General features: G+C 41.9%; 51 protein-coding genes, 1 other RNA gene and 1 pseudogene (2 of these 53 cut by a window edge). 24 read left to right on the plus strand and 29 right to left on the minus strand.

The genetic code is table 11. The features are described from left to right. From H6G14_RS13345 to H6G14_RS13355, 3 genes are all read right to left on the minus strand, one after another. Positions 1–218, minus strand: partial view of a peptidylprolyl isomerase gene (locus H6G14_RS13345; protein ID WP_190567868.1) — the start only. 541 nt of this gene lie to the left of the window's left edge; the window shows 218 of its 759 coding nt (coding positions 1–218); it begins with the start codon at positions 216–218; its stop codon lies off the left edge, out of view. A gap of 682 nt (positions 219–900) precedes the next feature. After that, positions 901–1,992 carry a 3-dehydroquinate synthase gene (gene aroB / locus H6G14_RS13350; RefSeq protein WP_190567869.1) on the minus strand — a complete coding sequence of 364 codons (1,092 nt, stop codon included), beginning with the start codon at positions 1,990–1,992 and terminating at the stop codon, positions 901–903. A gap of 71 nt (positions 1,993–2,063) precedes the next feature. Then, the gene (locus H6G14_RS13355; RefSeq protein ID WP_190567870.1) at positions 2,064–2,666 is read right to left on the minus strand and encodes a Uma2 family endonuclease; all 603 of its coding nucleotides are present in this window, start codon (positions 2,664–2,666) and stop codon (positions 2,064–2,066) included. 232 nt (positions 2,667–2,898) lie between these two features. Here H6G14_RS13355 and petL point away from each other — a divergent pair, with 232 nt between their 5' ends. Continuing rightward, positions 2,899–2,994 (plus strand): cytochrome b6-f complex subunit PetL, encoded by a 96-nt coding sequence (gene petL, locus H6G14_RS13360; protein WP_010996086.1) that lies wholly within the window; start codon positions 2,899–2,901, stop codon positions 2,992–2,994. Positions 2,995–3,060: 66 nt separating this feature from the next. Here the strand turns inward: petL and bioB are convergent, their stop codons facing one another. Next, positions 3,061–4,068, minus strand: coding sequence for a biotin synthase BioB (gene bioB / locus H6G14_RS13365; protein ID WP_190567871.1), 1,008 nt, complete (start codon positions 4,066–4,068; stop codon positions 3,061–3,063). A gap of 84 nt (positions 4,069–4,152) precedes the next feature. After that, the gene (locus H6G14_RS13370; RefSeq protein WP_190567872.1) at positions 4,153–4,893 is read right to left on the minus strand and encodes a class I SAM-dependent methyltransferase; all 741 of its coding nucleotides are present in this window, start codon (positions 4,891–4,893) and stop codon (positions 4,153–4,155) included. 291 nt (positions 4,894–5,184) lie between these two features. Here H6G14_RS13370 and H6G14_RS13375 point away from each other — a divergent pair, with 291 nt between their 5' ends. From H6G14_RS13375 to H6G14_RS13395, 5 genes are all read left to right on the plus strand, one after another. Then, positions 5,185–6,825, plus strand: coding sequence for a serine/threonine-protein kinase (locus tag H6G14_RS13375; protein WP_190567873.1), 1,641 nt, complete (start codon positions 5,185–5,187; stop codon positions 6,823–6,825). A gap of 411 nt (positions 6,826–7,236) precedes the next feature. Next, positions 7,237–7,560 (plus strand): hypothetical protein, encoded by a 324-nt coding sequence (locus H6G14_RS13380; RefSeq protein WP_010995310.1) that lies wholly within the window; start codon positions 7,237–7,239, stop codon positions 7,558–7,560. Between the two features lie 309 nt (positions 7,561–7,869). Further along, a complete protein-coding gene (hemN, locus tag H6G14_RS13385) occupies positions 7,870–9,288 on the plus strand; it encodes an oxygen-independent coproporphyrinogen III oxidase (protein ID WP_190567874.1) in 1,419 nt (472 codons plus the stop codon). Between the two features lie 117 nt (positions 9,289–9,405). Continuing rightward, positions 9,406–10,512, plus strand: a complete 1,107-nt coding sequence (locus H6G14_RS13390; RefSeq protein WP_190567875.1) for a saccharopine dehydrogenase family protein — start codon at positions 9,406–9,408, stop codon at positions 10,510–10,512. A gap of 274 nt (positions 10,513–10,786) precedes the next feature. Continuing rightward, positions 10,787–11,371, plus strand: a complete 585-nt coding sequence (locus H6G14_RS13395; protein WP_190567876.1) for an LURP-one-related family protein — start codon at positions 10,787–10,789, stop codon at positions 11,369–11,371. A gap of 89 nt (positions 11,372–11,460) precedes the next feature. Here the strand turns inward: H6G14_RS13395 and H6G14_RS13400 are convergent, their stop codons facing one another. The 4 genes and pseudogenes from H6G14_RS13400 to H6G14_RS13410 form a co-directional block, all read right to left on the minus strand. Continuing rightward, a complete protein-coding gene (locus tag H6G14_RS13400; protein WP_190567877.1) occupies positions 11,461–12,402 on the minus strand; it encodes an N-acetylmuramoyl-L-alanine amidase in 942 nt (313 codons plus the stop codon). Between the two features lie 276 nt (positions 12,403–12,678). After that, positions 12,679–13,103 (minus strand): annotated as a pseudogene (locus H6G14_RS33580) (IS630 family transposase); the annotation flags it as partial. Beyond that, positions 13,099–13,257, minus strand: coding sequence for a helix-turn-helix domain-containing protein (locus tag H6G14_RS13405; protein WP_190567878.1), 159 nt, complete (start codon positions 13,255–13,257; stop codon positions 13,099–13,101). The pseudogene H6G14_RS33580 and the gene H6G14_RS13405, both read right to left, overlap by 5 nt. Before the next feature lie 243 nt (positions 13,258–13,500). Further along, entirely contained in the window at positions 13,501–14,346 is an 846-nt protein-coding gene (locus H6G14_RS13410) for a prephenate/arogenate dehydrogenase (protein WP_190567879.1), read from the minus strand. A 59-nt stretch (positions 14,347–14,405) separates the two neighbouring features. Here H6G14_RS13410 and H6G14_RS13415 point away from each other — a divergent pair, with 59 nt between their 5' ends. From H6G14_RS13415 to H6G14_RS13425, 3 genes are all read left to right on the plus strand, one after another. Continuing rightward, on the plus strand, positions 14,406–15,971 hold the full coding sequence (locus tag H6G14_RS13415) for a pentapeptide repeat-containing protein (protein WP_190567880.1): 1,566 nt from the start codon (positions 14,406–14,408) through the stop codon (positions 15,969–15,971). A gap of 101 nt (positions 15,972–16,072) precedes the next feature. Beyond that, on the plus strand, positions 16,073–16,654 hold the full coding sequence (locus tag H6G14_RS13420) for a DUF1517 domain-containing protein (RefSeq protein ID WP_190567881.1): 582 nt from the start codon (positions 16,073–16,075) through the stop codon (positions 16,652–16,654). A gap of 197 nt (positions 16,655–16,851) precedes the next feature. Further along, positions 16,852–17,724, plus strand: a complete 873-nt coding sequence (locus H6G14_RS13425) for a hypothetical protein (protein WP_190567882.1) — start codon at positions 16,852–16,854, stop codon at positions 17,722–17,724. Positions 17,725–17,887: 163 nt separating this feature from the next. On the opposite strand, the gene H6G14_RS13430 is transcribed toward H6G14_RS13425, so the two are convergent. Beyond that, entirely contained in the window at positions 17,888–19,813 is a 1,926-nt protein-coding gene (locus H6G14_RS13430) for an ATP-binding protein (protein ID WP_190567883.1), read from the minus strand. A 506-nt stretch (positions 19,814–20,319) separates the two neighbouring features. On the opposite strand from H6G14_RS13430, the gene H6G14_RS13435 reads away from it, so the two are divergent. The 3 genes from H6G14_RS13435 (at position 20,320) to H6G14_RS13445 (ending at position 27,623) form a co-directional block, all read left to right on the plus strand. Next, complete coding sequence (locus H6G14_RS13435; RefSeq protein WP_190567884.1) at positions 20,320–22,863, plus strand: P-loop NTPase family protein; 2,544 nt, start codon at positions 20,320–20,322, stop codon at positions 22,861–22,863. A 50-nt stretch (positions 22,864–22,913) separates the two neighbouring features. Beyond that, the gene (locus H6G14_RS13440) at positions 22,914–26,303 is read left to right on the plus strand and encodes an acetate and sugar kinases/Hsc70/actin family protein (protein ID WP_190567885.1); all 3,390 of its coding nucleotides are present in this window, start codon (positions 22,914–22,916) and stop codon (positions 26,301–26,303) included. 225 nt (positions 26,304–26,528) lie between these two features. Then, entirely contained in the window at positions 26,529–27,623 is a 1,095-nt protein-coding gene (locus H6G14_RS13445) for a hypothetical protein (RefSeq protein WP_190567886.1), read from the plus strand. Between the two features lie 29 nt (positions 27,624–27,652). Here H6G14_RS13445 and H6G14_RS13450 read toward each other — a convergent pair whose 3' ends face one another. From H6G14_RS13450 to H6G14_RS13460, 3 genes are all read right to left on the minus strand, one after another. Beyond that, entirely contained in the window at positions 27,653–28,282 is a 630-nt protein-coding gene (locus tag H6G14_RS13450) for a hypothetical protein (RefSeq protein ID WP_190567887.1), read from the minus strand. After that, a complete protein-coding gene (locus H6G14_RS13455; RefSeq protein ID WP_190567888.1) occupies positions 28,272–28,691 on the minus strand; it encodes a hypothetical protein in 420 nt (139 codons plus the stop codon). The genes H6G14_RS13450 and H6G14_RS13455 overlap by 11 nt, the downstream gene beginning before the upstream one ends. Positions 28,692–28,860: 169 nt before the next feature. Beyond that, positions 28,861–29,586 (minus strand): cytochrome b/b6 domain-containing protein, encoded by a 726-nt coding sequence (locus tag H6G14_RS13460; RefSeq protein WP_190567889.1) that lies wholly within the window; start codon positions 29,584–29,586, stop codon positions 28,861–28,863. Between the two features lie 62 nt (positions 29,587–29,648). On the opposite strand from H6G14_RS13460, the gene H6G14_RS13465 reads away from it, so the two are divergent. Continuing rightward, positions 29,649–30,530: a DNA adenine methylase gene (locus H6G14_RS13465; RefSeq protein WP_190567890.1), complete on the plus strand. Its 882-nt coding sequence runs from the start codon at positions 29,649–29,651 to the stop codon at positions 30,528–30,530. 60 nt (positions 30,531–30,590) lie between these two features. Next, a complete protein-coding gene (gene trpD / locus H6G14_RS13470) occupies positions 30,591–31,703 on the plus strand; it encodes an anthranilate phosphoribosyltransferase (protein ID WP_190567891.1) in 1,113 nt (370 codons plus the stop codon). Here trpD and H6G14_RS13475 read toward each other — a convergent pair. Continuing rightward, positions 31,633–32,721: a retropepsin-like aspartic protease family protein gene (locus tag H6G14_RS13475; protein WP_242053424.1), complete on the minus strand. Its 1,089-nt coding sequence runs from the start codon at positions 32,719–32,721 to the stop codon at positions 31,633–31,635. The genes trpD and H6G14_RS13475 overlap by 71 nt on opposite strands. A gap of 451 nt (positions 32,722–33,172) precedes the next feature. On the opposite strand from H6G14_RS13475, the gene carA reads away from it, so the two are divergent. The 5 genes from carA (at position 33,173) to H6G14_RS13500 (ending at position 37,276) form a co-directional block, all read left to right on the plus strand. Further along, a complete protein-coding gene (gene carA, locus H6G14_RS13480; protein WP_190567893.1) occupies positions 33,173–34,339 on the plus strand; it encodes a glutamine-hydrolyzing carbamoyl-phosphate synthase small subunit in 1,167 nt (388 codons plus the stop codon). 136 nt (positions 34,340–34,475) lie between these two features. Beyond that, entirely contained in the window at positions 34,476–34,877 is a 402-nt protein-coding gene (locus H6G14_RS13485) for an STAS domain-containing protein (RefSeq protein WP_011321086.1), read from the plus strand. Positions 34,878–35,311: 434 nt separating this feature from the next. Continuing rightward, positions 35,312–35,797, plus strand: coding sequence for a ribonuclease III domain-containing protein (locus tag H6G14_RS13490; RefSeq protein ID WP_190567894.1), 486 nt, complete (start codon positions 35,312–35,314; stop codon positions 35,795–35,797). A 98-nt stretch (positions 35,798–35,895) separates the two neighbouring features. Next, entirely contained in the window at positions 35,896–36,876 is a 981-nt protein-coding gene (rlmB, locus tag H6G14_RS13495; RefSeq protein ID WP_190567895.1) for a 23S rRNA (guanosine(2251)-2'-O)-methyltransferase RlmB, read from the plus strand. 97 nt (positions 36,877–36,973) lie between these two features. Next, positions 36,974–37,276, plus strand: a complete 303-nt coding sequence (locus tag H6G14_RS13500) for a DUF1816 domain-containing protein (protein ID WP_190567896.1) — start codon at positions 36,974–36,976, stop codon at positions 37,274–37,276. A 92-nt stretch (positions 37,277–37,368) separates the two neighbouring features. Here H6G14_RS13500 and H6G14_RS13505 read toward each other — a convergent pair whose 3' ends face one another. The 6 genes from H6G14_RS13505 to H6G14_RS13530 all read right to left on the minus strand — a co-directional run bounded on the left by H6G14_RS13505 (position 37,369) and on the right by H6G14_RS13530 (position 40,189). Further along, positions 37,369–38,193, minus strand: a complete 825-nt coding sequence (locus H6G14_RS13505; protein WP_190567897.1) for an alpha/beta fold hydrolase — start codon at positions 38,191–38,193, stop codon at positions 37,369–37,371. A 149-nt stretch (positions 38,194–38,342) separates the two neighbouring features. Continuing rightward, entirely contained in the window at positions 38,343–38,753 is a 411-nt protein-coding gene (gene queF / locus H6G14_RS13510) for a preQ(1) synthase (protein ID WP_190567898.1), read from the minus strand. Between the two features lie 77 nt (positions 38,754–38,830). Further along, positions 38,831–39,226, minus strand: a complete 396-nt coding sequence (locus tag H6G14_RS13515; protein ID WP_011321092.1) for a hypothetical protein — start codon at positions 39,224–39,226, stop codon at positions 38,831–38,833. A gap of 156 nt (positions 39,227–39,382) precedes the next feature. Continuing rightward, complete coding sequence (locus tag H6G14_RS13520; protein ID WP_190567899.1) at positions 39,383–39,763, minus strand: phasin family protein; 381 nt, start codon at positions 39,761–39,763, stop codon at positions 39,383–39,385. 26 nt (positions 39,764–39,789) lie between these two features. After that, positions 39,790–39,886, minus strand: an RNA gene (gene ffs, locus H6G14_RS13525) — signal recognition particle sRNA small type. Between the two features lie 36 nt (positions 39,887–39,922). Further along, positions 39,923–40,189, minus strand: a complete 267-nt coding sequence (locus H6G14_RS13530) for a YciI family protein (protein ID WP_190567900.1) — start codon at positions 40,187–40,189, stop codon at positions 39,923–39,925. 140 nt (positions 40,190–40,329) lie between these two features. On the opposite strand from H6G14_RS13530, the gene H6G14_RS13535 reads away from it, so the two are divergent. Continuing rightward, positions 40,330–40,881 carry a 2'-5' RNA ligase family protein gene (locus H6G14_RS13535; RefSeq protein ID WP_190567901.1) on the plus strand — a complete coding sequence of 184 codons (552 nt, stop codon included), beginning with the start codon at positions 40,330–40,332 and terminating at the stop codon, positions 40,879–40,881. Positions 40,882–40,980: 99 nt separating this feature from the next. Further along, positions 40,981–41,718 carry a glycoside hydrolase family protein gene (locus H6G14_RS13540; protein WP_190567902.1) on the plus strand — a complete coding sequence of 246 codons (738 nt, stop codon included), beginning with the start codon at positions 40,981–40,983 and terminating at the stop codon, positions 41,716–41,718. Positions 41,719–41,742: 24 nt separating this feature from the next. On the opposite strand, the gene H6G14_RS13545 is transcribed toward H6G14_RS13540, so the two are convergent. Further along, positions 41,743–42,459 carry a pirin family protein gene (locus H6G14_RS13545; RefSeq protein WP_190567903.1) on the minus strand — a complete coding sequence of 239 codons (717 nt, stop codon included), beginning with the start codon at positions 42,457–42,459 and terminating at the stop codon, positions 41,743–41,745. A 234-nt stretch (positions 42,460–42,693) separates the two neighbouring features. Further along, the gene (gene dps, locus H6G14_RS13550; RefSeq protein WP_190567904.1) at positions 42,694–43,260 is read right to left on the minus strand and encodes a DNA starvation/stationary phase protection protein Dps; all 567 of its coding nucleotides are present in this window, start codon (positions 43,258–43,260) and stop codon (positions 42,694–42,696) included. Between the two features lie 525 nt (positions 43,261–43,785). Between dps and H6G14_RS13555 the strand changes: the two genes are divergently transcribed. After that, positions 43,786–44,499 (plus strand): rubrerythrin family protein, encoded by a 714-nt coding sequence (locus H6G14_RS13555; protein ID WP_190567905.1) that lies wholly within the window; start codon positions 43,786–43,788, stop codon positions 44,497–44,499. 158 nt (positions 44,500–44,657) lie between these two features. Here the strand turns inward: H6G14_RS13555 and H6G14_RS13560 are convergent, their stop codons facing one another. The 3 genes from H6G14_RS13560 to H6G14_RS13570 form a co-directional block, all read right to left on the minus strand. Further along, complete coding sequence (locus H6G14_RS13560; protein WP_190567906.1) at positions 44,658–47,300, minus strand: EAL domain-containing protein; 2,643 nt, start codon at positions 47,298–47,300, stop codon at positions 44,658–44,660. A gap of 886 nt (positions 47,301–48,186) precedes the next feature. Continuing rightward, positions 48,187–49,974, minus strand: a complete 1,788-nt coding sequence (locus H6G14_RS13565) for a ShlB/FhaC/HecB family hemolysin secretion/activation protein (protein ID WP_190567927.1) — start codon at positions 49,972–49,974, stop codon at positions 48,187–48,189. A gap of 234 nt (positions 49,975–50,208) precedes the next feature. Continuing rightward, positions 50,209–51,216, minus strand: coding sequence for an NADP-dependent oxidoreductase (locus H6G14_RS13570; protein ID WP_190567907.1), 1,008 nt, complete (start codon positions 51,214–51,216; stop codon positions 50,209–50,211). A gap of 231 nt (positions 51,217–51,447) precedes the next feature. On the opposite strand from H6G14_RS13570, the gene H6G14_RS13575 reads away from it, so the two are divergent. Together H6G14_RS13575 and H6G14_RS13580 are read left to right on the plus strand one after the other, a co-directional pair. Beyond that, positions 51,448–52,797 carry a 16S rRNA (cytosine(967)-C(5))-methyltransferase gene (locus H6G14_RS13575; RefSeq protein ID WP_190567908.1) on the plus strand — a complete coding sequence of 450 codons (1,350 nt, stop codon included), beginning with the start codon at positions 51,448–51,450 and terminating at the stop codon, positions 52,795–52,797. A gap of 57 nt (positions 52,798–52,854) precedes the next feature. Next, entirely contained in the window at positions 52,855–53,277 is a 423-nt protein-coding gene (locus H6G14_RS13580; protein WP_010994995.1) for a tellurite resistance TerB family protein, read from the plus strand. A 61-nt stretch (positions 53,278–53,338) separates the two neighbouring features. On the opposite strand, the gene psb35 is transcribed toward H6G14_RS13580, so the two are convergent. From psb35 to H6G14_RS13600, 4 genes are all read right to left on the minus strand, one after another. Next, positions 53,339–53,566: a photosystem II assembly protein Psb35 gene (psb35, locus tag H6G14_RS13585; RefSeq protein WP_190567909.1), complete on the minus strand. Its 228-nt coding sequence runs from the start codon at positions 53,564–53,566 to the stop codon at positions 53,339–53,341. A gap of 155 nt (positions 53,567–53,721) precedes the next feature. After that, positions 53,722–54,099 carry a response regulator transcription factor gene (locus H6G14_RS13590; protein WP_190567910.1) on the minus strand — a complete coding sequence of 126 codons (378 nt, stop codon included), beginning with the start codon at positions 54,097–54,099 and terminating at the stop codon, positions 53,722–53,724. A gap of 69 nt (positions 54,100–54,168) precedes the next feature. Further along, complete coding sequence (locus H6G14_RS13595; RefSeq protein WP_190567911.1) at positions 54,169–57,177, minus strand: PAS domain S-box protein; 3,009 nt, start codon at positions 57,175–57,177, stop codon at positions 54,169–54,171. After that, a protein-coding gene (locus H6G14_RS13600) for an ATP-binding protein (RefSeq protein WP_190567912.1) crosses the window boundary here: on the minus strand, positions 57,170–57,671 show its 3' end. It continues 1,520 nt past the right edge of the window; 502 of the gene's 2,022 nt are visible here — the last part of the coding sequence; its start codon lies beyond the right edge, outside the window — the gene reads right to left on this strand; its stop codon occupies positions 57,170–57,172. The genes H6G14_RS13595 and H6G14_RS13600 overlap by 8 nt, the downstream gene beginning before the upstream one ends.

A 57,671-nucleotide genomic window follows, 5' to 3' on the forward strand; every position in this document is an offset into this window, starting at 1 on the left:
AGAGTATCTGCGGCTTTCTCTAAACGCTTTTCCCGACGCTGGCGGTTAGCCTCAGCCTCAATTTCTTCTGTTGTCACCGTGATTCCCCTAGCCTCAGCCACCTGCAAAATCAACCGTTGAAATAAGATTTTCTGATATACCTCCTTCAACTGCATATTTTTTTTGAGGAAGTTGACAATTTCCTCAGGTGCAATAAATACTTTGGTTAAATCACTCATTGATGTAATTAGAAACTAATAAGGGCTGTTAACAGTCAACAGTCCTCACGATGAATTGTGCAACTTAAAAGCAGAATAGCTTAGTTATTAGCCAGTAGTTATCTTCTCTCTCCCTTCTTAACACATAAAAAAGCTGGAGGCTAATTAATCGGGTTAGCTTCCAGCAGTTTTAAGAGTTGCTGTATAAATTACAAATTTATCTAGCAGAGGTAATCCTATCTGGTAGGACGAGGATTACTGAATTTTAAAAGGTTAAGAACTATAAGTTCTACCAGCTACGACAACAATCAAACCACCACTTTTATTCTTTTGTCTTGCTACTTTTGGTTTGGTTCAAGCAACACCATCCCCAGTATAGAAAGTTTACTAAAGTCCTCACCACCATATGAGAACTCGATATAGAGCATTAAAGTTAACATTGGTAGGTGCCAGCAAACCAATCTTAATCCTTGCTCAACTTTCTCGAAAAAAGAACCGTTAGTAATAGTTAGCTTGTCCGTCTTGCTGTAGGATTTATTCAATTCCCCAAACACTAAGTGCTTCAGCAATAGCACTCAGTTTTGTAGGTTTCATAATTAGATAATCATTGATACAATCAACGACCTCTATTTGAGTAGCTATATTTAATGTATAGGATTCCACTACTGAAAATTTGCCATTTTGGCAGAATTTAGTAATTAATTTACATCTTCTGTAAAACTTGCCGAATGTGATCTGATGTCACCTCGTCAGTAACTGTCACTACACCAATTTGAGTCGGTAAAACAAACCGTACTTTACCATCTTTGACCTTTTTATCTAATTGCAATGCCTCAATAATCCCTTCAATATCTAATCCGGCTGGTAACTTTGTCGGTAAACCCGCTTTTTCAATCAGGGCATTTTGACGGTCTGCATCTGCTTGTTGCCACAGTCCTAAATTTACAGCAATTTGCCCAGCCGCTACCATGCCGATACCTACCGCTTCACCATGTTTGAGTAGCCGATAGTTAGTTAAGCTTTCCACCGCATGACCAACAGTGTGTCCGTAATTCAAAATCGCTCTTAGTCCACCTTCTTTCTCATCTTTGCCGACAACATCAGCTTTGGCTTGACATGAACGAGTTAAGATAGCATCCATCAATTCTGGTTTGATGTAACGCAATTGGTCGAGGCGTTTACTCTGTTCCAACTGGTTGAATAATTCTGCATCCCAAATCACGCCATATTTAATTACTTCTGCCATTCCCGCCCGCAATTCCCGTACAGGCAAGGTTTTTAGCACTTGAGTGTCAATTAACACAAATCGCGGCTGATGGAACGCACCAATCAAGTTTTTGCCGTGGGGATGATTCACACCTGTCTTACCACCAATAGCCGAATCTACCATTGCTAATAGTGTGGTAGGGACTTGCACCACATTAATCCCTCGTAGCCAAGTAGCGGCGGCGAAGCCAGTCATATCACCAATCACCCCTCCCCCCAAAGCCACCATCGTTGAGGAGCGTTCTAGGCGATTTTCTAGGGCTATATCGTAGAGTTTTTGAATAGAGTTAAGGGTTTTGTAGCGTTCCCCGGCTGGTAAGCAATAACTGGCTACTTGAAATCCAGCAGCTTCTAAGGAATCAACAGCAATTTTGCCAAAATGCTTAAAAATCGTGGGATTAGAAACCAGTAATACTTTTTTGCCCAGTTTTAACCCAGCCAAGCTTTGACCAATCTGATCTAAACTTGCAGGTGCGATCGCAATCTCATAAGACTGCGTTGGTAGATTCACATTAATTACAGAAGTCATTACCCAAACCCCAACAAGCGCCGTGGGCTGTATTCTACCTCATTCTGGTCAGGAGATGGGATGACATATCTTTATTTCCAAACTTCAGTTAAGTCCAACACAAATCCCGATAAGACATTTTCCCCTGACAAATTGGCAGGATGATTAAGAATTTCTACATCTTGACCTGGGCGATAAACTTCTACTTGTCGATTTTTGCGGTCAATTAACCAACCTAAACGCGCGCCATTGTCGATGTATTCTCTCATCTTGGCGCGTAATTTTTCTATAGAGTCATTCTTAGAACGTAGTTCCAGCACAAAATCAGGACATATCGGGGCAAAAGTCTCTTGTTGTTCTATACTTAGGGCATCCCATCGGTCTTGACGTATCCAGGACGCATCAGGAGAGCGATCGCTACCGTTGGGAAGATGAAAACCGCTTGAAGAGTCAAAAACCACTCCTAACTTAGCTTGGCGATTCCATAACCATAGTTGGGCGTTAATATCCGAATTTCTACACCCTGTATCGCTCCCAGTTGGAGGCATAACAATTAACTCACCCGTAGCAGTTCGTTCTAATTGTAAATCTCTGTTAGCCAGTGCTAACTGTACAAATTGTTCGTGGGAGACTGTCAGCGTTAGTGTAGGTGGAATATTGACAGCAAGAGTCGGGGATAAGTCAGTTTTTGTCATTGTTCCGTCCTGAAACTGGAACCAAAATATTAGTCTTCTAGTTAGTTCCAGATTAGCATTTACGCCAGATTTTCTTAGGGACTGGGGATTGGGCGAAAATCTTGGAGTAAGTTCTCCCCCTGCCTCCCCTGCCTCCCCTGCTCCCCTGCTCCCCTGCCCCCCTGCCTCTTTTGACCAGTGACCAAAATTTAATGATTCAATAGAGTTAGTAGAATATTGTGGAGAAAAATAAATGTTGGCAATAGTAGCTTATATCGGCTTTTTGGCTTTGTTCACTGGCATAGCTGCTGGTCTGCTGTTTGGTTTACGCTCTGCGAAGATACTGTAGTGTAAAAAAATAGACTCCCGACTTCTTCAAGAAGTCGGGAGTCTGGAAGTCGGGAATCTGAAGCGATTATGAATTACCTATGACTACAGGTTGTGGTCTTTGAGACGGAGGACGCATTTCTAAGCCAAGTAGGTTGAGCATTTCCTGATCAGCATCGTAATCTGGACAAGGTGTTGTCACCGTCAGCATTTTATTATCGTCGCTGGAAAAGATGGAATTTGCTCCTGCCATAAAACAAAAGGCTTGTTCCACTTGAGAAAGTCTCGCCCTACCAGCACTTAAACGCACATCCGATGTGGGCATAACTATACGTGCAGTTGCAATCATTCTGACTACATCCCAAACAGGTACATCTGGTTGATCTTCTAGAGGTGTGCCTTCTACTTGGGAGAGAATATTAATTGGTACGGATTCTGGATGAGGATTGAGGGTGGCTAAGGTTTGTAACATTGCCACACGGTCATCAATGCTTTCACCTAAACCGAGAATGCCGCCAGAACATACGGTAACATTAGTCTGCCGAACATTTTCGATGGTGTTTAGGCGATCGCCATAAGTTCTCGTGGTAATAATAGTGCTGTAGTAGTCAGAGGATGTATCTAAGTTATGGTTATAAGCGTACAATCCTGCTGTCTCCAACTTTTTGGCTTGGTCGGCTGTCAGCATTCCCAGAGTACAGCACACTTCTAAACCCATGTCTGTGACATCTTTGACCATTTCTAGCACTCGGTCAAATTGAGAATTATCTCGCACTTCCCGCCAAGCCGCACCCATACAAACACGACTGACACCCTTTTGTTTAGCGTTTTGGGCAATTTCCACAACCGTTTGCTTATCCAGAAGTGCTTGGGGTTTAACTTCAGTTTGATAACGAGAAGACTGGGCGCAGTAACTACAATCTTCTGGACACCCGCCTGTTTTAATCGATATCAGCTTACATACTTGTATTTGTTTAGGATTATGAAATTGCCGATGTACACTAGCAGCTTGATAAATCAACTCTAGCAATGGCGTATCATATACTGCGCGAATCTCTGCTTTCTGCCAATCGTAGCGTATTCTTCCCACCGACATCAGTATAGTATCCTTATTTCAGTATTAGGGACTGGGGACTGGGCTATTACAGTCAACAGTCAACAGTCAACAATCAAACCAATCTTAAAACCGTAGCTTGTACAAATCAAAGAACTCCCCTGGTTGTCGTCCAACTACTTTAGCACCAGCCGCGCTAATTATTTTTTCCCACTCGGTGACAGGTTCTAGAAACACTTCCGCGCCCAAGTAAGTTTCTAACACCGCCCAGTCTTCAGCTTGAGGGTGTGCGGCGTTGAGGATATCAAAAACAAAATGTCCATCTGGTTTGAGTACACGCTTCACGGCTTGTAACACAGATGTCCAATATTCCAGGGGAAAATAGCAACTGAATCCTGTAGCGATCGCTAGATCAAAATAAGCTGATGTGTATTTTAGCTGATGGGCTGCCCCTAATTCCACGCCTTTGAATAACTTGGAGTTCAACTGGGAACCACGAGAATTAAGGGTATCTCGCGCTACATTACTTATTTCTTGCCCATAAAAAAATGCTTGCCAATCTCGCCAAGGATAAATCAAAAAACTAACTCCACAACCAATATCCAAACAGTGCTGATTTTTTTGGGGTTGAGCAATTTCCCAGAAAGGAGAAGCAATCTTTCCTGCCAATATGCCAGAAACCCATTCTCGATAAATCGGCATTTCCTGAACTTCTGCTGGTAGTTCCAAAGTTTGATTTTGATACTGTTGGTTAAAGCGATATGCTACCTGGGCTACCCTTTGTTGCCATTTATCTGAACGATTGATGTTGTCTATGTAAGGATTTGGTGAAGTAGACAGATGGCTTTGAGACGACTTTTGAGACATTAGGGCTACAAGACTCCTGAAATTTATTGTGATTACAAAGTAGAATTAGACAAACTATTTAATCAAGGTGAGTTTTCTCAAAGAAAGTGTTTATGTGAAGGGTGTAAGATTTTTCTGCAAAAAATTCTTGTTTGAGCTAACCGAAGAGCCTTTTGGATGGTAAAAGTGAGAAAAATCTGACTACTGAATACAATAATATGGGCAGACTTTTTTGTTTGGCAGTCCCTCACAATTAGGAATTAGTAGTTATTTGCTTCGTCAGGAATTAAGACTCAGGACTCAAGACTCTCTATGTTAGCAGGCAAAATTTTACAGGGTGGAAAATACACCCTCATCCAAGAAGTAGGACGTGGTGGCTTTGGCATTACGTTTAAAGCTACTCATCATTACTTAGGACATGAGGTAGTGATGAAAACCATCAACGAACGGCTACGCCAACACCCTGATTTTGCAAAGTTTGAGCGTCAGTTCCAAGATGAAGCCAGAAGACTCGCCACTTGTATCCATCCTAATATTGTCAGGGTAAGTGATTTTTTTGTTGAGGATGGATTACCTTACATGGTAATGGAGTATATCCCTGGAGAAACCTTAGGAGATGCTTTTGTTTTACCGGCCATACCTTTACCAGAAGAAACTGCAATTCATTACATCCGCCAAATTGGGGCAGCATTGCAGGTAGTACACAACAATGGTTTGCTGCACCGGGATGTTAAACCAGATAATATCATCCTCCGTCAAGGTACACAGGAAGTAGTCTTGATTGATTTTGGCATTGCCCGCGAATTTAATAGCGGTGTGCGTCAAACTCACACAGGACTAGTATCTGAGGGGTACGCCCCCATCGAACAATATTTAACTCAAGCACCGCGCACACCCGCGACTGATGTTTATGGTTTAGCGGCAACTTTGTATGCACTGTTAACAGGACAAGTTCCCTTACCAGCATTATTGCGCGATCGCGAACAAATGCCAGCCCCCCGCGAACTACAACCCCACCTGAGTGCAGCCGTAAATCAAGCCGTTATGCGTGGTATGGCTGTAGAATCTCGCTTCCGTCCCCCAAGCGTTACCGAATGGCTACAACTACTACCAGGTAGCGGCATCAATTCGCCAATTCACGCATTACCTACTCACGCAGTGCCAACCATCGATTTGTCTGTGCATCTGCAAGAAAAGTTTTCTGGTGCTAAAACATCCGGTAGTCTTAAAAAACCATCGCCCCTGAAAAATATCGCCTTAATAGCTCAAAAGTCTGGCACTTCTCAAGTCTTCCTGGGTGTCATCATAGCTGTGGTTGCTGCCGCCGCAGGATTTAGTGCCACCAGCCTGTTTTCCCGCTCTTGGACACAGCCATCGGCAAAACCACTGTTTGAAGACCGCCCAATGGTACCAGTAGGCGGAAAACCTCAAGTTGATTCTAGTCAAGAGCGAGATAATACTAGACAAAACTCGCAAAATTATTCCGCCAGTGAAACTACCCCTGTATCCACCTCTAGAAGACGCAGGCGTAATCTAACTAACCAACCAAGCGAATCTTCCAATCCCAACAGCAATTCTCCAGAACAATCACCGCAACCAAATACAGGAGAATTACAGCCCCGCAATTATGAACAACCTGGGCTGTCACCTAACACATCCTCTACGCCATCCCTCGTAGAAAAATTGCGAGAAATCCGTTCATCTCGCACAGCCAAGCCAGCCAACACTACAGATACCAGTCCACCATCCTCAACTCAAAATTCCACCACACCAGTTGAGCCGCCGTCAAATTCTATAGTTGTGCCAGTACAACCCACAGAGCCAAAAAATTCAGATTCTTCTGTGGTAGTCCCTACAGTGGAAGTAAAGCAAAATTCCTCTACTGAGAGTCAAATTCCAGCACCGTCACAGAAAAACGAAAAATTTCCAGAGAATACACAAATTAATAATTAAGCATTGGTAGTTGGTAATGGGTAATAATAACTGCTCAACTACCAATTACCAATTACCTATTAACCATTTTTCTTATCGATTTTTCAATACTTTCAAGATTTAAAAATAAAAATTACTGAGTATTTTTTATATACAAAACTACTAATTGTACAGCTTAAAATTTGTTGCATATACATTGCCATGAAGTATAAATTACATTATTGTATAAATTAATAATTTAGCTTCTTACTGTTAGTTTAGTTCAGGGAAAGTATGGAGTCAGGGAAGATACATTGAAAAAGTCCCTAATAGCCTAATTGCTGCCTTTCTATAGACTGTGCAGTATAGAAACTAACTTAGTAAATGATGAACCGTTTTCTATGAAGCCTTCTGTTTAGTTGAATTTACACAAGACTATAAGGGCTTGCTGGCATGAGACTATCTGAGCTAGATCCACTCATACCGCTTATTCATTTAAAAGAAGAACTTCTCAAGTTACCAAAGGGCTACTCATTTTATGAAGAAGAGGTGGTAGATTTTCTCTCTCGCAGAAGATGGCCTGAGAGCGATCGCCGCATTGACCGCACAACTTTCTGGCGTTGGAGGAACGATAACGGAATTGAACACCAAAAAGTATTCACTCGATCAGATGTTCTCAAACTCTGTCAAATTTGTGACCATTATCGAGTCGATGGTACCCGCACAGAATATTTGGAAATCATGAAAAAGAAAAAAGAGCTAGCACTAAGCAAATAAAACGTGAACTGTTGACTGTTAACTGTTGACAGTCAACAGCCCTCATGATGGATTGTGCAATTTATAGCTTTTGACGGTTGACAGTTGACCGTTGACTGACTTGAAAACCTTGTGTTGTGGGGATTTCATCTTAGGTTGATGTCTTAATTTATCTGGCTACGACTATAAAAGCACAATAGCTGACCAATGCAAAACCACTCCCGACATCAGCCCTAGTTGTGTTAAGTTTTGCAGCTGCGGCGATCATCAATAACTTAATAGCTATAGAGTGATTAAAGCTTAATAATTGCTTATATTCGGAATTTCAGCATGGCTCGTCACTCAGATAATTGTATTCAAGAAGCGACAAATATCAAATTTGATGCTAATTTGCTCAGGAAATACGATCAGCCTTTACCTCGCTACACCAGTTACCCGCCAGCAACAGAGTTAAGAGAGAATTTTGAGGAAAGGCACTTTACAGAGGCGATCGCCATCGGTAATGATAAAAAAACACCACTTTCTCTGTATTGCCATATCCCCTTTTGTGAAAGCGCCTGTTACTTCTGTGGCTGTAATACCGTCATCACACAGAAAAAATCAATAGTAGAACCTTACCTAAATTACCTCAATCACAATATCCAGGAGGTAGCCAATTTAACGAATAATCAACGCACTGTTCAGCAATTACATTGGGGTGGTGGTACTCCTAACTATTTATCTCTTTCTCAGGTGGACAGCCTTTGGCAAACTCTCAATGATTGTTTCCGGTTTGATGAGAATGCAGAAATTTCCATTGAAGTGAATCCGCGTTTTTTAACTAGAGAATATTTATTTTTCCTCAGAGATTTGGGTTTTAATCGGATTAGTTTTGGCATTCAAGACTTTAATTTCCAGGTACAAAAAGCGGTTAACCGGATTCAACCAGAGGAAATGTTGTTTCAGGTTATGGATTGGATACGAGATGCTGGATTTGCCAGCGTAAATGTTGATTTGATCTATGGTTTACCCTATCAAACCCTAGAAACATTTAAAAGTACTGTTGACAAAACTATTAAATTAAATCCCGATCGCATAGCTGTTTTTAACTTTGCTTACGTACCTTGGTTAAAACCTGTTCAGCGTCTGATTCCGCAAGCTGCATTGCCTTCGTCACCAGAAAAGCTGGATATTTTGCAGATGACCATAGAAGAATTAACCAGTAATGGTTACGTATTCATTGGGATGGATCATTTTGCTAAACCCAACGACGAATTAGCGATCGCCCAACAAAACGGTAAACTACATCGCAACTTTCAAGGATACACCACCAAACCAGAATCGGATTTACTGGGGTTTGGCATGAGTTCAATTAGTATGCTACATGATGTGTATGTACAGAACCATAAAAGGTTAAAAAATTATTATCAGGGCATTGATAGTCAGACGTTACCCATTGAAAAGGGAATCAAACTTAATCAAGATGACATCATTCGCCGCACCATCATTATGGAATTGATGTGTCAATTTCAAATTTCACCAGAAAATATCCAAGAAAAATATAATTTGAGCTTTGACAGTGATTTTTCCGAGTACTTTCTTCCAGAAAAATTGCCACTCCAATTATTAGCAGCTGACGGCTTGATTAAACTTTTACCTCATCATATAGAAGTTACACCTGCCGGCAGATTGCTCATCCGCAATATTGCTGCTGTATTCGATGTCTATTTACAAAAGCGTTCAACTAGCGGTTTTTCCAAAGCTATTTGAAGTTTTCCCAATCTTACCTAATGCCTATCCTCCATGAGTACGTAAGTCATACTTACAACTGATGCCAAGATGACCAAAAACTGGTCAAATAGAGGTATAGTTACCCACACCGGAGTAATGACAGACCGCGTATTAATTCTTGGAGGACGGGGGCGGATTGGTAGCAGTGTTGCTCAAGATATAGCCACCCATACCCAAGCCCAAATTACAATCACCGGACGTTCCCCAGCATCAGAGAAGGACATTACCTTAGCGTCGGGGGGAAGGATGCAGTTGTTGGTGCTGGACTTGGCAGAAGTTGACAAATTGCGGCAGGCGATCGCCCAATCAAATTTAGTTATTCACTGTGCCGGGCCATTTCACTACCGAGATGCCAATGTGTTGAAAATATGTATTGAACAAGGGGTTAACTATTTAGATGTTAGTGACCACCGTTCTTTTACTAGCAAGGCTCTCAAGTATCACGAGGAAGCCGTTGCTGCGGGTGTAACAGCAGTTGTGAATACTGGCATTTTTCCGGGAATTTCTAACAGCATGGTGCGTCATGATGTTGAACAATTTGATGAAGCAGAGAAGATACATTTAAGTTATCTGGTAGCTGGTTCCGGTGGTGCTGGCATTACAGTCATGCGGACTACCTTTTTAGGATTGCAGCACCCTTTTGAAGCTTGGCTAGATGGAAGATGGCAGATAGTTCAACCCTATAGTGAAAGAGAAGTAGTTAAATTTCCCTCTCCCTACAATAACAGTGGAGTGTATTGGTTTGATATGCCAGAAACCTTTACATTACCCGAAGCTTTCCCTAGTGTCAAAACAGTTATTACTAAGTTTGGCTCAGTTCCCGATTTTTATAATCATTTAACTTGGATTACTGCTCACATTTTCCCCAAATGGTTGATGCAGCGCCGTACCATGATTGAATTCTTATCTCACGTCAGCCATTTTATGACAGATGTCACTAATAATTTTAGTGGTATCGGTGTGGCAGTCCGTTCAGAAGTGACGGGGATAAAAAATGGTAAGCAAGCTGTTTATTGCTCAACTTTAGTACACGAAAATACAGCCGTTGCTTCTGGCCATGGTGCAGGTAGTATAGCACAATTTTTACTAGCAGGTAAGCTGAAAAAACCAGGAGTTTGGCCTGTGGAAGAAGCACTATCAACAGATTTATTTCTAGAAGCTATGGCAAGCCGAGGCATGAATATTAACCATAATTGGTTATGAATCAATTCAAAATTCCAAATTTAAAATAGATGGCTAGTAGAGTGGACAATGCCCAGCATTACACTAGGCATCATCAACCCTACACTTGAGCAACGTATACCAACAGAAATTTACCTAGATTCTATAGTTTTTCTCACCGATGAGAGTACATTCTACATAAGCAAGAAAAGTTATGAGACGTGTTTACATTATTTAATTTTTTCTATGTTACATATCAGCACTAATAGGGATTAATAGGAAGGTGAGAAATGCAGTTATTTTCACTGGAATCCCTATGCAGTATCCACTAGAACTTACATTCAAGTTTTGGGCATTAGCGCCGCAAATATCCGTCGTAGACGCTCAAGGCAATTTAGTTTTCTACGTCAAACAGAAACTGTTCAAACTCAAAGAAGCCATCACCATCTTTGCAGATGTGGAGCGTACCCGTCCTCTATACTACATCAAAGCCGATCGCATCATTGATTTTTCTGCGCGCTATGACTTCAGCGATAGTAACGGTGCGAGTATTGGTGCAGTCAAGCGACGCGGTTTAAAATCCTTATGGCGTGCGCGTTACGATATATTTGATGGCGATACAACTACCTTAAATATTCAAGAAAAAAATCCTTGGGTGAAAATCGCCGATGCTTTATTTGCGGAAATCCCCATTGTCGGTATATTCACTGGCTATGTATTTAACCCTATTTATTTAGTCAGCCGAACTGATGGTACAGTTGTGATGCGTTTAGAGAAAATCCCTGCCTTTCTCTCTAGAAAATTTACCATCAAACAGGTTGATCAAATTAGCGATCGCGAAGAGCAACAAGTTCTACTAAGCTTAATGATGATGCTTTTATTAGAACGCAATCGTGGTTAGTGGCAGAAGTTGGGAGAGGAACCAGAAGTTACTTATTTTACTAACCTCTCTAACCTCTCTAACCTCTCACCTCTAACCAATAACTACCACTAACCGATAAGTCTTTGCCAACTCATCGGCCCAATAATTCCATCGGCAAGCAAACCATTTTGTCTTTGGAATCTTTTAATTGCTGCTTCTGTTTGCGCGCCATAAATACCATCAACCTCAACTCCTACTCGGAATTGTAAGTATCTCACAACCGGGCCACCAGCGTGGTTCTGTCTGATAATTCTTTTAGCTAAAATCAGATTGATAGCATTCCATGTTGCTTCATTGACAATTCCAGTTTTCTCCAGTCCCACAATACCTTGAAATCTTTCTACCGCAAACTTTGTCTCTGCATTAAGTTGGCTATTTTCCACGAGAGGTCTATTACTTCTATCAGTAATTTTGAGACGATTTAATGCTTTCTGTAGTCTCAAAATACTGGTATCTATATTTTGTTCTTCATCTGGAACAGAAGCCACAGGAGTACTGGGTAATTTTCCTGTTAATCCCTTGACAATTGCATTAGCAGTTGCTTCTGAATCAAATAAATTCATGTCTTTTTGGGCATCGATAAAGCAACACTCTACCAATATTGCTGGCATATTTGTATTTCGCAGAACAAATAAGTGAGAACCACTTTTAATCCCACGATTAAAATATCCTAACTTGATAATTTCATCTAATACTGGTTTAGCAATTCTTCTACCATTATCACTTGTGGCAAATACTTCAGTACCGTTGGCTTGTCCATTAAAAGCATTAAAATGGATAGAAACAAAAACCTCTACTTTGTTGGCATTAGCTCTATTACATCTTTGAGAGAGAGAATCTTTAACGGAAGTAGCTCTATCTGGTCTACAGGATATTACCTCATGTCCTAAAGCTCTCAACTTAGATATGACTCGGTTGCCTACATCTAGAGTCAGATTATCTTCAAACCTAATCCCTCTAGCTCCAGTGTCTGGTGGGCAATTGTGGCCAATATCAATTCCATATCTCATATATACATCCTCAAATGATTTCCTCAATACTTCAAAACTATTACCATTTTTGGTTTTAAGTTAATTGGACAGTTATTACAGCGCACTCAGCAGAATACTGTCTGTACAAATCGTCGATTAATCAAGTTTGTATTGTAACAAAAAAACATTACACATTGTTGCTCAATGATAGTTTAAAATATAAGAAAATAGTGCTAATTAGTATTCGTCTATTTTAAAAAAAATACATATGTTCTGCAAATAGAATATATCCTATCAGCAGGTAAATATGTAGGACTATGATTTGATTTGTGAAAAAAAATCGTACATCTGGAGGGACATAAAATCAAAGGCAGTGTTTCGTATAAACCACTCAAACATCTCCTTGAAATGAGAAGATTTTGGAACTAAAGCGCAAAAACGTGTGGTGGGTTTTTGCCTGTAACCAGATATCTTCTCCTAACGAAGATGCTACGCGAACGATTAGGATTTTTTTGTGAACAATTTGGAGCAAAACGGATGCAGTGAATTTTCCATTGTGCTTCAAATCAACCCTGGTTTACCTCAGATAAAAAGCTTTGGACAATCTGTGACCGATGGTAATAAGCTCCATCCCCAAAAATAAGTAATTGTTGGTTAGGGTATTGGGCTAATAAATAACGTAGATAATCAATTGTATTGTTTTAATTACCTGCATCATAGGCTTGAAGAAGTAATTCACCCTGACACATCTAAAATTGTTTGGATTTCCTCATACTTATAGCCTTGATAAACCAGCTTTACAGCCAATGCTTTTTTGACCTCACGCGCATCTGGCCAAGCATATATAAATTCTTGTAGTTCTGCAATCTTAGCTTGTAGATGCTGGTTTATCATTGTTCGCTGTTAGACAAAACTTATCCTCCGTATTATCTCTTAGTCTTTTTCAGAAATCAAATATGATTCCTATATATGTATTTACTTATCTTCACATAGTTTTTTTTAAGTCGCTCTACTTACTTTTTAGCAGAATATCTGCGGACAGCCATAGTTGTGATTCATCAGTTACTATCTATTTCTACATAAAATTTGTGTACGATGACCTACGATCGCCTATAGATCATCGCCACCTTGAGAACGCTAAACCTCATCCACAAAATTAGGTCTAGCTTGTTGCGTTGTGTGTAACTTGGTTTCTAAAGCTGACCAATTTTCCTGCTCAACTAGAGCGATTAACTCATCAAGACGACGGCGATATTGGTGCAATGACCCCAGCAATGCTTGGCGATTGTATTGCGCCATCATCACCCCTAACTCTGGATTCCCACCACCAACGCGGCTAGTATCTCGAAAACCTGAACTAGCAAGGTTTTGGGCTAATTGTAAAACTTCGGGGTCAGTTTCGCTGATGCAGGCGGCAATTAAGGAGGAACTGACCATGACAGGTAAATGGGAAATCCAACTGACGGCGCGGTCATGTTGCTCTGGCTGACAGTAATAAATTTTAGCCCCTAACGATCGCACAATTTCCTCTACAAGTGCAATCGCTCCTTTGGGTGTTGTCGGCTCTGGTGTTAACACATAAGGTCTATTAACAAATAAATTTCTTTGGGCAGATTCTATCCCACTATCGGTTGTCCCAGCCATTGGATGACCACCGACAAAGTTTTCCCACAGAGGGGAAATCGCTTCAACTATCGGTGCTTTCACTGACCCAACATCAGTCACCACAGTCGCCTGGGGTAGATGATTAATCAATTGCTCCACTTGGGGAACAATAAGACCGATAGGTGTACAAATAAATACAACATCTGCGGCTGTTAATAAGCTTATGTCAACGGAGGCTTGGTCAACACTACCTAAGGAAACTGCTGTTTCACAAGTAGATTGCTTGCGGCTCACACCTAAAACATGATGACCTTGCGATCGCAAATCATAACCCAATGAACCACCAATCAAGCCTAAACCTAAAATTCCAATTTGCATTTTTATCATTAGTCAATGGTCGTTTTTAATTACGAATTAGATAAATCATGAGGTATTAGATGAATGTAGAGGAATTGTTGGCACAATATGCGACTGGAGTCATCAATTTTAGTGGTGTTGACCTCTCGGAAGCTAATTTGAGTGGTGTCAAACTCTGTGGTGTGAATTTTAGCCAAGCAAATTTGAGTATAGCTAACCTGAGTGGGTCAAATTTGAGCGAAGCTGACTTCAGCCATGCCAAACTGAACGTAGCTAGACTGAGTGGTGCCAACCTCACTGATGCTATTTTCAATCATTCCAGCCTCAATGTTGCTAATTTAATTCGTTCTGACCTCAGTCGCGCTCAATTGCGTGGGGCTTCTTTGGTACGTGCTGAGTTAATTCGTACTGAACTCAGTCGGGTTGATTTATCAGAAGCAAACCTCAACAGTGCTGATTTGCGAGAAGCCACACTGCGCCACGCCAATCTTCGCCACGCCAATTTGAACGGAGCCAGCTTGAAAGGTGCATCCTTGGTAGGAGCGAACTTGGAAATGGCTAACCTTAATGGAGCTGACTTAAGTCGTTGTGATTTAACAAGCGCCAACCTGCGAGATGCTGAACTAAAACAGGTAAACTTCCGCCATGCTAACCTTAGTGGTGCAGATTTGAGCGGGGCGAACCTCCGTTGGGCTGATTTGAGTGGTGTAAACCTGAGTTGGGCTGATTTAAGTAATGCAAAATTGAGCGGCGCTAATTTAGTCGGCGCAGACTTGAGCAATGCCAATTTAACAAATGCTAGTTTAGTCCATGCCAATCTAATTCAAGCAAAATTAATTAGAGCAGAATGGGTGGGTGCTGATTTAACCAGCGCCATTTTGACTGGTGCAAAACTGTACTCTACTTCCAGATTTGGCTTAAAAACAGAGGGTTTGATTTGTCAATGGATTGACTTAAGTCCTACAGGCGATCGCTCTATTATCCAACGCTTTGACTCTGAAGATCCAAGAGAATTTTTCAACGAAACCCCCCCAACCATTCAAATTGTCATCGATGCAGCCTTAGAAGCAGAAGCGAACTTTGCCTTAGCTGGCGCTTACTACCACATCGCCCAAGAATACTCCATCCTCAAACAACCACCCAGCACCGAAATCAGCCGTCGTCGGACTGTGTTTACATTTCGGGTAGATAATGACGCGGACTTATTACCCACAGCCTGTATGGCTATTTTACCTTTTAAAGATGCTGTTAATACCCAAAAAAATATTTATGCCCTGTTAGCGATGATGGAACAGGAAAATGTATCTTCCTTGGGAATAAAAACACCCCATCGGGTGAAGGAATTAACGAGTGCGATCGCCGAAGCTATAAGTCAGGCACAGACCATGAAAAAAACCAAAAAAAACCTGCATCTAGCCGCGAAAATCAAATTTTTCCAAGCCCCAACCCAAACCATATTAACTAATTCCAGCGCGCAAACTTTAATTGTTCATGACAGCCCCAACTTTGGTAAGCGATTTATCAACTCCTCAGATACAGACATGACTTTTTCATCCGATGTATCCGGTGACTCTCTCCCACATAACCTACCTGGGTTAAACACACTTACAGATTTTGTTAACAGTTTTCACTATGTGAATGAATAATGAGAGAGATGAGGGAGCAGAAAGATTCAAGAAGGCAGAAATTCTTAATTTTGGATTGATCAGTCCCGATTAAACAAACTTTTGGAGGTTGACAAACTGGTATGTTTAACAAAATGATGGGTCGGACTCGTTATGTAGTATTTCGGTTATTTTTACATTTAAGCGGGTCTGACATAGCGCCCATATTGGGAGAATTAAATCGCATTGCTAGAGATGCAATCAATGCTGAAGGGGAATTAGAAGTTCTAGGGGAAGGATTGGTAGAACTATCAGAGACTCTACTGCGCTACGATGAATATTGGCTCTCTGCCGCCAATGAAGGTGATGTATTTTGGAGTGAAGGCGAAGCTGGAGATTATGTCAACGAATTATTTAGCGATTCTGCTGCCAGATACGGTGCTGATTTAGAGTTAGATACTGATGACTTTGATCGCCCCCTTTCCTTACCTGCGACACGCAACATCGTAATTATGACTACAGTCGCCTATGAAGGGGAAGTACCGGAGTTAGAAACTGATTTAGCTAATATTCAAGCGTTGCAAGAAGCCTTAAAAGCCTTGATTAATCTGCACTACAAACACAAGCTCAGAGCCATCCAAGTGCATTTCTCACCAGCACGGTTAGGGGATGAACTAAGTAATGATCAGCTATTGCAATATTACCCAGAGTTGATACCTTTATAACCAGGACTTACCCATGAGAATTGAAAATCAAGGGTTCAGGGGTATAGGGGTATATGGGTATAGGGGAATTGCTTGAAACCCTTACACCCCTATACCCTTACACCCTTACACCCGGTTTCAACAGATAACTTGTGTGGTTGTCCGTACCTACAACCCATCAAAGAACTTGTTAAGCTCGAAAATAAGATGACAATGCCATGATCATGACAATACTACGTAAAGTTACAGTGATTTTTTTAGCAGTCAGCTTGTGCTTGACAACCGTCGCCTGTGGAGGAGGAGAACAAACCAACTCTACAAATCGGAATTTTAACCAAACTTCTGCTACAACTAAACTCAATGACGGTCAGTATCAAGTACAACAAGCTACTTATGATGATGCGACTGGGGAATACACCTTATTTTTACTCAACAGTACACCCCCAACCTTTGCCACCGAAAAGTTGCAAATGGCGCGGCTGACCGACGATGAAATCAAAGAAGGTAAGAAAAGTTATCTAAAGGTTGACAATGGACAGCCAGTTTTATATTTGACAGAAGATTTTAAAATTGAGTACGTTCATAACGTTACCGAGAATAAAACCAATCCCCAAACCGGACAGCAAGAAACAGTTGTAGTTCGCCGAGAAAATGGCTTTTGGGCCCCCTTTGCCGGTTCTGTCGCTGGTAGTATAGCAGGTCAGGCGATCGGTAATGCTTTGTTTAGACCCCAGTACTACGTTCCCCCCGTCTATCAACCAGGTGGAGTAATTAGCGGCTTTGGTGGATATGGTAATAGTTACGACCAAGCAGTATCCAGCTACCGCAGCCGTTACAATGCGCCACCCGCAGCCGTCAGAAATCGGACGGCTTTCCGTACCACCGGCACCATTAGAAGGTCTCCTAGTTCCACTGTCCGCACAGCACCACGCACCACCACAAACCGTCCTTCTGGTTCCGGTTTTGGTGGTAGTAACCTAAGACCTTCTGGCAATTCCAGCACCACCAGACGCAGCCCTAGCGGTAGCAGTTTTGGTAGCGGACGTTCTCCTGCCCGCCGTTCAACGGGTTTCGGTTCCAGACGGCGCTAGAATATTGGGTGACTGGGACTGTAGAAAACACCTGAGTAAGCTATTTTGCTTTGAAGCAGCATAATCCATCATCAGGTTTGTTGACTGTTGACCGTTAACAGTCAACAGTCAACAGCCCTTATTAGTAGTTATACAATTTGGGCGCGTATTAGCTAAAACAGTATCACCCATCACCCTTTGGAATTGTAATGATAAACTCAGTCCCCTTTCCTGGTGCAGAGATACACTGTAACTGTCCTTGGTGGTTTGTCACCACAATTTGGTAACTGATTGATAGTCCCATGCCAGTGCCTTTACCTATGGGCTTAGTGGTGAAGAAAGGGTCAAATAGCCGACTAAGAACTTTCTCTGCCATTCCCATTCCATTATCAGCAATACGAATAATTACCTGGTTGTCGGTGGTAAGTTCAGTCCGAATCAGAATTCGGGGATTGTTAGTTGTTTGATTATTCACTACTGACAAATGACTACTGGCAACAGACTCTTCCAAAGCATCAATTGCATTAGTCAGTAAATTCATAAATACTTGATTGAGTTGTCCGGCGTGACATACGATATTCGGTAGGTTGCCGTACTCTTTAACTACTTGAATCTCACTACAGCCTGATTTAGCTTTTAGACGATTTTGCAATAATAGCAATGTATTATCGATACCTTCATGAATATCTACTGCTTTCATGCCATCTTCGTCTAGGCGAGAGAAGTTACGCAAAGATAGGACTATCTGTCGAATACGTTCTGCTCCCATGTGCATTGAATTAAGAACCTTGGGTAAATCTTGAGAAATAAATTCTAAATCCATCCCGTATATATGGTCTGCAATGTCTGGTAATACTGAATCGTAGTGATTTTGATAGAGTTTTACCAAGTAAAGCAAATCCTCTATGTATTCACGGGTATGAGTGATATTACCGTAGATAAAATTCACCGGATTATTAATCTCATGGGCCACACCCGCGACTAATTGTCCTAAACTAGACATTTTCTCTGTTTGAATTAATTGCGCCTGGGTTTGCTGGAGTTCCCATAGCGCTGCTTCTAACTTTTGGGCTTTTTCTTGGGCTGTTTGGGCAATTTCTCGGTATTTAGCTTCAGATTTTCTCAGTTCTTCTTCGGTCTGCTTACGCTTAATACCGATAGCAATTTCATGGGATGTAATTCTCAAAGCCTCAAAGGTCGATTCGCTGAGTATTTGGCGAGAAAACATGGCGATGACCCCTAATATCTCTCCTTCCACAATCAAGGGATAGCCAGCAAAGGCAATCATTCCCTCTTGCTTTGCCCACTCTTTATTCCCTACACGGGGGTCGGTTTGTACAGAGTTGGTGAGGTGGGGTTTGGCTTCTTCGGCGATTAACCCAATTTTGAATTTACCGACTGGTACAAATCTGTGGGGGCCATCAATGTGGGTATACATCCCCGAACTAACTTGCAGTTCTAGGACGTTATTTTGCTTATTCAGTGTCCAGATGCGGGCAAAGGCTGCATTGAGATGTGTCACCATAGTCTCAGCACAGCCACGCATTAACTGTTGTAATGTATGATTTTGAGAAAAAACATTATCAATTGCTGTCCGAAAGTTAGCTAATAAGATTCTTTCTGCTAGCGCCGCTTCTGTAAGTTTGCGGTCGGTTATATCGTTAGTAATGCCAACAAAATACACAACATTACCATTTTCATCTTTAAAGACAGATGCACTAATTTCCTGCCATCGCCAGCTACCATCTTTGGCTTTTATCCGGTATTCTAGCGGCTGGTGCTTGTTGCTAGATTTGGCAATTGTGGATAAATAATCAGTAAATAGTCGCACATCATCATTGTGGACAAAAGAAGCGAAAGATTTACCTTCCAGTTCTATTACTTCATACCCTAAGATTTCTGTGACATTAGGTGAAGTGTAGCAAACATGACCATCACTCGTGAATACAATAATAACTTTATGAAAATTTTCTATAACTTGATATAAATTGTTTTCGGTTTCTAAATTAACTTTGAAGTTGAAGTATTTTTTTCCAGATTCTCCAATTTGCAGAGGCGCTTGTGTCTGATGAACGGGTAGTTTGGTAACTTGATTATTTGATTGTCTCACTTCCTATAAATCCCACTTATCTATGAGAGTCATGCCACAAATCAGGCGATTTATTCAACCTGGTTTAGATAATTCTAAAAAGAATTTCACAGAAAAGCCGTAAAGATATAAAGAGTATTTTTATAGTTAATTGATGGTGAAAATACCGAGGTTTTGTAAATTAATATTGCTGCGCTTTTCCATATCACGTATGTCAATCAAGAATTATTTAAATTGAATATTCAAAAATTCATCTTGGTTTTATAAATCCCTACCGCCAATTGTGAATTTATAAAAAAAGTTATTTGGTCAACAAACTAAGTTACCAAAAGGTACTAAAAATTACTTATATCTCTTTTTTCCAAAAATTAAACTCTACATAGCCTTCCAGATCTTCATGTGAGTAAATGACACCTTGGTTCAAGCACGCCAAAGCCACTAATCAACAAGATGGCAAATAGGAAAGTGAAAAGATTTTTTTTGTGTTATAAAACTCACAGAAATTTATCTTAGCGGAAAGCTGCTCTATGGAGCCAGAAAAACTGGGACGTTTTAAAGAGTACGGCGAACTTATTCTTCAAAAATTAGATTTTGTTCCTCAATCTCCCTCCCAACAAGAAGATTGGGTTCCTGCTAGTCTAGATGATTGTCTTTTACGTCTACGGGAAGCTGCCCAAAAAACTGTAGAACTGGCTACATCGCCTGTGAAAATTGGGGTGATGGGAGAATTTAGTAGTGGTAAAACTCTTTTGTTGGGTAGCCTCATCGGCTATGCAGACGCTTTACCCATCAGCGAAAATCCTACTACAGGAAACGTCACAGCGATTCACCTTATTCCTCATCCGGGCTTTACTACTACCCAGGTTGGTAATTTCACAGTCGAGTATCTGACACGGGAAGGGGTAAATGAGTGTTTGCGCTTCATGTTAGGAGAAGCTAACCGCCGGACAATAGCCGCCGGACTTCCAGCAATGCAACCAGCAAAACTCAGTTCTGGGAAGGAAATTCTCGGTTGGTGTGAAGCTAGTTGGAAGAGTAGTAATAATTTAGAGTTGCGTTATATTTTGCGGGAGTTGGTGCTGTTTATCCGCGCCTATAGTTCCTATGGGGAAGCTTTGTGCGGTGGACGTTACGAAATTGACCCGGATTCCGCCCGTGAAGGTTTGCAGTTGGCGGAACAGCCTTTGGCTATCCAAACTCTTGGCTTTGAAGATTTACCACCAGCCCATATTCGTTTACCGAGTCCACCGCAAAAGTTAGCCACTAAGTTATTACAAAATAGTTTCCCCTTAATTCGCCGTGTGGATATTGATGTAAAAATCTCTAGGGAAATTTGGGATATTACAGATGTTTCCGAATTTACTCTTTTGGATTTTCCCGGTTTGGGGGCGGCTAACTCTGGTGCTAGGGATACATTTTTATCATTACGGGAATTGGCAGAAGTTCAGACAATTTTGGTATTGCTCAATGGTAAATCGCCGGGGAGCGATCGCGCCAATAAGATTTTCACTATGATGCAGCAGCAGCGCCCAGGACAAGACCTGAAGGATTTGATTTTGGTGGGTGTGGGGCGATTTGACCAGTTACCGTTGGAAAGTGAAGGAGGGGAAAGACTACTCGACCAATTAATTGATGAGAGTCGAACGCCGAATTTAACAGCAGATAAGGTTTTACAGCAACTGCGGGTTTTACAAACGACTATCGACGGGGCGAGTGCATTCACCACCAACAAAGACCGCATCGCTTTACTTTCGCCACTGTTGGGACTGGCGGAACTAGCCAAGCGTTCCAGCACTATTAAAGCGGGTTCGCCAGAGTTTTTGGCTAACTTGGACTATCCCAATTACTTGGAGAGGTCGAAACAGTTGCAGCAAAAGTGGGGATATTTGAGCGATCGCCTGATAGAATCAGATCCACGCAGCCATTTAAGTCGTAAGTTAGGTTACTTTGCTCAAGACGGGGGTATCGCCAAGCTACGGGAATTGATGCAAAATCACGTTGCGACTCACGGACTTAAGCAACTGTATGAAGATACTAGCCGCGCTGCCGACAATTTACGGCAACAACAGGATAATCTCAAAGGTATCATCGCCGAAATTCATGAGCAGGGTATACCTACAGGGGATAGTCAGGCTTTAATTGATTTGCGGACTGCGTTAGAAAATTTAGATAAAACCTATCGCAACTTTCAAAAAGATTTGGGTAAGGAACCACTCAAAGACCGCCGGGGAACTGTGGTCAGTGATGTGGTGAAAGATGAACTGACCTTTAGAGTTTTGAGTTGGAATCATTGGACTTTGTTATTTAACAAAGCGAATAATGGCACAATCACCATTACAGAATCAAAGGGTGCAGCAGGTAAGTTATTTGACAGGGGAAATAGAACCAATACCAGTATCCCTACCAAGAGTGATGATTTTTATCCAGCTTTTGAAAAGACTGTCAAAGAAGTAGAAGAATTTGCGCGCGATCGCATCCGCCAGGCAGTGGTAGACTTACTAAGTAAATTATCTCAACAAATCGCCCCAGAACGGGAGCGTTTGCAAGCACTCCTCAACCCAGAAATAGAACAAGAGATTGAAAGTAAATTTGGCGGGGAAGAAGCTGATTTATTTTACCAATTGTTGTTAGGTAGTGACCCGACCCAATGGCAAGCAGCAATTATATCGGAAATTAATCATCAAGAAAAATTCCTCACTCCAGAAATTATGTTTCCTCTGGCGCGTCAGGATGAAAAACACGATATTGGTCAAATTTTTGATTGGTCGCCGGAAAAAGCACAAACTCTATCTAAGTCTAGCAATCATCAAATGTTTGTGTTACGACTCCGCGATGAAATTACTGCTAGCGCCAGCTTACATTTGGTGCAATATGTTAGTGAAGTGAATCAAAGAGTCAATGCCGAATTAGATGGAATTTTAGATCAAATTATTCCTACCTTGCAAAACATCTCCAAAAAAGATGGCTTGCTGAGGTTTATTGCTGCTGGTGATACTCAATCTTCTGGTGCAGTTCCAGCTTGGTTACAAAATCTCTCGGAAATTGCCGATTTAGCAGTCAAATATCAGTAATTAGTAATTAGTAGCCACCACTAATTACGACTGCATAGGAAACCGAAAAAATGCCTGTAAAAATTCAGCTTGCACCACGCTTTCAGATGCGGGTTAATGAAAAAAAATATCTGGAACTTCCCCCGATTCAATTAATTGGTACTGGGAACAATGTCCCTCATATTTCCCGCATAACCTGCACTGTAAAGGGCGCATCAAGTGAATTGGCATTAAAAATAGAAAAAGCCTATAGACAATTTGATTCTGCTACACCAAAAATTTCCCAAATTGGGCAATTAGAGCAGTATCCTTGTAAATTAGAGCAAACTTTAACACAAGCTATCAACTGTAATTTACAAGTAATTGTTGAATATTTCGATTCTGATTTATCAGGAAATCCCCTGCTATCGGCACGCAAAAAAATAGCAGCTTATTGTCATCTGTGGTCACTACCTATGAAACCAACAACACAACCAGATAATACCCAAGAAATCCGTACTAATCATGAGCAACAACCCGATATTAAACAACGTAAAAGATTCCCCGGTTGGTTTGCTTTAGATTTCGGTACATCTAATTCTACAGTGACACTTTTTGACCCCATTGAAGTGCCAATTGCCGAAGTTTTACCGAGAGAACAGGAATTAAGATTACGCGATCGCCTATCTCAATGGTTGAGTTCTCCGGCTGCTATTGCTTTACCAGAAGCAAGCGCCAGTGAATGGGATAAATTTATCCTTGATATTAGTAAAAATTTAGAAGTTGCCCCTAGTCAATTAAGTGAAGTTTTTCAAACAGATAATAGAGACAGATTGTTAGAAGCAATTCGGCAAATAGAATTATGTTTAGGAAATAGCGATAGATTTCGTCATGCCGTCAGCAGAAAATTATATAATATCTACCATGAAGTTTTTCGCGTACCTACCTTAGAATCGCAAAATCTCATTCCCGTAGTTTTAGATATCGACCGTCGAGATACAGAAATTCCCAGCGAGTTAGAAATCTCCAGTTTGACAGATTTAAACATTCGTATGGGTAGGGAAGCAAGGGACAATCGCAAAAAGGCGATCGCTCAAGGAACCAGCAGTTCTCTAAAGGAAATTATCAGCAGATTTCACCATTCACCAAAGCGTTATTTTGGACAAAAACGTGATTTCTCAATCATTTTAGATGGTGCAGAAGAAACAATTAATGTTAACCAACTTGTACAAGCTGCTTGGTCACATTTAATTGATTTAACCGAAGATTATCGCCAACGTGCTAGACGCAGATTTTCTGACGGGGAATTTTTAACCGCAGTTGTCACCTACCCCACAGTTGCACCGCCAGTAGTGCGGAAAGAAGTCAAAGAATTAGTTGAACAATTAGGGATAGATGACGTACAAACTGCCTATGATGAAGCGGTATCTGTAGCCATCTTCTTTTTATGGCGTGAGTTTGGTGGTAATCTCAACATTGGCATTGAGTCTTTTAAAACCCGTTGCCGTCAAGAAAAAAATAAATGGTCGCAAAATGTTCTCGTCTTAGATATTGGTGGTGGAACCACAGACTTAGCTTTAATTGAACTCACCCTAGAAGATAAAACCCCATTCTTTAGTAGTAATGAAGATAGAGGCTTAGGCGGACGTTACTATAAACTTACGCCCAAACTGTTGGGTTCCTCTGGACATTTACAACTAGGTGGCGAGTTAATTACCTTGCGAGTGTATCGGTTGTTAAAAGTGGCGATCGCTGATACTTTACTCACAGCAATTAGCGTTGGTAAAATCGAAAGCGACAAACTAGAAGATTTAATTAGCTCGGAATTAAACGAACGCTTTTTAGAGAAAGGCAAATTCAAAAGCGGCAGTCTATTGAAATGTTTAGATAAAGAAAATCCTGAAGGTGACGCAGCCTATAAAGATGCTTTAGATACAGCCGAGAAAGTCATCCCCACCCGTTGGCAACAAGCACCCCAACGCCTGCAAGCCTTTTATACCTTATGGGATCATGCAGAAGCAGCCAAGCTCAAATTAGGGCAAAAAACACCCGATGATGTTTCTAACCTCACCTTTACCCTCTCTGAACAACAAATAGCCGAACTGCTAACCCAAAGCGCCATCAAATTCCAAGTCAAAGAATTAGACACTCTCCATGTCACCTTAGACAACCAACAATTTGAACGCGCCGCCGCCTCAGCCATTAAAGAGGCAATAGGGATAGCTAAAGGCTTAATGGAAAGCCGTTTACGTTCCGAAGATAACAATATAGACCCCTGGAACACCCATAAAGTTGATTGGTTAATTCTCTCCGGTAAAACTTGCAACCTCGACCTAGTACAGCGCCATATTTACCAAGAATTTAGCAACTCTCCCCATTTCGTCTGGAATCCCGAACGCATCACTTTTGTCTTGGAATATACCAAACTAGCCACCTCCGCCGGTGCTTGCTACGCCGAGAAACTGCGGAGGCTAAGATTTGACCCCGAAGAATCCAAAGGACTGCTACGTAAAGGCGCTAACCAATTAGAAATAGATGTCAAAAATCTTTTTTATTACCTCCCTTGCAACTTCAAACGCAAAACCCAAAGCAACGACCTATTAACAGTCTTCAAAGCTGGACAGGAACTATACCAACTCACGCCAGGGGAAAACGTCGCTAAAGTCCGCACCGAATGGCAAGGGATACAGTTAACCAACATCATTTACCGCCAAGACTACGAAGACGGAGACTTACGCCTGTGGGGTAGCTTCGACGGCAAAAATCTCATGGAAAAATTGACAATGGAGGAAGGGGAATTTCTCCGAAAAATCAAAGTCCAGTTTGAAATTGACCAGACTTTACAATTTAACGTCCTCTTGTGTCAAGGAAATCCCCATTACCTAATTGATGTTCCCGGTATTGATGTCAATTCGGCAATATCAGCCGTATCCAACACATCCACCTTATTTACCGAAGGTAACTTGAAGTGGAACATCGCCGTTGAACGTCTAGAAAAAGATTTAAATGATGGTGATATTGCCGTCAATGTAATTGAATCAGCCACGGTAGATCAACCAGATGCTTATCATTTAGTCTTTGAAGTGGACAGAAATAACCACAAATCCCTGCAAACCTTCCATTATCTCCACGATGGTTCACCCCAACCAGGCGCAGGCTTAATTAGTAACCCCCTTCCCCCCTTCCCCCAAACGGGACAACACACCTTTTATATTTACCAAACCGACACCGCAACCAACACCAAAAAATGGATACGTATAGGCGCACTCCGCAAACCAGATGTCAACGCAGACTATCCTTGCCAATACCGCGTTACCCTCGACAACCGAGGAATTTTACGCATCCACGCCGGTGATGTACCTTACTGGACATCCACAAGCGCAGAATGTCTCCAACAGGAAGGCTGTGTTTACTGTGCTGAACTGGATTTGCAACCTAATGAGGTGGATAAGGAACGTGACCCTTTTTGTGGAATACATTAAACGCAAAGGGGCGCGGAGGTACGCGGAGAGTTATACAAAATCTCTCTCTGTCTCTCTGCGCCACCCTTCGGGAACGCTTTCAGCGAAATGCGTCCACCGAAGTTTGCTCAACGGGGGGAACCCCCCTCCGGGTTCACCAGTCCCCTACGGCGGGAAACCCTCCTACAGGGCTGGATTCACCGCACCGCAACTTCTCTCTGCGTGAGATAAAAAAAGGAAATACTAATGCAGCACTTATATCAACTACTAACAACAAAAAACTCAGAATTAGCCCGATTATTGCGGTTTAGCCTGTATGGAATAGAAGCTTCCCTGAAAAAAGCTCAAGCCGAATTTCCCCAAGACCCAGGCGCAAAGGTATGTGATGAAGTGCTGCAAGAACTGCGCCATCTTCTACAGCCAGAACAACAGACCGTAGCTATCAGCCAAAAATCAGATGAGTTTAAGCTAAATTCTCTACGACAGGCTTTTGATTCTGACTCAGAACTCGGTTTATATCTGGGAGATTCTTTGTTACAGAGTCATACAGATGCCGATTTATGGAACGAAATTCACCGCAAATTATTACGAGTTCCCGAAGATTTAGCACAAATTTGGCGACAACGAGCTTTAGATTTGGCTCAAGAAATGGGCGCAGTAGCAAATAATGAATATGTCTACCACCTGCCTTTTATCCGCAATGAAATTATCTATCCCGGACTTAGTGGTAGCATCAATGCTCAAGGTTTATGTTTATCACAAAAAGCATTTTTTCACAACAATATTCTACAAAATGATGCTTCAGAGGAACTACATTTAGTAGCTAGTTTCCTACTTTTATGGAGTAAATTTATAGAAATAGAACCAGATTTACATCATGCCCTAAAAAGCGTTTTTAGTTTTGATGTTATTCCTTTAAATTCTCAGCCAGAGCAACAAAATCAATATATTGATACCTTTATAGACCGTTTCCAACGCACAAAAAAAGCCGAGGAAATAGCCGAACCCTTGTTAACTCTACGCACTTGGATTGACATGGATGAAGCAATTAATTCTTTAGTATTTGTACCACCATCTGAGCGTTATTCCTGGTGGGGGAAGCTACAACAAGAATCAAGACGCGCTCTGAAAAAAGTAGCCGATAGAGCTACTAATGCAGGTTATGACGTGCGAATTCGCCAGCTAACAGGAATTTATGCTGATATTTGTGCCTTTTCTAAAGATGATTTACAACTCGATTGTGGTGGTATTCCTGGGGAAGTTTTAACTTGTTTGCGAGTCTATGCACGAATTAATCAAGAGGAAATTCCTGGTCGTGTTATCTTTCGTTCGTCAAGGTAGAAAAGTACAAGACAACTTAATTAATACTCTCAATCGTTATAAGGTTGTGGGTTGAGAATTTCAATATCTCCAGGTGAGACTTGCCTCACTCCACCAGTTGGAGATAAATCTTCAGAATTAAGAATTTCCACAACTATTTGAGAACCTTGACTACCTAACTGATAACCACCAAAAGTTGCAAATTCACCTGTATTTTTGATTATTAAAATTAACTTGTAAACTTGCCTTGAAGGGTTAACAGCTTTGTACTCTCCACCTAACATCTGTTTCTCCTGATTCAAAAGATTTTTTAGTAATCTAGCAGCTTGTTCATTACCCTGTGGCAGGAATTTAGGTAACCAGTATAAAGCCTTAACTACTTGCTGAGGATGTTCTGATAGCTTGTGAGATAACATAGCTATGACACGCCGGAAGCCGATACGCGGGAGTAAATACTTTAGCCAAATTTCTATTTCACTCGCATTTGCTTTTTCTAATCCTCTTTCTAGCAGCATCTCAAAGTATTTTTTGTTTTTCAATAAAGCATTAGCCAACTTTAAAGCAATAACAGAATCTCGATCTAACAGGGCGTTTATTTCATCAAACTGAACTGATTCCTCCACATTCATCAGCCTTTGTTGTAAAGCCTTATGATCTGCAAAATCTTGATCAATTATCATGGTTGAAATTTATACTGATTAGGCTTTTAAATTGATCTGGCTCAAAAAGTTCTTCAGGTAAACCAGCTTTGCTCATCAACTCAGGAGTCGGTTGATAATGTCCAGATTCATTAGTCCACTTGCGAAGAATGCCCCTTTTGGCACGTCCTGAAAAGTAGAGCCGACCAGCATAGTCTACATCCCTTCCCATTGCTAAATCTAAATGTCCAATTACTCTACCTCCCAGCCTAGCACTAGCTCTACAAATAAAGACTTGTCCTTCTAGAGTGACAAAATTATACTCTCCCGATGCAGTGCGTTCTTCACTTTTGTATCTAACCTCTCGCCATTTTCCTTCCCGGAGAACAAGCTGTGATCTTTGGATGATTCTTGGTAAGTCCTCCGGAAACAAGTTAGAGAACTTCTTCAATCCTAAAGCTCCTCACAATTTTCTATCCCTAACATCATCTTAACTGGTGTATATTTCGGAAAGGAGTAATTACTGCAATTTTTTCTCTATAAAATTGTTGTATTTCTCTCTTAAAATACCTGAAATAACTTTTTATAATCCCTCTCATGCTACGTTTAAAAATACAATACTACGATTCACTACCAGTAAATAGAGGCAATATCAACGCTGCAATAATTCCCACAAGCAGAATTATTTCAATTACTCTAAGAGGGAAATTATTTTGCATAAAATTATTAATTACTCCGCCAAAATTAGCTGATAAGTTAATCAACCAATTTTGTAAACGACCAGGCCATTTTGTCGGGCTATCTTCTGGGCGTACCTGCAATGAAAATATGGAAAGTAATAATGGCACACCGCCAACTTTAATAGACATTAAAATGTGAATTGCTAAACAGGCAACAATGACAACCCAACCAATCAGGTGCAAGTAGTACCAAATATGATTTAACTCTCCGGTGGGTAGCCATTCCTCTTTCATCATTCTGCCAGACAACACAGCTAAAACTGCCGCAATTAGCATGAGTGTATTGGCAATTCTTTGTAAGCTCACCCACCAAATCGGTCTACCAAATTGAGTTAAGTTTTGTAATGAATCCTGTTGTAATAGCTTGCGGTTTCCTGCATGAAAGCTATAGAGGGCTAACGCCGGAAACACAAAGAAGAAAAAGACTGCAAATGTGCCGTGAATGTCTATACTTTCCCCAATGCGGGGGATGGGTAACTTGCCGAATCTACCATCGAAGGTATTGTAAACTAAAAAACCTGTGATGATGGCGGCGATCGCTAAAATTCCACTCACACCATGAAGAATCTTTAACAACAACGGCTGATAAGGTGCAGAACGGGACATATTTAAAATATTAGTTAGCTTGTCAATTATTAAGTGCAAATATTATCATATTTTGTCAGTTTATGCTTAAAAGTCCACTCCGATATCCAGGTGGGAAATCAAAAGCTATCAAGCAAATAATTGAATATCTACCAGAAAGCTTTCATGAATATCGAGAACCTTTTGTAGGTGGTGGTTCTGTATTTATTTACTTAAAGCAAAAGTTTCCTGATTTGAAAATTTGGATTAATGATTTAAACACTGAATTATTTCTATTCTGGAAAATTGCCCAATCTAATTTATATCAGCTAGTCAAAGAAATACGTCGAATTAAAGATAAATATCAATATGGTAAATTACTGTTTTTAGAATTAACTACAGTTGATGTCAGCAGTTTATCAAATTTCGACAGAGCAGTAAGATTTTTTGTCCTCAACAGAATTACTTTCTCTGGTACTGTAGAATCAGGGGGTTTCTCTGAACAAGCTTTTCATAAAAGGTTTACCCACTCCTCAATAGAACGATTAGAGAAATTAGAAAATATACTAACTGAAGATATAAAGATTACTAACTTAGACTATAGTCAACTATTGGATAGTGAAGAAAATGATATATTCATATTTTTAGATCCGCCATATTATAGTGCTACAAAATCTAGATTGTATGGTAAAGATGGTAATTTACATACATCATTTGAACATCAGAGATTTGCTACATTATTACAACAATGTCCTCATCGCTGGCTAATTACTTACGACAACTCACCGGAAATACGAGCTAATTTTTCATCTGCTCATATATACGAATGGGAATTGCAGTATGGCATGAATAACTATAAACAAAGCGGTGCTGCGAAGGGAAAAGAGTTATTTATTAGCAATTATGAAATCAAACATAATTTACATAAAATGGCAAAAAATCAACAGAATTTACAGTTAGAAGTTGATATTGCAACCTCGCTTTGATGACAGTCGATTTTTCGGTAGGATAACTGCCATGCCTCTCTAAGTAAACAAACTTGAGCTATGACAACTTCCCCAATCCCTACCCAAGAATCTTCTACTAGTTGGTATCTTCTACTGCAACAATTAATAGATGGTGAATCTCTCAGCCGATCGCAAGCTGCTGAATTGATGCAGGGTTGGCTCAGTGAAGCCGTACCCCCAGAGTTATCTGGCGCAATCTTAACGGCACTCAACTTTAAAGGCGTTTCTGCCGACGAGTTGACTGGTATGGCTGAAGTACTACAATCTCAATCTAAATTGGGGACTGGGGATTGGAGACTGAGTACTGGGAAATATAGCCAATCCCCAATCCCCGATACCCAATCACCATTCCCCATAATCGATACTTGCGGTACTGGTGGCGATGGGTCATCAACTTTTAACATTTCTACGGCTGTGGCGTTTGTGGCGGCTGCTTATGGTGTACCTGTTGCCAAGCATGGTAATCGTTCGGCTTCCAGCTTGACTGGTAGCGCCGATGTTTTAGAAGCTTTGGGCGTTAACTTGAGTGCTTCCCCTGAAAAGGTACAAGCTGCACTGCAAGAAGTCGGGATCACATTTTTGTTTGCCCCTGGTTGGCATCCTGCACTCAAGGCGGTGGCTACTTTGCGACGGACTTTAAGAATCCGCACAGTGTTTAATTTACTGGGGCCGTTGGTCAATCCTTTGCGTCCCACTGGACAAGTGGTGGGATTATTTACTCCCAAACTTTTGACAACTGTTGCCCAAGCTTTAGATAATTTGGGTAAGCAAAAGGCGATCGTACTACATGGGCGAGAAAGGCTGGATGAGGCTGGGTTGGGTGATTTAACTGACTTAGCTGTCTTATCTGATGGTGAAGTACAATTAACCACAATCAATCCCCAAGAAGTGGGTGTGACTCCGGCTCCTATTGGCGCACTCCGGGGTGGTGATGTACAAGAAAATGCAGTGATTCTCAAAGCTGTACTGCAAGGCAAAGGAACCCAAGCACAACAAGACGCTGTGGCTTTAAATGCGGCGTTGGCGCTACAGGTGGCGGGTGCAGTTCCATTATTAGACCATGCCAAAGGTGTGAGTGTCGCTAAGGAGATCCTACAGACTGGTACTGCTTGGGCAAAATTGGAACAATTGGTATACTTTCTGGGGAGCTAGCTTCTGGGTGCAATTGGCGGCGGAACTCTACGACATTGCGCTTAATAGTGACATCGTAATTGCCAAAAAAGTCATGTCCCAAAAGCCCAGTTTCGAGTTCCGCCCCAGCGATCGCTACTGGTACTCTATTTACTATCACCCCTCCCACTGCCATCGAATCTACATAACCAATGGGAAACTCTACACCCTTAGAACTAGCGGTGTTAGCCTTGGCCTTACCCACAGTAACAACTCTCAAAGCATTTGCCATCTGTTGAGTAATCACAGTACCACTGGCTCCAGTATCCACAATCATGTCAAATTGCTGCTGACCGTTAAAAGTCACGGTCACAATTGGTGTACCCCCAATTCGCCGTTTAATTGGGGCGACAAAAACATCTTGTTCCGAGGTAAGTGCTGCGGATATGGGGAAATTTGCTGGTTCTGTTGACAGTTTTGTGCTTCCAGGTGGTGGGACAGGGATGACAAACTGGGGTGAGCTAGACTGTTGAGGCGCAGTTGCCACTACCCTGGGAGTCGGTCTTGTAGGCAATGGTCGGGCGACAGTATTAGCTTGGCGTACAGCATTTTTCATCTGACGCTGATACTCAGAAATTTTAGTTTGAGCGATCGCAAACTCAGGACTTTGTTTTTCGACTTGTTTCATCAGCACGATCGCATCATGGAACTGACTCGCTACCAAATACCAATCATCAGGTGATTGCGCCGATTGACTAATACTCTCAGCACCAGCCGCCTTATCTAACCCCATCTCAAAAGAACTCGGCTCCATTGGCGATGATGGCAACTCTGTTGACTCCGGAATATTGGGTGCTACTTGTGGTTCATCGGAAACTGGTACTGGCAAATCCTCCGTCACCACAGACTGTTGATTGCGAAGAATAGCCGTTTTTTGTTTGTCTGTGCTACAAGCAACACTTAAAAAGGCGATCGTACCAGACAAACAAATCAGGATTGCGCGAGATAAAAAGGGCTGAAGCATAATTAATTGTAATCTTACCTGTTCCAGCGAAGGCATATTGAGGGAGTGGGGAGTCATACCAACATCAAAATTCAAAATTAAGAATCAAGATAGGACAAGCTTTTGGGGCTGTATATTTGTTGCCTTCTTTTTTCAAATTGGTATTACTGCGACTGCGTTCAGTAACCGGAGGAGTAGGGAGTGGGAAATAAGAAATTCTTCTTGTACACCCCTACACCCCCATACCCCTATACCCTTACACCCTCATTTCCCTTCCCCAACGGCTCTGGCATTTTCCCATCATTAGCTATTTTGATTTTAAGTTTTAATTAATTTCCTGGCGAACGTGTAATTCACAAACTCATGGGATAATTAACACTCGCAGTGTGGGTATTAAGGACTAACGACTGAAAAAATCTCAACAATCGCAGAGCAACGGAGAAAAAATTTCTCCAATTCCCAGTCCCCCATCCCCAATCCCCCCAGTCCCCATCCTAATTCATCGCTTATGCCCCTGTCTGACGCAATACCTGCTCTCCTTGTCTTGGCAGATGGAACTGCTTACCGTGGTTGGTCTTTCGGTGCGACGGGAACCACGATTGGCGAAGTCGTCTTCAACACTGGAATGACTGGATATCAAGAAGTGTTGACAGATCCTAGTTACCGTGGTCAAATTGTCGTCTTCACCTATCCCGAATTGGGGAATACAGGCGTTAATCCTGAAGACGAAGAATCAGCACGTCCCCAAGTGCAGGGTGCGATCGCCCGAAATATTTGTCATAAACCGAGTAATTGGCGATCGGCACAATCCTTACCCGACTACCTCAAACAGCACCAAATCCCCGGTATCTTTGGTATAGATACCCGCGCACTCACTCGCAAAATTCGGATGTACGGAGCCATGAACGGCGGTATTTCCACAGAAATTTTGGATGAAGCGGAGTTGTTAGAACAGGTACAAGCAGCTCCTAACATGGCAGGCTTAAACTTAGTCCGGGAAGTTACCACCTCTACAGTCTACGAATGGTCAGATCCCACAACAGCAGTTTGGGAATTTAACCCAGAGGGTACGGTAAATAATGGGGAATCCTTGACAGTTGTCGCCCTAGACTTTGGTGTTAAACGCAATATATTACGTCGTTTAGCCAGTTATGGTTGCCGAGTCATTGTTGTACCTGCCGATACATCACCAGAAGAAATCCTCAAATACAATCCAGATGGTATTTTCCTCTCGAACGGCCCTGGCGACCCATCGGCAGTTACAGAAGGTATTACCACAGCCAAAGTATTGCTCCAAAGCGAAAAACCCATTTTTGGTATTTGTATGGGACACCAAATTTTGGGTCACGCTCTGGGAGCAGACACCTTTAAGCTGAAATTTGGACATCGGGGTTTAAATCAACCAGCCGGTTTACAACAACGGGTAGAAATCACCAGCCAAAACCACAGCTTTGCCATTGACCCAGATTCTTTACCTGAGGCAGTTGTAGAAATCAGCCACCTCAACTTAAATGATCGCACTGTTGCCGGTCTGCGCCACAAATCTCTACCCATATTTTCAGTGCAGTACCACCCAGAAGCCAGTCCTGGCCCTCACGATGCTGATTACTTGTTTGCCCAGTTTGTTCATCAAATGCGGACAACAAAACAAGCCACTACAACAGAAGTGAGTTAAAAAGGGATTGGGGAATAGGAACTAAAGAGGAACCGGGAATAAGGTAAAGGAAATTTGCCACCCAATACCCAACACCCACTACCCGATCCCCATACCCCAGCAGGTTGTAGACAACACGCCCAAAAACCATCTATACTTGAGCGTTCACTTTAACGACGAGGAGGGAATTATTGCTGAACCACTAAATCTAACCGTAAGCCTGAGAGGTACTCGTGAAGTCCGCGATAACTATCAGCTATTCCGCCTCACAGGTCTGTTAGATGCCTTTTCTGAGCCGACGTTTCGCAAGGTACTTGGCGGCAAAATTGATGAAGGCCCAAAGCATATTATTCTGGATCTTTCGCAAATTGACTTTGTTGACAGTTCCGGCTTGGGCGCTCTGGTGCAGCTAGCCAAGCAAGCTCAAACTGCCGAAGGAACCTTGCAAATTGTCACCAATGCACGCGTTACTCAAACTGTCAAGCTCGTTCGCTTAGAGAAGTTTCTCTCACTGCAATCCACAGTTGACGCAGCTGTAGAAAACATCAAGGGTGCTTGACCTCATAGAGAGATTAAGCTATCCGATATTTTTCGGCATAGCTTAATTTATAGAAAGGTTGGCAAAAAACCTCTCTCTGTCTGGGAGAGGTAAAACAGCCAACAATGAGAATAGGAAACCGGGACTAGCTAAAAAATTTACAACTCATCTCTAAGCTCAAGATTGCCAGAGTTTAGGTTGACCAAGTATTTATCCATAGCAAACTAACCAATAAAAAGATATATTAGGAAATGACTTTTCATCGCACTAAATTCATCTGGGTGTAGCAACATGGCGTAGTAGAAGATCAGCCTTTTGGTAGATTTCTTATAAATGTAGTAAAGTATAAAGGCAATATAGATATCTTTTGAAATTTAAAAAAACTGCCAAAACTAGGCATCTAAAATTTTTTATCTTTGCTTTTTAATATTACCCCGTGAAGGAATGATGAATTTGTGAAGTCCCAGGAGGAAGAGTTACTAGATAAACAAGGTGAAGACCTTAAGCCAGATTCATCTTGGAATCAAGCACTCTTGGCAAGCACTGCGCCATTAATTCAAAATATCTCCCGGACACAGTTGCAGCAGATTTCCCCTGCTTCCTTGGCTTATCTAGGAGATGCAATTTATGAACTGTATGTTAGAATGTTTTACCTGCTGCCACTACAGCGATCAGATGCTTACCATCGTTTAGTAGTAGCACAAGTAAGAGCAGAAACACAGGCGCTACATTTGCGATCGCTGACTCCTTACCTGAGGGCAAGTGAATTAGAAATTGTCCGCCGAGGCCGTAATGCTGCCACAGGTCGTCCCAAACGGGTTGATCCCGAAATATATCAACAAGCCACGAGTCTTGAAGCTTTAATAGGCTACCTTTATCTCACCGATTTCCCACGTTTAACCGAACTGTTACAGAAAATCCATCTAGAGAAAGAAGAATAATTTAACTACTCAATCTCAGCGATTGGAAGCTTTTTAAGTTTAGGTTCAGTACATACAGGAATCGGACTGTCTACCCATGCGCCATACGCCAAAATCCTATGACTAACAAACCTAAAAAAATCAAGACTGCCAGCGAAGCGAATCGCGGACAACCCGTAAAAATCAAGGGTAAGCGTGTCATTGCTAATCCTATTCGTAGTCACAAAAATGGGGAGAGTAATCCTGGCTCTAGCAGCAGTTCACGCCCTCCGCGTCCACGCCGTCAATTTTCTGATGCAGCACCTATTGCCAAAGCCAAAGAAGAGAACGAAAGCGACATTATCTACGGCCGTCATCCAGTACTGAGTGCGCTGGAAAATCAACGTGGCCTCAACCGCATCTGGGTAACTCCTCGACTGCGTTACGATCCCCGGTTTCACAATTTGATTCTCCAAGCCAAAGAAAATGGAGCAGTCATAGACGAAGTGGAACCCAAACGCTTAGACCAAATCACCGACCAAGCTAATCACCAAGGCATTGCTGCACAGATCGCCCCTTACTCATATATTGAGTTATATGAACTAATCGCCCAAGCTAAGTCTGTAACAGATCCCGTCATCATCGTTGCTGATGGCATCACCGACCCCCATAATTTAGGGGCAATTATTCGTACAGCCGAAGCAATTGGCGCTCAAGGCTTGGTAATTCCCCAAAGAAGAGCCTCCGGGATCACCTCTACAGTTGTGAAAGTAGCAGCAGGGGCTTTAGAAAATTTTCCTGTGGCAAGGGTAGTGAATCTCAGCAGGGCTTTAGAAGATTTAAAAGAGGCGGGCTTCTGGATTTATGGAACTGCGGCTGGAGGTAGCGAACCTCTGCACACAGTCAGTTTCCGAGGCCCCATTGTTTTAGTCATCGGCTCGGAAGGCGAAGGTTTGAGTATGTTAACTCAGCGCTCATGTGATGTTTTGGTATCAATTCCCCTGATGGGTAAGACCCCTAGTCTGAATGCCTCAGTTGCCGCAGGAATGGCGCTTTATGAGATTTTCCGCCAACGCTCATTAAACACTTTGTACCTAGATAAATTGCCAAAGCCTCTATGAAAATAATCAGTAAAAGAGTATAAAGAAATGTAACAACAAAAAATAGCAATCTCTATTGCTGAACATTCAGTACCACTTTGATCAATTGGCGACAACCATGAAAACAATTTGGCAAAACCTGAAAGAAACCACAATTAATACTTTCAATACTTTTGGCTTGGCTTGGTGGGTGGAGATTACTACTCAAAACCCGCGCTGCACATACTACTTCGGGCCTTTTCTCAATTCTGCTGAGGCGAAGGTAGCCATCAAAGGCTACGTTGAGGATTTAGAAACGGAAGGGGCGCAAGGAATAGGTGTGAACGTGAAGCGCTGCAAACCTAATAACTTGACGATTGCTGAAGACCTGGGGGAACGTCTTGACCGCAAAGTAAAGCCTGCCTTTAGCGGTCAGATGTAAGTTAGGCAATTAGTTAATAGTCATTAGTCATTAGTCATTAGTGATTACATTAAACTCTTGACTTGGGACTTTTGACTGTGGACTTCGTATTGTTAATTACTCATTACCTGTGAGTTGTTTGCTAACCACAGGTCAATATCGTTTATTACCTGCTGGGGTATTTCCCAGGGGAAAAGATGGGCGGTGTGAGGGTAGCAGTGCCACTGACTATGTTTGAGATGTTGGGCTGTTTCTAAACTAGAATCGGCTGTTATGTGTCTATCTTGAGCGCCAGCCAGCACGAGACTAGGGCAATGAATTTGCTCAAGCTCTGGGAGTCGGTTGTATCCTAAACGCAAGGCGCTGTTAAGGGCGCGAGTGGCAGATGGAGAAGTTTGCAAGTAAGCTGGCAAAGCTTCCTTGGCTATGTAATTATATGCAGTGGGTGTGTGTTGTTGTATGAGATAACGAAACAGCGATCGCTTGCCAAAAGTTTCAATATTCCAGCGCCAGCTTGGTTTGATATAGTTCAGTAACCCAGCAATACCTGTGTAAAGATTATCTTGCCAATAAATTGGTGGATGATTACCACGGGGTCTAGCTGCTGTTGCCACCAAAATCAAACCAGTGACACGCTGCGGTAGGCGCAAAGCCAATTCCATCGCTAAAATCCCACCCAAAGACCATCCCAATACTAAGCATTTCTCGATCTGCAAACGATCTAATAAAGCTTCTAAGTCGGTTAAATGATCCTGCATGGTAAAGTTACCCCGAAAGCGACTTGTGCCGTAGCCACGCAAATCAGGGGCAATAGTCTGGTAACGTTTTGATAAGTGATTTGTAAAAACCGAAAGACTCCGACCACTACCAGGATGTCCATGTAATCCTAATATGGGGAAACCTTGACCTTGGATATGAATGTTAAGTTTCTCAGTCACAGTAATTAATTGAAAATTCTTAATACCCAATGAGTAGGGGCGGGTTAATCAAATAAATATGATGAACAATTAAGGATGCTCCCGCCCGTCCCTACAAAACCAGATTTTAAATTGTTAGCTTCCTCTGCTACCCTACTCTCTGGCGTTCATTATTTCGTGTGCCTAACTTCCACCACAGTATGAACGTTCCCACGGGGGGTAAAATCAGCTTTGACAGTTGCTTCTAGAGGGTCGCAAGCTGCGACAAAATCGTCGAGAATTTGGTTGGCTGATTCTTCGTGGGAAATGTAGCGATCGCGATAACTGTTAATGTAAAGTTTGAGAGCCTTTAATTCCACCACTCGCTCATCAGGCACATAGGTAATATAAATAGTGGCAAAATCAGGATAACCGGAAAATGGACACTTACAAGTAAATTCCGGCAAGGTAATATTAATATCATAGCGCCGACCCACACGCGGATTGGGAAAGGTAATTAATTGTCCTTCCGCAATCTCCCGTTCGCCATACTTAACTTCCTGGCTAGGCTGAGATACCGTTTCCGATGAAGAATTACTCATAAATTATTAGTCCAAAGAAATGTAAAGATCCATCACTAATAACTTAACATCCAACACCCAGCACCCAGCCCTCGAAGCTATTCTCGCTCCCAATCAGGACAACTTCCATCATCCCACCCATGAGGGTGCATACCACAGACTAGCAAATTACCTCCATATACATGACCGTGGTAATTACTGCAACCTATACAGGCAGCATTTTGTTCTGTTGTTGCTTCGACTGAATAAGGAAAGCCAGGATCAACATCCGCCACAACATCCTCTAGTTCCCAGTAGATATCCAGAATCGGCTCGGTTAAATCCTGTAAATACTGGTCAACTTCGGTAACAATACTGTTTTGGACTTGTTCAGTGAATTCTTCTGTTAGCTCAAAAAAGGCATCTACCATTTCACCCATTCCTAAGAAGAAGCGTTCTACTTCATCGGCCGCAGTTTCCACCATTTCCATCAAATCTTTTTGCCATTGATCCATAAACTTAACGCCCTGGCTTGCAAAAAATAGGACGCATAGTGCTACTTGACTGGAAACACTAAAGTACACCCTAGATCACATATATTATAGATTCTCAGGTACGTACTAGTACGCCCAGTTCACACTGTGCTGATAGGACTTTTAACTGAGCGATCGCTATTCTTTTTGCAATCTTTTTAACTCTTCTTGCAGATCTAGCACTTGTTGGCGCAGTTCATCTACTTTTTCTGTTGATGCCTCTTTCACCGTTGGTTCTTCATCTTCCTCTAAAATTTCGATGCGACGAGGTTCAGAAGAGGGCGGTTTTTCTGGAGCTTCATCTGTTGCTGGAGGCTGTTGGGCTTGCTTCATCATGTCTTCCACAAAGCGACGGGCTTCGTCTGTGGTCATTTCACCCTTGGCAACCATCTCGTCTGCCAGTTTTTGGACTTGCGATCGCAGTTCAGTTAATTTACCCCCGGCTTTCTCGCCAGCGTAAGAAGCCAATCCGACACCGAGGTAAAAAGCTTTTTGAACAATATCTCCAAAACCAGGCATTGCTGCTGATAGCTCCTAATAAATAGGGCGACCCGGAGACTACGCCTACTACAAGCATCCCGTGTTGCTGCTACCTTCCGGTCCTGACAAGGTTTAGGCGTTGGAGTCGCATAGATCCAGGTCTACTAATAATATAACATCAAATTCCGTAACTGTGCGTTATTCTACGACAATTTTCCATTCGTAAAGTTTAAAGTTGACACAACCGTTCTTCACCAAGGGATCATTGGCAACAATGGCCTCAGCTTCTGCCATCGAAGCAGCCTCAAACAGTAACATCCCGCCGCCAAATTGCGCCCAATAACCTGTTCGGGCTTTGTAACCCTTAGTAATTAAATATCTCACGTAAGCTTGGTGAGCTGGCACGTATTGGTCAAAGATGGATTTATCCACTTTGCCTTCTTCTAACTTGACGAACCACGGCATTTTGCTTGCAACCTCTAGAAATCCTATGTTCTAATATTTTTAACGGTAATGTTATCTTTAGGGAAATAAAGTGAGGAGCGATCGCAGTTTTTTAGATCGTTAATTTTCCAACTACTGTATTTAATGTTCCCTTTTGAATTTTGAATTTACCAAAAAGTCGTTTTTTCGTTGCCTTGCTACCGCCGCAAGAGATACAAGACTACGCCAACCAAATCAAACAGTATTTTGCAGATCATTACGCTAGTCGCCACGCGCAAAAGTCGCCGCCACACATTACACTACAACCACCTTTTGAGTGGGTAGATAATAATATATCTATACTGGAAACATCCTTGAGAGATTTTGCCAGCCAGCAACAGTCGATACCAGTAACTCTCAGTGGTTTTGATGCCTTTGCACCCCGTGTCATCTATATCAATGTCGAGAGAAGTCCAGAACTGTTAAACTTGCAAACTGAGTTAATCGCCCATACAGAAGCTACCTTGAAGATTGTAGACGCAGTTGGTAAACAACGCCCTTTTGTACCACACATGACAGTAGCATTTCGAGACTTAACAAAACAAAACTTTCAGGCTGCTTGGCCAGAATTTGCTAATCGTCAACTAGATTTTGAATTCACTGCGGATAAGTTAACTTTGCTGATTCATGATGGTAGACGTTGGCTGATTAAATCAGAGTTTAATTTCCTCTAATCGGCATCACATATAACTTTTTATTACAGATGCTTTGCGTGTAAAGACAGAAAGGTTTGATTATTAAGTGTATATATTAATCAAATAACTACACTTAACATGAGTATCACGGAGACGCTTAGAAAAGGGTCAAAAGGCTCAGAAGTGAGCGAACTGCAAGAAATATTAGTTAAACTAAAATTCGATCTAGGTCGGATAGATGGTGATTTCGGTAACAAAACAGAAGCGGCTGTCAAACAATTCCAACAAAAACAAAATATTACTCCTGATGGAGTAGTAGAGATAAATACTCGTAATGCTTTAAATAAAGCCATTCAGCGACAAATAGAAATAGCAAAACTTTATGGTGGAGCTTCTGGTAAATTACCATTACCAGGGGTGAATTTAATCAAAGAATTTGAAGGCTGTAAGTTGATAGCTTATCCCGACCCTCTCTCTAAAGGTAAACCTTATACTATTGGTTGGGGTTCTACTGTAAAAAAAGATGGTAGCGAATGGTCTTTGGGGGAAAAAATTACCCAAGTAGAGGCGGATGAACTATTAATTTTTCAGTTAGAGCGTAAATATTTACCACCTCTAGAGAGAATACCTAGATGGGAAGATTTCAATCCTTACCAACAAGGAGCATTATTGAGTTTTGCTTATAACCTGGGGGCGAATTTCTATGGTTCTAAGGGTTTTGAGACAATTACTAGAGTATTGAGTAATCAAGAGTGGGACAAAATTGAACCCACTCTAATTATGTATAGAAATCCGGGTAGTCCAGTTGAGCCGGGATTAAGACGCAGACGAGAGGCTGAGGCTAAACTCTTTCTTCAACCATTGTCATGGTCTTAGGAGGGAGTTATTTAACATCAGTTATCAGGCTAAATCGAACAGTAATAACTCTGTACCGATGCTAGTACTGATTTTCAGTTGCTCTTCTCCGTTGATTTGTACGCCATCACCTGCTCTGAGTTCTGCACCATTTAAGGTGGCAATACCTTGAGCGATTTGCAACCAAGCATAGCGATCGCCTTTTACGTGATAATTGACTACATCACCTGGTTCTAAAATAGAGGCGTAGATATCAACATTTTGGTGAATAGTAACAGCACCATCACGTCCGTCTTTAGCAGCTACAAGACGCAGTTGACCACGTTTTTCTTCTGGGGTGAAAGCTTTCTGTTGGTATCTGGGTGCTAATCCTTTTTCGTCAGGTAAAATCCAAATTTGCAGTAAATGTAACGGTTCGTTGCGTGAGTGGTTAAATTCACTATGTTGAATCCCCGTACCAGCACTCATAATCTGCACATCACCGGGACGAATAACTGAACCAGTACCCAAACTGTCTTTATGCTCTACTGCACCAGAGAGTACATAAGTGAGAATTTCCATGTCACGATGTCCATGAGTGGGAAATCCTGCACCAGGTGCAATGCGGTCGTCATTGATTACTCGTAAGGAACGGAATCCCATCCGGTTGGGGTCATAAAAACTGCTGAAAGAAAATGTGTGATAACTATCAAGCCAACCTGTTTGACTACGACCCCGTGCATTTCTATCATGAATTAGATGGTTTATTGTATTTTGAGACATAGATTCACCTCGTTAATTGGTAATTTTTAATTGGTGATAAAAGAATACATTTTTTATGGTTTCAATTTGGCAAAATATTTTTTTAAAAAATACATTTTTGTTTTTTATAATTTATTTTTTGAACTATTTAAATAGTAAGGTATGGCAATATAAAATGAAAAGTACGCACTAAAAAGTGGCGTACTTACCAAAAAGATACTATGAAATTGCAATTATAGAGATTCCCAAAAAAGTTTATCTAACAGCAGCTGGCTGTTGAATTTTATTAGCAATTGCACCACCGTCTTCTTTAACTGCTGCTGCTTGTAGATGCGCGTCTAGGAACCACAGTCGCTTGTCAATGGTGCGGGAGATTTCGGTATAAAGGTCTGCGGTGTCAGCATCACCTAAATCATCAGTTTTAGTGATCGCTGCTCGGATATGCTTGGCGTAGGGTGCAAATCGGTCTGCTAAAGCTGCTACGTACTCTTGACTATCCAAAATATCAAAGGGAAATTCTGGCAAAATCGAATTTTTAGCGGCGGCGCGTGCTGTTCCCACGGCATATCCACCCAAAGCAGTTACCCTTTCAGCAACAAGATCAACAAACTCTTCTAATTCGCCAGCGAGTTCGTCGAATAATTCATGTAACTGATAGAAATCAGTACCTTTTACATTCCAATGGGCTTGTTTTGCCTGAGTTTTTAAGTCCAGAGTGGCTGCTAAAGTTTGATTGAGGATAGCAACAATTTGCACCCGTTTTTCAGCCGGAATATCAATGCGGGTGGGATAGAGACGTGATGACAGAGTATTATCACTCATGATTCTACCTAATGGCTCGTGCGAATTGACTCTCTAGATAGTAGGATTAAGTGCCTTTTGTGCGTAACTCTCTAGCGATAGATAACATTCATCTTAGACATGGATGCCAGCGATAGATGCAGAAAAACGATGAATGCGCTATCCTAAAGCTGTTTTTCGCTACAAATTGGTATTCGCAGTATTTTATTTTCATTTTCTCTGCCCAATGTGATAGCAGAGGGTTAACTGGACTTGATAAGCTAATGGGTGCCTAAATTGCATAACTACTAATCAGGGCTGTTGACTGTTAACAGTTAACAGCCCTCACGACGGATTGTGCAACTTGAAAGCAGAATAGCTTATTAGATACCTGTCGTCTTCTTAATGCAACTGCATTACAATTATCCTGTCGCACCTCACAAAACAGGTAAATAAATATGGGCAGCAAATGTAGGTAAAGTTGCTGTTCATGGAAAAAAACAGCTTATTTACCGAATTTAGAACCTGTATTTGCTACGTAAATATACTTTACTGCATCCAAAAACTATGGATTTATCAAACTTTACTACACTGCAAAACTTAGAAGCTGCCTTTGGTGGGGAATCGATGGCAAATCGTAAGTATTTATTTTTTGCCGAAGTAGCCCGTAAACTGGGATTTACAGATTTAGCTAAACTATTTCGTGAAACAGCAGAGCAAGAGACAGAACACGCTTTTGCCCATTTTGAGTTACTGCATCCTGAATTGGTTGTAGAAAATCCCTCTGCTTTAACTGACGAACAAAAGCGAGAAATTGTCTCTCGGTGTTTATCTTTGGCTATTGAAGGCGAAACCTATGAATACACTACAATGTATCCAGATTTTGCCGCAGCTGCCCAGAGCGATCGCGATCATCCGGCTGCGGAAGAATTTCTCAAACAAGCACAAGAATCTAGCGAACACGCCAGCACTTTCCGCGAAGCTGCACACCGCTTTGGCTTATTGAAGTTTATCGAAAATTACCACGCCGATCGCTACACTGAAGCCTTAGAAGTATTAAATGGTGGACAACCAGTCGCCAGAGTCGTTGGCGAAGATCCCAGCACTCGCAAATGGATTTGTAGACAATGCAGCATGATTTATGATCCTGTTGCTGGCGATCCCGATTCTGGTATTGCGCCAGGTACACCATTTGAAGATATCCCCGATGATTGGCAATGTCCGATTTGTGGTGCTACCAAAAAGACTTTTAAACTACTTGAGGAAAAAATCGCAGCTTAGAGATATAAGCTAATGCACGTCAAAATTGTGTAACTACTAATAATATCTGTTAACTGTTGACGGTCAACGGTCAACAGTCAACAGCCCTCACAATGGATTGTGCAACTCAAAAGCAGAATAGCTTATTACCCATTCCCAAGCATCAATCAAACTAGATATTACAGAACAGCGTGTTTTTTTTGACCTTGAAGTATTTCTGTTGCTTTTTCAGCAGAAAGAGGCTTATGGAACAAGAAACCTTGGACATCCTGACAATTAATTGATTTTAAAAAATCAAGTTCTTCCTGTTTTTCTACCCCCTCAGCAGTTAGCCTCAAACCTAAACTCCTGCCCAAAGTCACGATCGCCTTAACGATATGTGCTACTTTGCTATCTGTGGTCAATGCTTTGATGAAAGACCCATCAATTTTTAGATTGTGGAGTGGTAAAAGCTGCAACCGAGATAAGGAAGAATGACCAGTACCAAAGTCATCAATGGCAATATCAACGCCCATCTGCTGCAAATTTTCTAACACATTCCTAGTAAAATCAATATCCTCAATAGCTGTTGATTCCGTAATTTCTAATTCTAAAAACTCTGGTTCTAGACCTGTTTCAGCTAAAATTGTCGAGACAAGTTCTAGCAAATTGGGTTGACGGAACTGTTTGGGAGAAAGGTTAACAGCCATTTGCAAAGGATATAATCCAGCTTTTTGCCAAGCTCGGTTTTGCATACAGGCTGTACGCAATACCCATTCACCAATAGGAATAATTAACCCAGTTTCTTCAGCGATGGGAATAAAAATACTCGGTGCGACTATCCCCATCTCTGGATGTTGCCAGCGTAACAATGCTTCCATACCAGTAATTTGTCCGGTCAGGATATTAACGCGGGGTTGATAATAAACTTTTAATTCTTGCTTTTCTAAGGCATAACGCAGACTTTTTTCTAAAGTTAGCAGTTCTGGTGTTTTACCACTTAAGCTTGTGGTGTAAAACTGATAGTTATTTCTGCCCTCATCTTTGGCATGATACAGGGCTGCATCTGCGTGTTTAATTAAAGCTTCTGCGTCTGGACTATGTTGATCCAGTAAGGCTATGCCCAGACTAGCGCTCACATAAAGTTCATGTCCATCCAGATGGAAAACTTCTTCTAAAGCTTTGAGAATTCTGCAAGCTGCCTGGGTGACTTCTTCAAGATAACTGATGCGGGGTAGAAGAATTGTAAATTCATCACCTCCCCAACGAGAAACCGTGTCTCCACTTCTAAGACAGTCACGCAATCTTTGAGCAACGCTTTGTAATAAGCGATCGCCTAAGCTATGACCCAGAGTATCATTAATGACTTTGAAGCGATCCAGGTCGAGGAACATAACAGCTAAACTCTCTTGACTGCGCGATGCGTTAGCTAAAGCTTTAGCCAGTAATTCATTAAATAGTAAGCGATTGGGTAATCCTGTCAGCAAATCATGTAGGGCTTGGTAGCGAATTTTTTCTTCCACTTGTTGACGTTGCCAAGCACCACTAATACTAGCTGCCATTGTCAAAAGCGTAGATTCTTCATGCCTTGACCAGTAACGCTCTTGAGTGCAATCTGCTAAACCAAGGTAGCCCCAAAATTGATCTTCTAGTCCCAGAGGTACTAACAATAGAGACTGAATTCCCTGCCTTTCTAGAAGTTCCCGTTCAGCCACTGGCAATTTTCGCCTCAGTTCATTGATCGATTTACCACTAGATAAAACACTGTACCAACGTGATAATTCCGCAGACTGATAAGGCTTATTCTGCCAATCTTGAATAGAAGGCTGGAGGTCGGAGCAATACCATTCAAATTGTAAGCTTACTGCCATTTTCCCCGTAATGGTATGAGGATGGTTTTTAAATAAATAAGCTCGATCTGCCTGGGCAGCTTCACCCACTACAGCTAAGGCTTTTTCAATAGCAGTGTCATAATTCATTTCCACAACTAGCCAATTAGCTGCTTCTGCTACTGCCTGCAACAGGCGATCGCGCTGGTGTAGTTCGGCTTCAGCTTGTTTTTGTTCAGTAACATCACGTATGATATATGTTCTAATTAAATCGCTTTCTGGTAAATTATGGACTGACTGCTCATAAACTGCATGACCAACTGTCACTTCTCGGACAAACGGATTGATTTGGGGATTTTCAGCAATATTGAGAATATCTTTTAAAATCGGATGCTGCTGACCCAGTTCTCGCAAATCTGGAAATTTCACAGATGCAGCTGGGTTGATATATGTGACTCTTCCCTCTAAATCCGTCTCAATAATTGGATTGGGAATCAGTTCTGGGAAAGATGCTAAACGAGCTAAAGCAGTCTCACTAGCGCCTTCAAACTCAGGATCAACAACTAAAGTTTGAAAAGGGTTCACAGGTTGGGATAGCTCAGATAAAAATGTTGATAAGTCTTCAACATCGGCAGATGCAAAAAAAGCTTTTTCGGAAATGTTGGAAATAGCATAATATTTAGCTTGAGCTTGATGGCTCCCAAAGTTAATCACATCCCCGTGCCGGAGATTGTGGGAAAAGCATCTAGTCCCATTTACAAGTAAGCCATTAGTGCTTCCTTGTCCTTTGAAGTTGCCATCAATGATGCGAAAGCTACATTGATCAGTCCCCGGAAGGGTTACCCGCAGTAAAATGGCGTGTTGTCTGGATACTGACCGAGAATGGAGAACAATCGCATTACTGGGATGCCGTCCAATAGAATAAGTGGCCTCCTGCAATGGTATAGTGCGCTGTCCTTGCAAGTCTTGGACAACTAGTATGTGGCGTATTTTTTCCCACTCGTTGCCTGGCATTATTCTTTCTCAAATCCTCAAATATTTTGAATATACGGTTGAAATATATCAATTAGACTTTACTATTTATAACAGCCATTTTTTCTTATGCACATCAATTAATTATTCAGCTTTCTTAATGCCAAAATTAGATTAACTCACAAGTTGATGGCAAAATTTGAAGACTTGTGAGAGTCTTTGTTTAAGTAGAACATGGTAAATAATTTAAGTTTTGCAGAGAGAACTTTAGTTATGAAAAAGAACTAAAGTCCTGATTACGAAAAAAGTGAGAGTATTTTTACATTACTTAACATAGGTTGTTTTTTCGGCGTTGCATAAATGCGGGACAAAAATCATCCCACTAATCAGCAATGCCGTTTTTTCCAGTTGTTCTGACTTGAACAAGGGATGTAGGGATATAAGGGAACGACTTTTTCATGTTTTCTTGTGTATGTAGTTCATGATGGCTACTTATCTAAATATTTACTTTGCACCATGATGATTATTGACAAATAATATACATAATTTCTTTTGGAAATTTATTATTGAATGTTGACTATAAATAATAACAATAGACCTTTAATCCTCAATATTTCTTGCGTATTATTACTTATTTTGTATGAATTTTGTATATTTTGTATACAAAGTTGAGGACGATCGCTGCATATATAGCTGTTGACGGTTGACAGACTGGAAATACCAACTCACCAAAATAGGACAACAGATAATACCAATTTGAAAAAATAATTCGACAGATATACAGCCCCAAACGCTTATCCTGTCTTGATTCTTAATTTTGAATTTTGAATTTTGAATTTTGAATTGGTATAACTTGGGTGAGACTTTACAGGGTAATTTCCTACAAAGGCTCAATGTGTTGTCCAGATTTTTTGAACTCTGAGAAATTTTAAAAAGGATTATAAATCAGCGAAAAATATAATCCATTTTCTTGCCAGGTTCTCGCTTGTGAATCAACAGATACTAAAGGAATCCCCCAATCGAGACGAGCGCTAAAGCGATCGCCACCTGACCAGCGCAAACCCAGACCAACGGACGCTAGGGTATTAGGGTCTGGAGTTTCTCGATAGTTATTCCAAGCCACACCAAAATCCACAAATGGGGTGAGTTGTAACAGACCATCGGATTGGGATAATCGCAGAATTGGTATTTGTACTTCAGCTGAAGCAAAAACTCCATTATCAGTTAGTAGAAAATCTTGCCGATAACCCCGGACGCTATCTAGACCACCCAAACCAAATTGTTCCAAAGATAAAAGCCCTTTGGATGCTATCTGTGTATTAGCTTTGATAATTAATAAGGTTTCTGGAGCCAGAAGACGCGCCCATTGGGCTTGTCCCTGCCAAGAAAAAAAGCGACTATCGGGAGGTTCGGCGTTAACTGTGGCGTTCAATGCACCTATACCCAGATTAAATTGCGATCGCACTGCGAAAACTTGCCGACTGTTACGAGTAGTCCATTCTTGAAAGAAACGCAATGCAGATATCCTGGTGCGTCCTTGATCATCAGCGCCAGGGGAAAGCACACTAGGCGGTAAACGAGGTTCTTCGTCGAACAGTGAAGAAGATATTTCACTTTCTCTACGTGAGGCTGTCAAACCAATAGCGAATTCTTGGCTGGGAGATTGAGCTAATGGTTGACGATAGGTGATTTCGTAGTAGCGAGAGGAAGACTCGATATCGAGAGTATTAAAAGGTTCTTCAATCACATTGCTGGATGAAGTGCCAAAATTAAAGCTGATTGTGCCATTGCGGGGATTCAATGGTAAGGTATAACTTGTATCAAAAGTGTTACTACCATCAGTATTACTATAAGCTAAACTGATGTTATCACCTAACCCCAGCAAGTTAGCTTCATTTAATTGTACTCGGCGGCGAAAACTCCCGACTCCAGGCGATCGCCCATTATCTAAAGCTAATTGAGCATTAAAAGATTTTGCTTCTGTGATTTGTACCTGTAGTACACTCGTCCCTGGACGAGAACCTGCTGAAAGTTCAGCAGAAAGATTTTGAATCAACGGATTAAGTTGTAATAATTGTAGTGCTTCTAGTAAACTCTCGCGGTTGAGTGGGGGTTCTGTGGCGATCGCCAACCGACTACGGACATAATTAGGCTTGAGTCGCCGATTTCCAGTAATTTGAATATCTTCTAATCTACCTTCCACTACTTGAATTTTAATCACACCAGATTTAATAGTTTGTGGCGGGATATAAGCACCAGAAGTAATGTAACCCTTATTAACGTATAGTTCGGTAATTTTAGAACGAGCTTGAAACAGTTCTGCTAATGTAATAGGTCTTTTGGTAAACTCGGTGGTAACCTTGGCTAACTCTTCCTGACTAAATACTGTACTGCCAACAACTTCAAACCTCTCTACTGTAATAGTTTGAGGCGCATTTTCTGGTACTTGCTGCTGTGGGTTAATGTCGGGAGAGGACGGCTGGAGTAACTCTCCTGGTGGCGGTAATTGCTGTGGTTGCTGGGGCGGAGGTAAAGGAACAGGTGCAGGTGGTTGGATATCTTGAGGCTGAGGTAGTGGTTGCGTAGGGTTACTATTTGGTAGTTGCGTCCGATCAACAGCTTGAGCGTTCACAGGTAAAAAATCTATGCTGTTGAGTGATAGGAATATACTCAACGGCAGCCAAGAAACTGCAAGCTTTGGGTGGCGATACATCATGCTAGTAATTTGTTTATTTGCCAACAATAAGAGATTTGCACGGCTACGGCTTTAGAAGTGAATATTACTTCATCTTCTGATATTGGTACACGCTAACCATCAAAATTTTATCTACGCAACGGTAAAAAAGCAGGGGAAAGGGGAGCAGGGAGCAGGGAGCAGGGGGAGCAGGGGGAGCAGGGGAAGCAAAGAAGAATTACTGTTGACCAATGACAACTGACAACCGACAACTATCTATTGACTTACCTTGACAATTAATTTGCCAAAGTTTTCCCCTCGCAACAAGCCAATGAAGGCACGAGGTGCGTTTTCCAAGCCAACCACTATATCTTCTTTATATTTCAGTTGTCCTGACTGCAACCATCCAGCGACATCACGAACAAAATCGGGGAAACGGTGTTGATAATCACTTACCAAAAAACCTTTAATTAAGGCTCTTTTAATGAGCAAAGGCATTAGATTCGGGCCGGGAGGTGGTGATGAAGCATTGTATTGGGAAATGAGTCCTACTAAGGGAATTCTGGCTCCCAAGTTAATTTGCTGCAACACCGCTTCTAAAATTTCACCTGCGGTATTGTCAAAATAAACATCTATACCATCAGGTGCAGCTTCTTGCAGTGCTGGAGCGATTTCCTGCGTCCGGCGGTTAATTCCCACATCAAAGCCTAATTCTTTGACGATATAGTCGCGCTTTTCGTCACTACCAACGATCCCTACCACTCTAGCACCTTTAATTTTGGCAATTTGACCTGCTACCGCACCGACAGCACCAGAAGCGGCAGAAATAACTACAGTTTCACCTGCTTTTGGTTGACCTATATCGAGTAAAGCGGCGTAAGCGGTTAGACCAGGCATACCCAATACGCCTAAATAATAGGATAGAGGAGCCTGATTGGGGTCAAGTTTACGCAAAGTCTCACCTTTAGCAACAGCGTCAGTTTGCCAACCATGATTGCTGAGAACAAAATCTCCTGGTGTAAACTCTGGATGATGGGATTGAATGACTTGGCTGACTGTTTCACCAACAATAACTGAGTTCAATTGTGTTGAGGCTGCGTAAGAAGCATTGGTGCTGAGACGACCACGCATATATGGGTCGAGGGATAAATAAATAGTGCGGTTGAGAACTTCACCTTCCCCTGGTTGGGGAATTGGTGACTCTACCAAAGCAAAATCACTCTCCTGTGGTTCCCCAACAGGGCGACTTTTGAGGACGATTTGTTGATTGACTGCATCAGCCATAGAAAAATGATTCCATAGTAAAACTGATGGCCAAAGTACATGATGTTTTTCATTTTGGCATCAGGCGATCGGCTATACCTGTCCATAGGTCATCGTCATATCTATTAAGATGAGTCTCTAACGGAGGCGAAGTTACGAGAAGGGCGAAAGTGTACACACAAGTCCAAGTAAAGTAAGAACAGAAAGGGTGTGAGGTTAATTAACGGCAAATTCTATACTCAAAAATTTTCCATGACTAATTCCCGTCAAATAGCTTTTATTGCCCTGAGAGATGTGCATAAAGGGGCTTATACAGATGTTGCTTTAGATAGGGCGTTGCAAAAAGCACATTTATCAGATATTGACCGCCGTCTAGTGACAGAATTACTTTATGGCAGTGTCAGAAGACAACGAACTCTTGATTTTATTATTGACCAACTCGCCAAAAAGAAATCGCACCAACAACCAACAGAACTCCGCAGTATCTTACATTTAGGTTTATATCAACTGCGTTATCAAGAGCGTATCCCTGCTTCTGCGGCTGTGAATACTACTGTTGAGCTAGCGAAAGATAATGGTTTCGCCGGACTGACAGGTTTTGTTAATGGTTTATTACGGCAATATATCCGTTTGGCTGAAGCATCACCAGATTTTCTCGAACTCCCAGAAAATCCCGTGGAAAGGTTGGGAATTTTACACAGCTTCCCTGACTGGATGATCAAAGTGTGGTTGGAACAGTTGGGTTTGACGGAGACGGAAAAACTCTGTGAATGGATGAACCAAACACCAACGATTGATTTGAGAGTCAACCCCTTACGAGCTTCTGTTGCAGAAGTGGAAACAGCTTTAAAATCGGCTGGGGTTTTGGCTAGACCTATTCCTCATTTACCCCAAGCTTTACGACTCATTGGCAATACTGGTTCTATCCAAAAGCTTCCAGGGTTTAGTCAAGGTTGGTGGGTTGTACAGGATGCTAGCGCCCAGTTAGTTGGTCATTTGCTGGATCCCCAACCCGGTGAAGTGATCATTGATGCTTGTGCTGCACCGGGAGGTAAGACGACTCACATTGCTGAGTTAATGAAAGATGAGGGAAAAGTTTGGGCAGGCGATCGCACTGCTTCACGTTTGCGTAAGCTGAAAGAGAATGCCCAACGCCTGAATTTACACTCGATTGAAATTTGCACAGGTGACAGTCGCAACTTACCGCAATTTTATAACGTTGCTGACCGCGTATTACTGGATGCCCCATGTTCTGGCTTGGGAACTTTGCACCGCCATGCTGATGCGCGCTGGCGACAAACACCAGAATCTGTTCAGGAACTCTCGACGCTGCAAAAGGAACTATTAGCACATACATCAAAATTTGTCAAAGTTGGGGGTGTGCTGGTTTATGCCACTTGCACGTTACATCCGGCCGAGAATGAAAAAGTAATTACGGAATTTATGGCTGAAAATTCTGATTGGCAAATTGAGCCGCCTAGCCCCGATTCGCCTTATTCTACCTACACTACACCGCAAGGCTGGCTGAAAGTTTGGCCTCACAATCAAGACATGGACGGCTTTTTCATGGTGCGCTTAAGAAAAACCAACGTTTCCGAATGATTACTATCAGGGATAGTACGATTTGATTGAAGCCTGAATCTCCCAGAGGAGGCAGCGATGGTGACAGATTCCAATGTAAAAAATTTAGTTAAAATCTTGATAGGTGCGGCTTGGATTGATGGCAAAATCCAACCAGAAGAACGGCAATATCTGCGCGAGATAGCCCAAGCTAAAGGTTTGGCTAGCGATCCAGAGATTAAGCCTTGGCTGTATGAGTTAGTTGCTGTTAAACCCAATGAATGTTACAAGTGGGTGAAAGAATATCTAGGCGATCGCCCTAGTCTCGAAGACTGCGAACATTTGATCGAAGCCATTAGTGGTCTGATTTATAGTGATGGGGAAGTAGCGATTGAGGAAGCAAAGCTCCTGACAAAACTACAGGATCTAGCAAAATCAAACGAGTCAAACCAATCAGCTCATACTGTACTGTTAAAGCAGATCCAACAACTGTATCGGCGTTGGGTAGAAGTTCAAAATTAACTATAGTCAAAAGTCCATAGTCCAGACTTGATTGACTAAACGACTAATGACTAATAACTAATTAAGACTTCGGTTCGCCCAGACCCGGAGTTTCTTCTTTTTCCACCTTAGGGACAAAATCGGGACGTTCCTTGCTTTCCCAACCAACAGGACGCTTAGAGTTGTACCAAGCAATGGAGCCAATGGTGACAGCCGCAATAAAACCGACTACATACACCAAGGTAAAAGCTGTGGGGAAGTGATTTCCTCCTGTAGCGATCGCATTTGCTGCCTGCATCAATATACGCATAAGTAATATGTTCCTAATTTACGCAACACTTCTTCATAGAGTATAAAAAAAGTGTAACATCTACATCCCCCCCTAGTTTGAAACATTTCCTATTACATGGGGCAGATCACGGGGAATAGGAAATAGGAAATAAGAGTTAGAGGTAGAAAATTTTTTTAAAAGCCTAAAATCTGCATTGATTTTTCCAGAACTTCTTTGGGGCGAAATGGTTTAGTTAAATACAAATCAGCGCCAACATCCATTCCTCTTTGTTTATCAAACTCTTGTCCCTTGGCTGTCAACATCACAATGTAGACATTAGTCATTTGTAGTTCATGTTTAACAATCTGACACACTTCCAAGCCACTCATTTTCGGCATCATCACATCAAGAAACACTAGGTTTGGTTGCTGTTTTTTGATGGTTTCCAGGGCTTCTTCTCCGTTTCTGGCGGTTAAAAGTTCTACTCCTTCGTCTTCTAATGCTTCTAGGGCTTGTTCCAGCAAAATCACGATATTGGGTTCATCGTCAACAATGAGAATTTTTTGGGTCATATGAATCAATTCAAAATTCAAAATTCAAAATTCAAAACAGCTTGTTCGTTTACCCTCGTCCTGAAATGATTAACGATCTGAGAGCATGATGAAGAATACATTCTCTAACTCCTTTTCAAACTTGAGAGTTTTCACCAAGTCGGCTTCTTGAGAGAAGATAGAATCGATGATGATCATGTCCGGTTTAGCTGACAGGGCTTTATGGATACATTCTTGGGGATCTGAGGCTTCAATCACGTTGTATCCCTGAGTTTGCAATACATCCGATATGGTTTTTAAAGTTGACGCGTTTTGATCAACAACCAAAACCTTTTTACTAGAAATGCCCTGGGAAAGGAGAGAGCCAATTTCATTGAGAAGTTCTTCTGTATTTATGGGCTTGGTGAGATAGCGATCAATCCCAATGTGGTGACCGCGTTCTTTATTTTCCACAATTGAAAGAATGATGATCGGAATATCTGCGGTTAGGGGATCGTTTTTCAAAACAGCAGCTACATCAAAACCGTTGATTTGGGGCATCATCACATCTAGAACAATCAAATCAGGAGAGGATATTTTGATTTGATGAATCGCATCCATACCATCCTTGGCTTCCCGAACGTTGTAGCCTTCGTTTTCTAATTGTTGACGGAGTAGTTCTCGAATGTTGGCATCATCATCAACAACCAGAATGGTTTTGCGGTTTTCGCTGCCTACTTTGTTGGCAGTGATGACGTGTTCTTTCAGTTGTCTGACTAGGGCATCCAGATTGAGATTAGCATTGGTTTTGTGATTGCTAGCGTAGATGGGAATGTGGAAAGAGAAGACGCTACCATTACCTGGGTTACTTTCCACCCAGATTCTGCCGCCATGATGTTCGACAATTTGTTTACAGATGGGTAGTCCTAACCCTGTACCTTTTGGTTTATCGGTGAGGGTATCACCAACTTGGCGGAATTTCTCAAATACTTTAGGCTGGTCTTCTGGAGCAATACCAACACCTGTATCAATGACACTGATACATACACCATCTTTGTCTTGTTTGACACGACAGGTAACAGAGCCAAATTCAGTAAACTTAACGGCATTAGAAATTAAATTGATCAGGACTTGTAATAGACGATTGCGATCGCCTATTATTTGCGGCAACCCAGATTCAATTTCTGTGAGCAACTGTAGACCATTAGTTTCAAATAATGCGGCTGTGGAAGTAGCCGCCCAATCCAATAACTCACCAGGGTCGATAGGCTGCATTTGCCATTCCACCTTACCTGCTTCCATCTTGGCAATGTCTAACACATCGTTAATCAAAGATGTGAGTCTTTCTGCTTCCGACACAATAATATTGAGATTGTCACCCACCCGCTTGATTGTTTTTTGCAGTTTACGATCTTCGCTACACAGGATGGGGAATACATCTTTTTGCAGTTTTTCTTGAATAATGGAGGCAAAACCAAGGATAGAAGTTAGTGGTGTCCTGAGTTCGTGGGAAACTGTGGAGATAAAATCAGTTTTCATCTGGTCGATTTCTTTTTCCGCCGTTACATCCCGAATCAACAGCGCTGAACCAAAGCAAGCGGCAACTTCCTTGGTGTCTGTCCGCTTAAAGATGGCTGTCCCTACGGCTTGCCCAATGCGGTCTTTTGCCAGTGCTACATCAGCAGCAAACACCTCTCCAGGATGAGATCGAGTGCGCTCAATCAAATCTGCTAAACCGAATATGGGTAGTTCCTGATAATGTCCATTCAGGGTGCTGGCTGTTAATCCGTGCATAGCTAAAAAGGCAGGATTGTAATGGGTAATTTTTCCTGTGGTGTCTACTACCAACAAACCATCCGCTAAGTTATCTAAAATGGCATTTAATCCTTGGGCTTCAGCTAGGGTATTTTGCAGTGCTGCCGTCCGTTCTGCTACTCTGGCTTCCAGTTGGTGATTGAGTTGTCGTAGAGACATTTCTGCCAGCTTGCGGTCATGAATGTCGCTACAGGTGCCAATCCATTCTTGAATACTGCCATCTTGTTTTAAGACAGGAACACCACAAACCGAGAAGTAACGGTAAGTGCCATCTTTACCCCGTAGCCGATATTCGGTTTGGTAAATACTGCGCGTCGCTACAGCCGCATTCCAGGCTTCCAAGGAACGGGTACGGTCATCGGGGTGAATGGGATCAAGCCAACCCCAACCCTCAACCTCCGCTTCACTCTGCCCTGTATAAGCTATCCAAGTGAGCATTTCGCTACTGATTCCCCATCCTTCTGGGGTTGTACCCCAAACAATTTGGGAACTAGCAGTTACCAAAGAGCGATATCGTTCCTTCAAACGTTGATTTTCGGCTTCTGCTAACTTGCGATCGTGAATATCTGTACAGGTGCCAATCCACTCCCGGACATCACCATCTTCTTCGATAACGGGAGCGCCCCAGACCCAAAAGTAGCGATAATTGCCATCCTTGCCACGAATCCGGTATTCAATTTGGTATTGGCTGCGGTTGGCTACAGCAATACCCCAGGCTTCTCCGGTGTAGCCCCGATCATCGGGATGAACAGCATCAATCCAGCCTCCGTTCTCAGCTTCCGCTAAAGTTTGTCCTGTGTAAGCAATCCAGTCTTTGAGTTCAAAGCAAATTCCTTCTGGTGAACTGACCCAAATAATTTGTGTATTAGTTGTCACTAGAGAGCGGTATCGTGCTTCGCTCTGTTTCAAGATTTTTTCCGATTGTTGGCGTTCTTTTTGGGCTTGTCTGGTGCTGCTAATGTCCTCGACACTCGACCACATCAGTTTCTCGCCATTTTTCTCAATCACCACAGTGGAAACTTTGACGGGAACCAAGTGTCCATCCTTGTGAAGATACTCCTTCTCATAGGCTTCGTGACAACCAGTCTGTTCTAGTTTCTCTAGTATGGTTCTCTCGGAGGCGAGATAGTTTTCAGGAGTAATCTGCCAGTAGTTTAAGTTGAGGGTTTCTGGGACAGTTCTCCCCAAAATGTCAGCATAACTGGGATTCACATTAATCAACGCGCCATTTTTTCGCCACAATACCAGACCAACAGGACATTTTTCCCAAAGGAGGCGATTACATTCATCAAGTTGGCTAGACATGGTTGTGGTTTCCTTGGTGATTGATTGGTGTAGGGTTAGAACAACAGAACCAGGACAACAAGGTGGCGTAAAGTTTTAACGAAATTGGATTACGTTGAAAAATTTGGTAAATTTGCTCAGAGGATGCAGTATCAACGCCTGGGTTCTGTTCGGAAAGTTGACGGATCAGTTGAGTATGGCGGAGCAGCAATTCTGTTGGTTTGAAGGTGGGAGTTGTGGAGGGAATGAAACCGTCTGCATCAGCAGTTGGGGATAATTCGCTTGTAGGGGTTGTTAAGGTTGCAGTCTTCAGGTCAGGAATCAGACGATTTTGCTCTTTAGCTACTTCCATTGCTGAACAATTGATTGGGATTTGAATCCAAAATTCTGTACCTTGACCTGGTTGAGAACGACACTTGAGAATTCCATGATGTCTCTCTACAATAATTTGGTGGCTGATGGCCATGCCTAACCCAGTTCCTTTCCCAACTTCTTTCGTGGTGAAGAAGGGATCA

Origin of the sequence: Nostoc parmelioides FACHB-3921 (genome assembly GCF_014696625.1) — a bacterium.
GTDB classification, from domain to species: domain Bacteria; phylum Cyanobacteriota; class Cyanobacteriia; order Cyanobacteriales; family Nostocaceae; genus Trichormus; species Trichormus parmelioides.

What these genes read in the sequence shown, in the direction of transcription:
- aroB (WP_190567869.1), bottom strand. Translation starts at nt 1,992, where the DNA reads ATGACTTCTGTAATTAATGTGAATCTACCAACGCAGTCTTATGAGATT.
- H6G14_RS13355 (WP_190567870.1), bottom strand. Translation starts at nt 2,666, where the DNA reads ATGACAAAAACTGACTTATCCCCGACTCTTGCTGTCAATATTCCACCT.
- petL (WP_010996086.1), top strand. Translation starts at nt 2,899, where the DNA reads ATGTTGGCAATAGTAGCTTATATCGGCTTTTTGGCTTTGTTCACTGGC.
- bioB (WP_190567871.1), bottom strand. Translation starts at nt 4,068, where the DNA reads ATGTCGGTGGGAAGAATACGCTACGATTGGCAGAAAGCAGAGATTCGC.
- H6G14_RS13370 (WP_190567872.1), bottom strand. Translation starts at nt 4,893, where the DNA reads ATGTCTCAAAAGTCGTCTCAAAGCCATCTGTCTACTTCACCAAATCCT.
- H6G14_RS13375 (WP_190567873.1), top strand. Translation starts at nt 5,185, where the DNA reads ATGTTAGCAGGCAAAATTTTACAGGGTGGAAAATACACCCTCATCCAA.
- H6G14_RS13380 (WP_010995310.1), top strand. Translation starts at nt 7,237, where the DNA reads ATGAGACTATCTGAGCTAGATCCACTCATACCGCTTATTCATTTAAAA.
- hemN (WP_190567874.1), top strand. Translation starts at nt 7,870, where the DNA reads ATGGCTCGTCACTCAGATAATTGTATTCAAGAAGCGACAAATATCAAA.
- H6G14_RS13390 (WP_190567875.1), top strand. Translation starts at nt 9,406, where the DNA reads ATGACAGACCGCGTATTAATTCTTGGAGGACGGGGGCGGATTGGTAGC.
- H6G14_RS13395 (WP_190567876.1), top strand. Translation starts at nt 10,787, where the DNA reads ATGCAGTATCCACTAGAACTTACATTCAAGTTTTGGGCATTAGCGCCG.
- H6G14_RS13400 (WP_190567877.1), bottom strand. Translation starts at nt 12,402, where the DNA reads ATGAGATATGGAATTGATATTGGCCACAATTGCCCACCAGACACTGGA.
- H6G14_RS13405 (WP_190567878.1), bottom strand. Translation starts at nt 13,257, where the DNA reads ATGATAAACCAGCATCTACAAGCTAAGATTGCAGAACTACAAGAATTT.
- H6G14_RS13410 (WP_190567879.1), bottom strand. Translation starts at nt 14,346, where the DNA reads ATGCAAATTGGAATTTTAGGTTTAGGCTTGATTGGTGGTTCATTGGGT.
- H6G14_RS13415 (WP_190567880.1), top strand. Translation starts at nt 14,406, where the DNA reads ATGAATGTAGAGGAATTGTTGGCACAATATGCGACTGGAGTCATCAAT.
- H6G14_RS13420 (WP_190567881.1), top strand. Translation starts at nt 16,073, where the DNA reads ATGTTTAACAAAATGATGGGTCGGACTCGTTATGTAGTATTTCGGTTA.
- H6G14_RS13425 (WP_190567882.1), top strand. Translation starts at nt 16,852, where the DNA reads ATGATCATGACAATACTACGTAAAGTTACAGTGATTTTTTTAGCAGTC.
- H6G14_RS13435 (WP_190567884.1), top strand. Translation starts at nt 20,320, where the DNA reads ATGGAGCCAGAAAAACTGGGACGTTTTAAAGAGTACGGCGAACTTATT.
- H6G14_RS13440 (WP_190567885.1), top strand. Translation starts at nt 22,914, where the DNA reads ATGCCTGTAAAAATTCAGCTTGCACCACGCTTTCAGATGCGGGTTAAT.
- H6G14_RS13445 (WP_190567886.1), top strand. Translation starts at nt 26,529, where the DNA reads ATGCAGCACTTATATCAACTACTAACAACAAAAAACTCAGAATTAGCC.
- H6G14_RS13450 (WP_190567887.1), bottom strand. Translation starts at nt 28,282, where the DNA reads ATGATAATTGATCAAGATTTTGCAGATCATAAGGCTTTACAACAAAGG.
- H6G14_RS13460 (WP_190567889.1), bottom strand. Translation starts at nt 29,586, where the DNA reads ATGTCCCGTTCTGCACCTTATCAGCCGTTGTTGTTAAAGATTCTTCAT.
- H6G14_RS13465 (WP_190567890.1), top strand. Translation starts at nt 29,649, where the DNA reads ATGCTTAAAAGTCCACTCCGATATCCAGGTGGGAAATCAAAAGCTATC.
- trpD (WP_190567891.1), top strand. Translation starts at nt 30,591, where the DNA reads ATGACAACTTCCCCAATCCCTACCCAAGAATCTTCTACTAGTTGGTAT.
- H6G14_RS13475 (WP_242053424.1), bottom strand. Translation starts at nt 32,721, where the DNA reads ATGCCTTCGCTGGAACAGGTAAGATTACAATTAATTATGCTTCAGCCC.
- carA (WP_190567893.1), top strand. Translation starts at nt 33,173, where the DNA reads ATGCCCCTGTCTGACGCAATACCTGCTCTCCTTGTCTTGGCAGATGGA.
- rlmB (WP_190567895.1), top strand. Translation starts at nt 35,896, where the DNA reads ATGACTAACAAACCTAAAAAAATCAAGACTGCCAGCGAAGCGAATCGC.
- H6G14_RS13500 (WP_190567896.1), top strand. Translation starts at nt 36,974, where the DNA reads ATGAAAACAATTTGGCAAAACCTGAAAGAAACCACAATTAATACTTTC.
- queF (WP_190567898.1), bottom strand. Translation starts at nt 38,753, where the DNA reads ATGAGTAATTCTTCATCGGAAACGGTATCTCAGCCTAGCCAGGAAGTT.
- H6G14_RS13515 (WP_011321092.1), bottom strand. Translation starts at nt 39,226, where the DNA reads ATGGATCAATGGCAAAAAGATTTGATGGAAATGGTGGAAACTGCGGCC.
- H6G14_RS13520 (WP_190567899.1), bottom strand. Translation starts at nt 39,763, where the DNA reads ATGCCTGGTTTTGGAGATATTGTTCAAAAAGCTTTTTACCTCGGTGTC.
- H6G14_RS13530 (WP_190567900.1), bottom strand. Translation starts at nt 40,189, where the DNA reads ATGCCGTGGTTCGTCAAGTTAGAAGAAGGCAAAGTGGATAAATCCATC.
- H6G14_RS13540 (WP_190567902.1), top strand. Translation starts at nt 40,981, where the DNA reads ATGAGTATCACGGAGACGCTTAGAAAAGGGTCAAAAGGCTCAGAAGTG.
- H6G14_RS13545 (WP_190567903.1), bottom strand. Translation starts at nt 42,459, where the DNA reads ATGTCTCAAAATACAATAAACCATCTAATTCATGATAGAAATGCACGG.
- dps (WP_190567904.1), bottom strand. Translation starts at nt 43,260, where the DNA reads ATGAGTGATAATACTCTGTCATCACGTCTCTATCCCACCCGCATTGAT.
- H6G14_RS13555 (WP_190567905.1), top strand. Translation starts at nt 43,786, where the DNA reads ATGGATTTATCAAACTTTACTACACTGCAAAACTTAGAAGCTGCCTTT.
- H6G14_RS13560 (WP_190567906.1), bottom strand. Translation starts at nt 47,300, where the DNA reads ATGCCAGGCAACGAGTGGGAAAAAATACGCCACATACTAGTTGTCCAA.
- H6G14_RS13565 (WP_190567927.1), bottom strand. Translation starts at nt 49,974, where the DNA reads ATGATGTATCGCCACCCAAAGCTTGCAGTTTCTTGGCTGCCGTTGAGT.
- H6G14_RS13570 (WP_190567907.1), bottom strand. Translation starts at nt 51,216, where the DNA reads ATGGCTGATGCAGTCAATCAACAAATCGTCCTCAAAAGTCGCCCTGTT.
- H6G14_RS13575 (WP_190567908.1), top strand. Translation starts at nt 51,448, where the DNA reads ATGACTAATTCCCGTCAAATAGCTTTTATTGCCCTGAGAGATGTGCAT.
- H6G14_RS13580 (WP_010994995.1), top strand. Translation starts at nt 52,855, where the DNA reads ATGGTGACAGATTCCAATGTAAAAAATTTAGTTAAAATCTTGATAGGT.
- psb35 (WP_190567909.1), bottom strand. Translation starts at nt 53,566, where the DNA reads ATGCGTATATTGATGCAGGCAGCAAATGCGATCGCTACAGGAGGAAAT.
- H6G14_RS13590 (WP_190567910.1), bottom strand. Translation starts at nt 54,099, where the DNA reads ATGACCCAAAAAATTCTCATTGTTGACGATGAACCCAATATCGTGATT.
- H6G14_RS13595 (WP_190567911.1), bottom strand. Translation starts at nt 57,177, where the DNA reads ATGTCTAGCCAACTTGATGAATGTAATCGCCTCCTTTGGGAAAAATGT.